Consider the following 54553-nt stretch of genomic DNA (forward strand, 5'->3'; position numbering starts at 1 on the left):
CCGTATCAGTCTCGCAATACAAGTGATTACTGCGCAGACCTCCCGCATTCCCAGCATGGTGTTCGATGAAGTTGATGTCGGCATTGGTGGTGGAACCGCCGAGATTGTCGGTTCCATGCTGAGAGAACTGGGCGAAAAAAGCCAGGTGTTGTGCGTTACCCACCAGCCACAGGTAGCGTCACAGGGGCATCAACATCTGTTTGTCAGTAAGAAGCACAGCAAATCCGCTTCCAGCACTCGTATCGCCAACCTTAACGGTGACCACCGTATCAACGAGATAGCCCGAATGCTGGGCGGGGTGGAAATCACTCGCTCCACACTGGTTCATGCCGAAGAGATGCTTGGCTTGCCAGCTTTATAACTTGGCTTGCCAGCTTTATAAAGAGGCGTAACCGTTTATAAAGCGACGCACCAGCCTGAAATCATGGGCGCAAATCCAGCACATCATAACCTTTACCCGCCAGACAGCGGCGAAGCACATAAGCCTGATCCTGAGTCGCTTTTGCTGCACCGCCTGCCGCACCACCCGCAGCACCGGCAGTACCACCTGCAATACCACCTATGGCAGCACCTTCCGCTACTCCGCCGTCGATCAAACCAATCGCGGCTCCAGACACGGCTCCGGATACAGCACCCAGCACACCCGCATTCACGGCCCCCGTTCTGGCAGCCTCTCCTTTATCGACCTGAGCAGCATACTGCTGACACTCAGCAAAATCCTGCTGATACTCAGCTTCTGTTTTGTCATGAGGACCAACCACAGGGGCTGAGTTGTAGGCACAGGCTGCCAGCAAAGGAAAAGCCATAAGGGCTGTTATTTTTTTCATACTACTTTACATCTCTATAAGCAGAAGCAAGAACAGTTTTTTTGACAACCCGTTCAGGATTTTCAAAATGGGTAAAACGTACAAAAAACCGCCTGTCCAATAAAGAAAAAAGTATAAAATCACACTGCCAGTCAGCATTCATTCATATTAAATGCTCTTTATGTGCGCAAAAAAAACCAGCAAAAAGCCGGTTTCTTTCAATACTCACACATTACTGGAAACGCTGTATGACTCTGCCCTGCTCCGCGGTCAGCGCCTGTTGAGCTGTGGCTTAATCAGGACTTTTCCTTAGGTTTTACATAAAGCACAAGATTGTGATCCACAATCTCATAGCCATGCTGGTCGGCAATCTCTTTCTGCCGGCGTTCAATTTCTTCATCAATAAATTCGATGATCTCTCCGCTTTCCATACACACCATGTGGTCATGGTGCTCTCCGCGGGCCAGCTCAAACACGGAGTGTCCGCTGTCGAAGTTATGCCGCACCACCAGGCCAGCACCTTCAAACTGGGTTAATACCCGATAGACCGTAGCAAGGCCTACATCCTCTTCTGCCTCCAGCAAAGCCTTGTAGACATCTTCGGCACTCATATGAAGACCCTTGGAGCCTTCCAGGATCTGCAGGATTTTAACTCGCGGAAGCGTTACTTTCAGACCCGCTTTGCGCAATTCTTGATTTTCCAACACGTTTCCCTAACCTTTAACAGGTGAACCCTGCTATTATCACATTTTCGTGTAAGTATTTCATTTTGTGCAAGAAGATAGTGGAAGTCTGATACCGATGCAAAAAACTCCGGCTCTGACCGCAGCACTCCTATCTGCCGCTCTTCTGGCAGGATGCGCCAGCTCCACAGACAGCGGCTCCAGGCTGATTAGCTTTCCAGGTGCCTACAAAATCGACATTCAGCAAGGCACAGTGATCACCCAGGAAATGGTGGATCAGCTGCGTCCCGGCATGACCCGCAATCAGGTCCAGTTCGTTATGGGCTCTCCCCTGCTGGAAGATGCCTTTAACCGGGATCGCTGGGATTATGTCTACAGCATGCAGCCCGGAGGTGAAAAGCGTACTCAGCAGACCGTGACCATCTTCTTTAAAGAAGATCAGCTGGTGTCTGTTACAGGCGACCTTCGCCCTACACCTCAATAAGCTATTTCAGCAGGATTTCCTGCTCCAGCGCAGTCGCTGCCTAAAAGCTACCCTACAGAAGAATCAGGCGGAAGCCTCTTTCTTCTGTTTTGCCTCAGCCGCACGGCGCTTTCGCACCTCTTTCGGGTCAGCAATCAAAGCACGATAGATTTCTATCCGGTCTCCTTCACGAACAGCCTGTTCGGCCGGCTTCGGAACAGCCTTGCCAAAAAGCCCCAGTTTCGGGGCATCAAGATCTACCTCCGGAAAGAATGACTGAATCCCGGATTGTCTCACCGCTTCCAGCAGACTGGTTCCTTCTTCGACCTGAATGTGCAGGATTTTCTGTTCGTAAGGTTTGGCATACGCCACTTCTACCCGGATTCGGGCCTTAGAGTTTTCACCGGTCATTATGCAGAACCTTTATCCGCTCCATACAACTGATCAGCACGCAGGCAGAACGCTTCTACCATTTTGTTCATAGCCTGCCCGAACACACCACCAACGGTTGCCTGCAGAACAGGGTTAGACAGTTCAAACTCCAGGTCCAGAGACACCTTACAACCATCATCCCCCAGAGCCTTAAATGTCCAGACGCCCTGAAGGTGAGAGAAAGGGCCTCTCAACAACTGCATTTCTATAGACTCATTCCGGTTCATTCGGTTCCGTGTAGCAAACTCGTAACCAAAACCACCCTTAGCAAGACTCAGTGATGCATCAATCACATTCCCTTCAGAGGAGAGAATTTTAGCATTCTGACACCAGGGCAAAAACTCGGAATAAGACTCCACATCCGCGACCAGGTCATACATCTGTTCCGCAGAGTGCATAATCAGTGCAGAACGAGACACCTTAGACATAGCTTTCCTCATGCCATCAGCTGATTAAATAAACAAAGGCCGGATAGAATAACCCAATCCGGCCTTTCGAGAACAGTAACATTAGTGCTAGTCCTGGCAGACTAACCCCTGCTGCCCTGCTATGTCAGTGTAGAGCTATGTCAGTGCAGAGATCAGCACCAGCAGTACACTGGCAGGCACAACGATTCGAATCAATGCCAGCCAGACGTTGAACATTCCAGTATCCATAGACAGTTCGTTCGCCAGTACAGAGCGCTTCATAACCCAGCCCGCAAAGATCGCTGTCAGCGCACCACCCAGAGGCAGCAGAATCAGGTCAGTCGCATCCGCAAACAGATCAAAGAAGCCACGCCCCAAAATCTTCACTTCCGCCCAGTGGTTGAAGGACAGAACGTTAGCCAGACCTACGAACCACACCAGACCACCAATCAGGATCGTAGCGGTTGCACGACTCATGGAGAAACGCTCAGTCACCCAGGCCAGGCTTGGTTCAATCAGGGAAATAGCAGAACTCAGCGCCGCAATACCTACCAGGGCAAAGAAAATAAAGCCGACCAGAGAACCGCCGGACATGCTGGCGAAGGCTGAAGTCAGGGATACAAACAGCAGACCCGGACCCGCAGAAGGCTCCATGCCGTGAGCGTAAACAATCGGGAATACGATCAGACCGGAAATGATCGCCATCAGCGTATCCAGAAACGCTACATTCAAAGCGGTACGGGGGATGGAGTTATTCGCTGGCATGTACGCACCGTAAGCCATCAGAGCACACATACCCAGACTCAGGGTGAAGAACGCCTGACCCATCGCAGCCACCACCGCTTCACCGGTCAGGTTGCTGAGATTGAAATCAAACATAAAGTGGAAGCCACGCATGAACTCGCCAGTGGCAAGCATGCTGTAGCCCAGCATCACAATCAACAGCAGGAACAGGGTTGGCATCATCACCTGCAGGCCTTTCTCCAGACCTTTGTGAATACCACGAGCGGTCACAAAGATAGTGATGCCCATAAAGACCGTGTGCCAGAAAGTCTGGCGGGAAGCAGACATCACCAGGCCGTCAAACTCGGAACCGACTTCAGCAGGTGACATGCCGGCAAAATGACCAGTCAGCAGTTCAAAGGCATAAGACAGGGACCAGCCAGCAATTACGCTGTAGAACGTCAGGATAACAAAGCCGGTCAGCATACCCATCCAGGCAATACCGTTCCAGGCACGACTAATGCCCAGGTCACTGGTCAGTTTGCGCATAGCGTTCAGCGGACTCAGTCGCGTGCTACGACCAATAGCGGCTTCTGCCATCAGCAGCGGAACACCGATCATGACAATAAATAGCATATACATCAGGACGAATGCGCCACCACCATACTGACCAGCGATGTAGGGGAATTTCCAGATATTACCCAGACCAATAGCAGAGCCAGCGGCTGCCAGAATGAAGGTCCAGCGACTATTCCATGTGTTTTTCGACGCAGTCGGATTTTGTCCTGACATGAGATTCCTCAAAAACGTACAGCATTTATCGTCTTTTTTTGAATGGTATCGCCCCGAACCGGGCCTGAAAGGAAGTCACTATCTGTTCTTTTGACAAGCAGCCTGTTGGCAGAGAGTGGGAAACTTTTCAAATTGTGCATTTTTCAAACTGCACACAGTATGAACACGAGGCGAGTGTCGCATTCTATCGGTTTACACGTAACGCACAACACTTTTATCTGCATAGTTTGTAAAAAAGTGTATTTTTTGCAGACATTTCTAAGAAAAACACGAAATTCAACTCTACACGAACACAAAACAACAACATTGACTCACGCAACTGGTTTTATCAGTAAGTAACGTTATAATCCGCCCATGGCTAAGAAATCGAAAAAGGGCGGTAAGAGCGACTCCTCTATCGTCGTCAACAAAAAAGCTCGCCACGATTATCATCTGGATGAATCGTTTGAGGCGGGTCTCTCTCTCGCAGGCTGGGAAGTCAAAAGTCTCCGGCAGGGTAAAGTACAGCTGGTCGACAGTTATGTATTGCTGAAAGACGGCGAAGCCTGGTTAATTGGTGCCCAGATCACACCGTTGAACACAGCGTCCACACATGTGATTGCCGACCCACTACGCGACCGGAAACTACTGCTGAACAAACGCGAGCTGGCAAAACTGTTCGCTGAAACCCAGCAAAAAGGTTACACCTGTGTAGCCGTAAAACTGTACTGGAAACAACATCTGATCAAATGCCAGATTGCCCTGGCACGAGGCAAGAAAGAGTTCGACAAACGCGCTGCCAGCAAAGAGCGTGAGTGGAACATCGAAAAACAGCGAGTCATGCATCGCGGCTAAACCTCCTGCCCACAAAAAAACCACTCACCGCCGTAAAGCCTGAGTGGTTTTTTTTAAAGTCCCCTACATCACCGCTTGCGCAAATTATTCAACCTGTTCTGCAATTCAACAAACCCTGACTTGTTCATGGTAACTTTGGATGAAATCGCTTTTCGACGGGAACTGTCAGGAACCATCTTTTTCAGATGCGCTTCAGTAATCAGATCAGCCTGCTCAGGATCTTTTGAAACTTTCACCAACATACTCACACAGCGATCTTTGAGCAGAGACAGTTCCAGGCTCGAAATTTCGCCTTTAATAGCTTTGGTCGTCAAGGCATTCCAGGTTTCCAGCAGATCCTTTGTCTTAGTGATATTACCGATATAGTCCGACAAACCACGGGCAGATGAAGGCAATATGGTTGCTTTCGTATCTGCTTTCATCATGCCTGATGAACGACTATTGCCTTTTGGTTCACCCGATGGTGGCGAAGGAAGATTCGCTAAATCCTGTTCCAGCTTTTTTTGACGGGCATCGTTTTGTCGACGCATCTGTTTCAAAGCGGCAGGCTCATCCATTGTTTTTTTCTGAGCCTGAGTCTGACGCGCCCCGGGACGAGGCAGTCCGGGAGAGGCTTGCCTCTGAGGCAAAGCCCCCACCCTTCTTTTATTCAACGGTGAAACCTTAAACGCTCTTCGGTTGAACCCTGCCCTGACAACAGGCTTACCCGCTAAAGCAGAAACATTACGATGCTGAAACCTATCAGTAGCCTTTCTGCCCGTTTTACCAGCCTTATCATTAGTCGTCTGTGGCTGAAAATTTGAAGTTCCTGTGTTTCCGACGCCGCCTGCCTGTGACATAAATGAACTCCTGTACCAAATTCAATTAAGTATACAAAAGCAACACACCGCTGAAATTCTGTACTACTAAAGCACTATTTATGCCGCATTTATATAGCAATTAGAAATTACCTATTGACTTATACCCTACAAAATAGAATAAACTGGCGACAGGTTTTTCCGGGGGCGATTAGGATTCGACGACGGTTACAAAACCTTAGGTGCATGTCGAGCGCGTAGCTGCTCTCGTTAAACCATTAGCTACAACCTTTTAGTTGCAAACGAAGACAACTACTCCGGAGCTCTGCTGGCAGCTTAAACCCTGCCCACTCCCGATCACTCTGGCTTGCCTGTTGGCTGGTACTGATCGCAAATGCAAACGGGATCGCCATGAAGTATGCCTGAGGCGGATTGGTTAAAACTATTCAGGATCGCGTAGTGTCACCCTGACCGTTGGGTCGTTCTGCGTTAACCTAAAGACGGAATCTAAGCATGTAGAGCCGAGGGCGGAGAATCGGCGGACGCGGGTTCAAATCCCGCCGCCTCCACCAACACATCATTATAAATCAATAACTTATAATGGTACGTTAGTAAGAAAGTGGCATTTAAATGCCTACTTTTAGCATTAGAAAGACAGCATTTTTGACAGCTTTCTTTTAATGCCATCCCGGATAATGGGGAGTAGCGTTCAGCACTACTCCCCATTTTTCATTCCCTTACAGATACTGATGAACACCTGCAAAGACAGTTCTTCCAATGACGTCAGTCGTCTGATATCCCGCACTCTTTCAAGTTTCTCTGTCATGAAAGCCGCCTGTCTGTACACTTTTTCATTTCTGTCAGCAGCACCCACCAGGGGCTTGTTAACAGGTACCTCGTTAGCCTCATCCATACATGTCATTATTTTCCCCTCAACCCAAGCACTGTACATTTAACCAGTATTTTGAGCATTATTCACCTGTATTTTCTCTGCTTGCCAATGTCTCATATTTTTCAAATCTGGCTACTCAACAGATTTCCACTCACTCTGCCACCAGCTCGCGCTGAAAGAAGACCTGAAATCAATAATTTTCATTCTCCACACTTTTCCAATAATGCAAGCCCATCTTCTTGAAGCATGATTGAACCTTGCCACCTAACACACTTTCCAAATCATGCAACTGCCCAAACAGGTCTTATTTTCCAGACTTCCCTGCCCATCTGGTTCTAAAGGTTTTTTGGGAAAGCCTGATTTACTTTTTACAGACAAGCCGATCCCGCCGCCTTAACAGAAAAATATTGGTTTTTATTAATTGGTTCTCAGCTACCCTTGACGATTGTCTGGTCTATGCGCCAGACTGGCTCCCATCACCTGCAAGTGCTGATAACACTACTCAGGTGGGAGCCATCCCAGCAGGACAAACGGCTTTTATGCCGGGCGTCCACGGATAGAAAACCGAAAACGGTGGGTTAAGCCGTGCCTTATGGCGGGAAGCAGTGGGGAGTGCTGAGTACTCTTATCAACGTTCCCGGCACCACTTTCTAACCAGCTCTGTTCCCAGAGCTGAGGCTCCATTGAATACGATATGGACTTCGAAACCGCACCTGTAAAAAGGCTGCGGTTTTTTCGTTTCTGGAACATACGACACCTGTATTTGTTTTTGATTCGCCAGTGTCGCGAGGCCTGCGCGTAGTTACAGTGTGTCAACAAAGGAACGGATAAATATTGATGTAAGTCAATTTCAAAATCGTAGTTGCGAGGGTCGCAACTTTGTCAAAAAAACTGACTCAGATCATAAGAAAACGGCTAATTGTCCATTGACAAGACCATATTCCTAAAAAGAACAGTTGGGGGTGGAGCCATGTATGTACAAAAAGTTTCCACTATCACTGAGAGTTATAATCAGACAGCGGAATTGGGATGATCAGGATTTAGCTGAGGAGGTAGGTGTGGATAAGTCAACAGTGTCACGGTGGTTGAGCGGGGAGCAGGAACCCAAGAACCTGACTGAGCTGGTTAACCTGGCTGATCGGCTGGGTATTACGACTGATGAGCTGTTAGGACGGAAGCCGACGATTGACGCAGAACTGGAACAACTGATCACGCAGTTGCCTGAAGATATTCAGCAGTATGAAAGGCGGCGGGTTGAAGCGACTCGAAAGCGCCTCAAGAGACTGCTGGAAGATTACCGAAAGACTTGAGGAATCGGCCGGGCAAGGAGGCCAATGAAGACTCAACAAAACTTCGCTGGCTGGGCGGCAGCCCTGTATGGAATAATCAACCGTAAAAATACAAAAACAATGAGCGTCAAATATGGTTGTTTCGAAGGTAGCAAACTGGGCAAGGTCGAAGCCTGTTATCAAAAAAACACTGCGACCGTTTTATAACGGCTATTGGCGCTACAAGACGGCTAAAGACCTAACAAAGCGCCCTTCTGGTGAAACCTTCCTTTATACCGATGAGAGAGAAGAACCCTATTTATCAGACCTAAAAAGCCAATTGTGTACAGTGAGTCAATGTGTAGACCCTGTTTATGCGCAGTGGTGCAAGGTTATGAAAACTCCACCAACCCTATCAAGGAAAAAATGGGAATATGTTTATATTCTTGAAGCGTTAAAACAAAATGGAAAACTAACTACAGGGACAAAAGGCCTGGGCTTCGGCTGTGGTAAAGAGCCATTAGCCGCGATTATGGCAGAACATGGCTGCTCAGTTTTAGCTACTGATCTTCCAAAAGCAGAATCTGCAGCTAAAGGCTGGATCGATACGAGCCAGCACTCAAGCAACATGGATGAGTTACGGTTTGCTGAAATATGTGATGAAAAGGTCTTTCAAAAAAACGTTAGGTTTCAGCCCGTCAATATGAATGATATACCCGACAATTTGACCGGATTTGATTTTGTCTGGTCAGCGTGTGCTCTGGAGCATCTGGGTTCTCTACAGCATGGGCTAGACTTTATCGAAAGATCGATGAAATGTTTATCTGCAGGTGGCGTCTCTGTTCATACAACAGAATTTAACTTGAGTTCAAATGACGACACCTTTGAAACTGAAGTTTGCTCAATATATCGTAGGCAAGATATAGAATTATTAAAAGACAGGCTGACATCTCTTGGTTATCGTGTTTCTGAATTGAACTTCAATCCGGGGGCTCACCCAGTAGACCGCCATATAGACCTGCCTCCGTATGCTGCATCACCACACCTGAAGCTAAAACTGGAAGGATTTATAACGACTTCAATGGGACTCATCATCCATAAACCGTTCTGACTTTTTATGTAGCAGGCCGCTTAACACCCTCAGGCCACTGCGGCCTCCAGCTTTTATCTGGATATTTTGGGTGCTCTTCTCGTTGAGGATTGCGCAGCTTTGCCCGGTAATCCAATATTGCCGCCTGCCCTTCTTTGGAGATCGGAAAGTCTATCAGTAGGCAGTCGCGACTAATAACCAGCTCTTGCATCGCCCAGGCACGTTCAACTGCATACAGGTGTTCCCGCTCCTTCTTCTTGTTGCGTATCCAGCCACTTTTTGTGTCGTTCCACTCATCAAATTCTTCGGGCTGCTGATCAGTATGAGTGTCAGGGATTGAGCCAAGTTCTTTTATTTCCAGCTTTGATTTATCGGTTTTGTTATAGGCGGTTTTGCCACGATGATCCTCTTTATACACCCATAAACCGTTTGACCAGACAGATTTAAAACCCTCTTTCTCAGGCAACGGCTCATCTGGCACCGCATTTTCCAACGGGTAATATTTACCAGGATTTAGAGGGTCTTTGTTTAGTGATACAGGGTGGAGATACTCGCCTGTTTTTTCGCTGTAACGGTACCATTCCATGATTTACACTCCTACGCCGTGATAGAGGCCGACTAAGACTGTGTGAGATTTAGGCCGGTTTTCGGGTGCTGTTGGAACAACACGAGATGCCATAAAGTTAACCCATTGTTCCCAGCCTTGGTTCGGTCCAGAGCCTGACTGTACATACGAACCGTATGTATTTCTAAACGCACCGTTTGCTGGTGTTTTGTCTATAGGATCATACGAAGGCCAGCCACCTGTTATTTCTCTGATAGCGTCATCTTCATAGACTCCCACAACGCGACCCGACGAACCCTTACCCCGCCTGAAATGCGGCATATCCTGAACAATAAAATCATCACCATCCTGATGAATAAACTTACCAAGACACTTATCTCGCAATTCCTGATAAGCAGGTTCAAGCATTCCGCCGATGACTCGAGTATTATTCATGATGAAGAAGCCCGCCGGTACTTCATCAAAACCGAATTCAACAATTTCACCAACGATTCTTCCTGCGCCTTTTGTTGGTACATCCAGATTCTGCCGTGTCTTCGCAGCATTAGCCGGCTTAAACCCCCCGTCCTTCTCATAATAAAACTCTTTCCTGTCTCCCCAGCCACCCTGCAGGTTAGTTCGAACAACCACTTCATTATCAGACGACAAATGCAGTACTTCACTGCTATGACTCACATTGGCAGCCGTCTGCGCCCGGGACTCACCAGAGCCGATAATCACTGCATCGTCAGCACCAAAGCTAATGCCGCCGTTTTTAGTATGTCGCTCCAGCACCGGTTTACCATCGAGTTTGATAATAACACCGGTATCGGGTGTGTAGTTGAGCGAACCAGACAAATCACTACCCGACTTTGGCATAGCCGCATTAGCGGTATTGTTGGCCGTAGTTGCCAGTGTGTAAGCTTCATCACCCCGGTTATAAGCCGTCCGTACTGAGTTGGGCGATGCAGCATAGCCCTTACTGGTACTGGTCACGCTGTCGAGTATCTGCAGTATGCCTTTTGCTGATGTGGTGCCGGTGGGAAGGTCTGAAGCGCCGTGATCGTGAACCGACTGGGCGAACGCTGCTGGTAGTTTGCCGCCCAGCTTTTGCGAATCTGCCGCCTGTTCCGTCTTGCCCAGTTTGTTCTGGTTGAGTGTGTAAACGGCAGAACTCAGGGCATAGCTTTTGTTGTTGTTCAGGGTGATGGAGCTGGACGCCGTATAGTTGGCGACGTTTGGCAAGCCTACATCAGCTTGTGTGGTTCCCCTGGCACGTAGCCCTGAGTAGTCGCCAGTTTGTAGCGCGTAACTGCCAGCATCAATACCGCCCAACTGGGCTGAATCAGCGGCAACAGCACTTTTATCCAGCTTCTTATCTTCCAGGTCCTTAGCAGCCTTAGCGGTGCTGAACTTGGAAGGGCTGCCATCGGTCAGGCTGGATGTCGATGAGAAGTTATCGACCAGGGGCAAACCGACAGCCGCCTTGTCAGGCTGGTTACTGGTGTCGTAGAACTCAATCCAGCCGGTGTTCTGGGCGTTCCTGCGATTCAGCATCCAGGGTGATGCCGATGTGTCGAGCCACAGCATACCGGCCTGTGGGTTCGGTGGTTCATTACTGCCAGCATTGCAAGTAGCCAGCGCCGCAAAAATGGTGTTCATCTCCGACCGGGTAGGCGCGCCGGGTTGGTTCTCAATATAAAAGTCGTCAGTGACGGCCATGGTTAACCCTCTCCGTAGGATACTGCTACAAAGTCAAAGTCCCGGGCAATGCCTGAGCCAGAACTGTTATAGAAGCGAATGGTGAAACCAGCTGCGGTGCTGTTGGTGATCCGGTAATAGTCACCGGTTGTCATGCCGTGGGCTGTAATGGCGACCATAGCGGGCGCGAGGAATGGCGTTTTATAACTGACGGGTAAACCGTTACCGGGAGCCGATACACCCGTGTGGGTTTCAGTGCGGTCAGGTACGTCCGCCACCAGACGCAAACCGTTTAATGTGCCAGCGGCTGAAGGGGTTGGGTTCGCCAGCACGATCCGCAGTTTAAACGCCCTTGCCCGGAAGTCACCTACAAAAAACTGGGTCCAGTCTGTCCATGTGGCTGCGGCGTCGGCGGGGTCGTCATTCGTGGTGGATACCTGGTACTGAAGGCCGGTTCCACCCGCCTGAGCGCCATCGAACATTTCCCAGTTGTCGATGGGGTCGGTTCGGTCGTCGATGGTGTCCCGTTCGTAGACTGTGCCGTCGCATTCCAGGTGCAGGCGGACGGTGAAGAGGGCGCCCAGGTCGAGGGGGGATTCCATGATGTAATAAGGAGGATCTGAATTTTCTTGAGTTTCCGACAACGTCAACGAGCCACCCACATCAATGACCGCCTTGTTCTTTTCTCCCGGCCAGCCGTCCGACTCGTCCCGCTCCACCACCCGATTATACCCCTTCAGGCTCGCCATATTGGACTCAACCAAGGCAGCATTTACTGACCAGAAATCAGCGGGATTCACGGCTTTTACAAGGTAGGTACCTGTTAGTAGCGGAACAGTTACCATTGAGGTGTTACCCGGCAATCTTTCCCATATAGAGTTAGCTGTTGCCCAGTTAACAGCGCTACCAATCTTCGGAGAATGTTTTACCTGAACAGATCCGCCATTGATTACGTCCACACTGGTTATTGGGTCCCAGGTTAGTTGCGCCAGTTCGCCGGTCAGCCCTGAAAGCTGCAAGCCGGTAATGTCGTCTGGTGCGGTTTCAATGCCTCTTACAGTCAGCGAGGTTTCCACCCAGCCCGATTCCATGCCGCCATTGATGGCGCGCACCCGGAAACGATAATCCCCTGCGGTCAGTCCGTTACGGCTGGCGGTGTTGGATGGCCCGGAGTACAAACCACCCCAGGCTGTCACCGACACGAGCCGGAACTCAACATCATAGGATTGTGTACGGGTGTCGTTTGCCTGCCACTTCAGTGTGATCTGAGAGGTGAAGCCGGTGCCGGTTTCCACCAGTTTCTCCACGGCGCTCAGATTGATGGGTGACGCCAGTGGGGAAACGGTAAAGCTGGTGCTGATCCAGTCGCTGAACTCAGCAGCCAGTAACGACACTGCCCGAACCTGAGCCGTAAACTGACCGTTGGCGATATTGCCAATATCCAGCCAGGTGCTCTGTACTCTGGTCGCTAATACCGTGGCACTGTTACTGTCGGTGATCACCACGTCATAACCGGATACACCCGCACTGGTGGAGCCTTCCCAATACAGCTGACCCGCCGTGGTCACATTGTCAGGCGTTTCACGGTATTGCAGGTTATCAGGGGTGTCCGGCTGACCAACGACAATGGTTGTGCTGATCCATGGGGATTGCGACCAGGTACCAATAGTCCTGACCCGTGCCTGATAACTCCCCACCGGCAATAACGACAGATGATGATAGCCCGATAATAGTGTCAGGCTCAGGACGGTTTCAGTGGTGTTGGTGTTAATGATCTCCAGCTCACTGGGCAGACCATAAGGATTCCAGATCAGTTCACCCTGCCAGGCGGTTTCGCCCGTCGTGCTAAATTTCAAATCAGAGGGGGCTGACACCGAATCGGTCACGGTAATAACCAGTGATGCCCAGGTGCTTAAATGCTCCCGCCAGCGACAACGCACCAGCGCACTGTATTCGCCCGGCGCCAGAACCGGAATAATGGCCTGTGGTGAACCAGTGACGGCGGTATGCAGTACTTCGCCCTGGTCGTTCAACAGTTCCAGCTCGCACATTTCCATACGCTCATCAGCAGACTGCCAGCTGACCAGCCCGCCGGTTGAGCCGCTGTCATCGCCAGTAAACGACAGGTCGGTCGGCGGTAACAGGTCAGCTACTTCGACATTAATTTCACTCCACTCCGACGCCAGTTGCCCGGCCCGACTGCGAACAGTGATCACGTAATCCCCGGGGGGTTGCCAGTTCAGCCAGATTTTGTGGTCGGTCGTGGTGGAGTGCCAGAGAGCATTTTCCTGTGTCCGTAACAGTTGCGTACTCTGCCGGACTTCAACTTCCCAGCTCTGGCCAGCACCGGACCAGCTGAGCTGCCCCCAATGGTTCAGGGTGCTGTCAGGAGTAAAGGTGAGCTGGCTGGGCTGTTCAACAGAAAATACGGTAATTTGCGTCTGATGCCATTGGGATGGCTCACCGAATGGCGGCACGGCACGCATTCTTATATCGTGCTGACCTTCGTCAAGACCGGTTAAGCGGCTGCTGGGAGCGGTACCTTTGCCGGCGGGTAGCCACTGGCTGGCACCGCTTTTGGTTTCGGTTTCGTAAATAATGGAGTTGGCTGGAAAACTGTCAATGCCTTCCACGTCACCAATCACTAACGCCGTCGCCGGGTAAATGCTGTTATCAACAGTGGCAGCAATGCCTACCAACATGATTTCAGGCACGTTCATCGACAGGGATTTAACGACGGCACTGGACGACACATCAAACCGATTCACGGCAGTGATGGAGATCCGGTAATCCCCCGACACCGGGTTGCTGATCACAAAAAAGCGGCTCGCCACATCACCGTTGAATTTTTCCACCCAGCTGGCGTTAACCGACTTTTCCAGCACCACACGGTATTTATACACCGATGCGGAGTGTGGATGATCCCAGGTGATGCGGGATTCCCAGACACCGTCGACCTCCAGTTCTGCCAGTACAATGTTGGATACAGGCCGACACTCTTTCGGGCTGGGTAAGTTCACATCAGGGGGCAGGATCGGCACTCGCCCGACAATATCGGTCCAGACGGTCGGGCCATCTTCCCGCAGTGTGAGTGTTACCCCATTCTCCGGGTTCAGCGCCCAGCCTTCCACCACACACTCTTTATATTCATAACCGATAGTGGGTATATGCAGTTTGATATTGCGACCCAGGAAACATTCAAAGGCGCGCATGTTACAGGGTACGGTGATGACGGGCAGGCGCGCCCGGGTAATATCGTTGGCGGCCAGTCGCTGGCACTGGTATGGGCTGTGGCAAAACTCAAGGTTCAGGTCTTTCTCCAGTTCTTCACCGTCTTCAGCCAGCATGGGTTCAGACTGGATCTTCGGAAAGTCCACTTCCTGAAACTTGGCATCCGGCCAGACGTGCTTGCCTTTGCAGGTGTTGATCAGTGAGCGCCGGTCGGGCTGAGGCTTAACGGATACATCACCAATAATGTCTTTCTCTGTCAGGACAAAATCAGCAGGGCCATTGTAAGCGCCAACCCGTAACCCGAATTTGCCATTGATGTACGTGAGCTGGCCGGCACAGGTGACGCGCATTTTGTCGATAATCTGTTTGTGTGACTCGCTGTAGTTGAACGAACCATCGCACATATAGCGGGGCTCAGTGCCTCCGTTGCCATTGCTGATGGTTTCAGCGCAGATGGAGCGGGCGACATTAAAAGACGCAAAATCTATTTCATCATCAGCGGCATTAAAGTTGTTTCTCAGATAATTCAACACGGCATCGGACGACAGCGACACACTGCCTGTTCCGTCCAGTTCGAACACAAAATTCGGCAGGCCACTGGGGAATAGTTCCTGATCGTACCGGCAACGAATATGGGCAAAACAGACGCCCTTACCGACCATATCATTGCGCCAGCTGGGCAGGTTGCGCAGTTCCGAACCGATATCATTGATAGAATTTTGTGACCCGTCATACACCCTGACATACACTTTGTCACCGTGAGATAAACCCAGAGGAATTTCCTCATCGTCCATCATCACCTTATTGACTGACTGAACTACCTTCTGTCCTGCCGGTTTGGTGTGGCCAGCCAGCGCCACGACCATGTTCAGCTCGTCCTTGTCTTTGACCTCTTCAGCAAACGTCAGGACACCACTGATCTGTGAGGTTCCGACAATACCCACCATGGGCGACGCAGCGGAACGGATGACCTGCTTCCGTTCTGCCGGTGAGGTGCTGGCGGCTCCCACCGTTGGCATCGGTGGTTTATTCAGTAGTGAAGTGGCAGCAATGGCAACAGCACCCACAGCCAGTGCAGTGCCAACGGTAATGACACCGGCGGCAGCGGCGGCACCAGCACCCACCACGGCAACAGCAGCGACAACTGGAGGCATTATTCAACCCTCCAGGCTTTGATTGCTTCGGTCACCGGAAGTGTGATTAAACCCGTTTTAGAAACCGCCCAGAGTTTGTTCCCCATTAACAGGGCTGAAGCCGGTAAACCGTTCACGTTAACCAGTGCCACGTCTCCACGACCTAAATCAGAAACGGGGATTTCTTCAAAACAGGCAGACCAGGCACCGGCTATTGTGCCGTCGCCGTATTTCCTGAGCGCACGGTAAGCACCGGTTGCTGTGGTGTAATGACCACGATAGGGCGCTGCGGCATCGATGCCGGTGATCAACAGAATGGCATCCGCAACAAAGGTGCAGCAGTCGTTTTCATGCCAGGCAAAAGGCACGTTTCGACGGGACTCTATAAAGCGAGCCAGCTCGATAACCCAGTTTTGTTTTTTCATTGTTTGGGATCAGGTGAGATCAGATGGAGTCTTTGAGAGGAATGGAGTTTTTATCACTGCCCCAGTGAATGGGGTATTCCGCCATCACGGGAACATATATAAAGAAGCGGTCGCCGGGGTGACGAGCCTGATGGGATTCATCCGTGTAGCGGTCGGCCCGGGCCTTGTCCCAGTCTTCCAGCCGGTTGGAAACGGTCAGGGTGATTTTGTTGTTTTTCCCGACCACCACACCACCGTCAGAGATAGCGCCGTGCCACAACATCTGGCTGGCTTCGATCTGGTGATCGTCATCCAGTGCCGCTAACCAGAGTTTCACCGGCTGACCGACATAGCGGGCTGACAGGGCTTCCCCCCGTACCGAATCATCAAAAGACGACAGGGTCAGGTTCAACCGGGAAGGGCTTTCGCCGTTCTGTTGTTTGATGACTGAGACTTTCCCGAGATCGCCCAGGCCTCTGAAGGTCTGACCGTTGTACTGATAGTCACCTAATCCGGAATGAACCCGGGTAACGCCTTCTTTCCAGACAATTTCAACCAGCATCAATGGTCGAACCGTAGGACGGTTAAGTGCTGCATTCAGTGCCGGGTCAATCATTGGTAGATGTCCTCCACCAGATTCAGCGTCATTGATGCGTGCAGGGGAACCCGTTTGGACTTGCCCTGTTTATCGTCACCCAGTCGCATAATGGCGTAGGTGTTGCGAACGATGACCGCTGTTCCGTTGGCGGGAGACTGACGCAAGTTCGGCTCAAATCGCAAAGAGGCTTTTCCCTCAATGTCAGCGTTGGCATCCGCCACCAGTCGCTTGAGTTCGTTATTCACCGTGATGTAATCGCCTGCCAGAAGAAAGTTCTGGTTTGGAGTGCAGCCTTTGATTTTCAGCAATCCGCCGGTCTGGTTTGCGCTATCCACCACAGGGGTTCCCTCCGCCAGTCCTCGCGGTTCAGCGTTCGTCTGGTCGCCAATGCGGAACCGTCCCGCAGCGCCCCGTAACTGGATCAGGAAGGTTTCCAGCTGGCGCAGCTCTTCCCGGTCCAGATTTTTAAACGTCAGTTGGCAGTTCCAGCTGCAGGCTGGAAATTCCAGAGTTTGGTTGGTGCCAGTGAACGGGGATGGGAATTTTCGGGTGGTGAAGACTGGGAAAAATTGCTGGCTGTTGGGAATCAGGTTTTGTGGCCAGGTGAGTGTACTCATTTATACTCCCATTGCCGTGCGAATAGGGCCGCCGGTTGTCACGTCTTCATAAACTTTGTTGTATGCCTGTTCAGCGACTTTTTCGGCAAACTGGGCGTCTGCGTCCTGTCCAGCGCCGGATTCAACCATAATTTGGGGGGAGAAGGTAATTTGCTGGATGGGTTGGTTGGCGGCTTTATTCTGACTACTGAGATACTGTTTCAGGTCCTCGTTAGTGCGAGAATCAACTACACGTTCTTTTCGTTTCAGCAGCCAGGTGCCATCTTCTGGAATGCTGTCGATGCCGTCATGTGCCATACCTGCCAGCTCTACGCCCTGAACCAACGCAGTCAGCGCGCCGGTCTTGGCAGCAGTTATTGCGACGGGACCAAGGTTGGCGGGAAACGGCGCGCTATTCCATGCTTTAGAAATTGCACCGGCACTGTTCATCAGGGTTTCTGCAATATTGTACGTCTTGGATGCAGCAAACAGCCCCTTGTAAAGTGCTGACTGCTCACCGGCAAACGCTTTGCCCAACTCTGCCAGTTCACCGTAAACCTTACCCTTGGCAGCCAGTTCCATTTGTGTTTGCTTGCGCTGGTAGTCAGCGCCCAGCTTATTGTATTTCTTGTCGATCTCCTGTTCTGCACGCCGGTGCTGATCTTTGTTGAACAGCCCTTTTTGCCGATACTCTTCAGCCTGATCAAGCTCCTGCTGTTTCTGTTCTGCCAACAGTTCCAGCTTGGTTATGTTTTGCTGCTGCAGGGTTTCCAGCCAGATGTCGGCCTCTTCCTGCTGCCGTTGCTGGTCTTCAAGTTCTTTCTGGCGCTTGGCTTCTGCGGCTGCCTGTAGACGCTCCTGTTCTGCCTGATCTTTGTCCCTGCGCTTCTGCAGGGCGGCATCGTAGTTCTGTTCGTTGGCAGCCAGGTAGGCAAGCTGTAACTGATTCAGGTTGTCATAACCCATCTGCCGAACCTGCTGTTCAGACAACACCAGTTGGTCAATTTGTTCCTTACGGCGTTCATAGGACAGTTTCAGTCGCCCTTCTTCATTAGCCAGCTGGGTTTCAAGGTTGGTTAATATTCTGGCTGACTGCTGGTGACTGGCGTCCAGATCGGCTTTGCGCTTCTCTTCTGCCTCCTTTGCCTGCTGTTCGTTGTTTTCACGAATGCGGTCTGTTTCGGCTTGTTGGGCGGCTTCCTGTGCCTGTCGTTGTTCTTCAAAGCGTTTGGCTCGCACCTGCCTGATCTGTTCCAGCTCTTTGTCAATGAGTGAGATTCGGGCTTCTGCTCCCCGTTGACGATTGCCGCTTGGGTCAAACACCAGCTCCTGAAGAAACTGTTCTTCCTCACGGCGCTTGCGCATGAGTTCAAGAACCCGCTCACCTTCTGTCGGGTCAATCATGCGACGCAGACCGTCCATGCTGCCTGCAAGCTGGTCTATCCACCACTGGGATGTTTCAGCTGCACCAGAGGTTTTACCCAGTGATTCAAGGAACTCCTGCCAACGCTGGGACAGAGTGTCCACAGAACCGGCTAATCCTCCGGCTTCCGCAGAACCGGCACCACCCACCTGTTTACGCACCTTTTCCAGAATCAACGCCTGTGCTTCAGACAGCCGGTTGGTTTCGGCCAGATCCTTAATGAGTTCTTTTTCTGACTCACTGAATGACACACCTGAACGACGCAGGGCAGATAACCCGATGGTGGGTTCTTCCAGTGCCTTGGCCAGCTGCAAAGCAGCCTGCTTGGCATCAGTCCCCATCACTGCTGCCAGATCCTGTGACAGTTCGATGGTGTCTTTAAAGATCGGACCGGATACTGACCTGAAGGTCAGCAGAACATCCTGTGCTTCCCGAATCTGTTGTGTACTGGCCAGCGTGTTCAATGCGGTGGCCCGTGCCATACCGTCCAGCTGATCGGCGGTATAACCGGCACTGCTTCCGGTGGCTTTTATAAGAGCCTGTGTTTTTAACTGCCGCTGCTCCAGATCACTAAATGCCTGCACGCCTTTGTATAATCCAGCCGTGACCGCTGCTACTCCAACACCAAAGACACCAAGAGCCAGACTTCCGGAACCAGCAAGGGAAGCGAAAGACGACATACGCCCCGCAACACCACCCAGTGGACCATCAAGCACAGCAACCGACGTAGCGGCATTGCGGAATGATGAGCTGACAGAACGATTAGTACTCACGACATTGCTTTTGGCATTGGTCGCAAACCGCTTGTTCGTCGCCATGGATCGAGCCATTGCCCGCTCATACGCCTGGTTGTCCGATATCAGGTCGATGCGGACTTTTTGTAGCGTCGCTGTACTCATAGGCGTTGACCTTTCATGGCACGAAGCATGGAGATTTGATCATCCATTGTTTGCTCGGGAACCGTTGGTGTGACGTCGTGGTAATAGAAATCAGAAGGGCGCCAGGCGCGTTTGTCCGTTCTGACCGATGGGCCATTGGCAACCAGCGCGCCAACCGTACCCATATTGTATTGATTGATGTAATAGCCCCAGGGTTCATAGTGATAAAAAGCCCACCAATCCAGATACGTCGAAAGAGGCATTTCCGGCAATTCCAGCACTTGCATCAGTGCCGCCAGCCTCATTCTGAATCGGCGGTCGGGGAGTTTCCCTCGGGCAGTTCATCCAGTCCGTTCAAGGTGATGGCTTTTTCCAGCAGTTTGGCGATGGCCTCTTGCGGTAACTCGTCAACCGCTTGTTCAATCTCATCCACTTCAGCGGCAACAGACGACTTGAGGCACAGGGCGATCAGACGGATATTCCACTGTCGGTGTTCTCTCATCTGGTCGATTCTGGAAAGCTCATCATCGGACTTTTCACGGAACATCAGGTGTTCGTTAAAGTCCCTGTCGGACAGTTCTGCCATGGTGCAGGTAGCCCCCCGGAACTCCACATCTTCGGTTTTCAGCACCGGCTTATCAAAGATCGCAACAGGCATATTAACTCCATGTACCTTCAACGGGTGCGCCGTTAAGCTTAATGGTGTAGGTGCGGTCGATATGAACACCGTCCGCTGCTGGCATTGCGGTACTGATACCCGTCACCAGCCCGGTGATTTCAAACTGGGTTTTATCCGCGTCGGGATAACGGATTTCGTAACCTTTGTCTTCGTCCTGGTCAAAGTCCGCTTTTAATAAGTTCTGACCGGCATCACCTTTTTTAAAACGCAGGATGACACTAATTTCACCGGCATCACGCAGACCTCCCTTGACGTGTGAATAGCCGTCGGTGGTGTTGTCCAGATCGTTGTCGTCTACCGTGTTACGGGTGAGCGCCAATTCTGAAATCGACACCACACCGCCCACTTTAACGGCTGTGTCGCCGTTCTTGGCGTAAAACTCACCGTTTACCTTAGTAGCCATGGTTTTTCCTCTCTGGGTTTATTGTTTAGATTTTCAGGGGCGTGGGTACTTCACCAACCAGGTCTGAACCAGTGTGCTGGGGTGACCACTTTCGAAGTCGCCCAGTTGACCGCTCTCATACAGAAAGACAGTGACTTCACCGCCAAGACTGCTACCTCGCAATAATTCAGCGGCCTGTTCTTCCATCTCATCCACACGACTGTCGCTGTTGGCAAAGTATTCAATGATCAGGCTGGACGTAACCACGGAACCGCCATCAAAATCCTGCTGGTCTTCGCTCCACTCGTCCATGTGAATCACAGCGAACTCTGCGGGCGGGTTTTCAATCTGGCGTTCTGTGTAAACAACAATGTTCAGCGGTGCCAGTGCTGCCTTAACCGCCAGTCTTATGGATTCACGTTTGCTCATAGCTGCTTATAAAGTGGGTTATAAAGTGCCTGACAGTTTTTTGGTGCGGTATTCCATTTCATGCTTCAGCAATCGTGGGTATTCGCTTTTCATTATCTGCAGCGCAACTTTTGGCGTTATGCGGTCTACATGGTGACTGATGGGTACCTTAACGACTTCAATGGGGTAACGGGCTTGAGTCTTACGCTGGAATATCTGCTCTCTGCCGCTTTTCCCACTGGCCCTGAAGGCGCTTGGGTATTTTCTGCCTACAGCGGAAAAGCCTTTTTTTAACTGACGGGGTTTTAAACTGTTCAGAGTAATGTCCCGACGGTAAGCCGTTACCCGTGCGAACTGGGTACGTGCCTTACTGCGCTTGATGTAGACCCGCTTGCGAATATGTTTAGCGGGCAGACGGGTGGCCTGTGCCACTTCACGAACAACCTTTGTTTTTATTTTTGCGGCGGTTTTATTCAGAGCCGCTGAACTGGCTCTTTTGGTTTCCTGATTGACCATACGATCAATCTTGCGATTGAGCTGGTTCATTTGCTGGTCGATGGATTGAGCCATCACACACGCCTCAAAGAGTACTTGACCATCAGCCCGTCGTTTTCCTCTTCCTTTTCAATCAGCCAGGCTTCACCGGATTCGTTTTCAATCCGGTCACCCTGATTCAGCTTTAGCACCTCAGCAGGAAAGCTGACCATACTGACCTTCCCGGTTACCTCGCCGTACTCACCAAAGCGGGCAAGGTCACGATCCAGAACGCCATTCGCTTCAATCGCTTTACTGCCTGCAGGCGTCACCGTAAAAGGTTCGCCTAACCTGATAGTCACCCGGGCGTCGACCCGGGCAACCAGACGATCAAAACGGGACATCAGCGGTTCAGCTTTACAGCTACCGATGCGTCAGCATCTTCAGCCGCAATCCAGCAGATACCAGCCGCAGTGTTACCACTGGCAGTCTTGGTAATATTGCCACCCGACGTCAGGTAAACCTTTTCACCCTGACCGATAGCGCCCGCACCTTTAGGCAGATCAAAGACACCATCCGCACGCCCCACACACAGCTCTCCAGTCATTGCGTTAGCCAGTGCCACAACCACAATGGCGCCGATCACCACCGGATCACCGGATTTAATATCAGCGGCTGCTGTAAACTCCATAGTGCCGCCGTCCTGTACATAGTTATTAGCCATGAGTTTTCCTCTTAATCGCTCAGAACGTTAGAAAGATGCCCGACCCATTTGAGCCGGGCGTTAGCCTTACTTGCCGATCTTCACGAAAGAACGGAAGTCCATGGGAGCCACGCCGGCATCGATCGCCACCTTGAACTCGGTACCGTCAACGCTCCAGCCTGCCTGTTGCTCCAGACGTGGCGCAGGGTTGCCGTCAAGGTAAGCCACTTCAATGGTGTCGTACATATCACCGGCTACCAGATAACTGTCTTCTGCAGACGCTGAATCCAGACGCGCTTCAGACACCGGGTCAACCATGTTGTAGACAGGGTTGGCGGCTTTGCTGTTGGTTTTGCTGGGGTCTGCTTCAGAGCGTAACAGAGTGCCAGCAGTGCCTTCCAGGGCCACCGGAGTCAGCAGGTAACCGGGAGCGATGTTCAGGTGAGCGTCGCCGTCTTTATGGGTACGCATGGCAGTGCGTGCTTTATCCAGATTGGAAGTGTTCAACCCTCCGGTTAGGACGTTGCTGTGGTCGGCATGGAACAGTGCCTTGCCGTCGCTCAGCTCAGGGTTGCCGGTGATAATGGCGTATACCAGATCACCCACTGTACGATGAGCCGCACGACCCATTGCCTGTGGCAGACGGGTAAACACTGACAGGTCATCATTGATAATGGCCTGACGGGTGATGGCAAACAGCTTGCCGTAAGTGGCCAGCATGATCTGTTCACCACGGTCACTGATTTTACCGTGCTTGAACTCGGCTCCTTCCGCTACCTTCTTCAGGCTTGGGAAGGTGTTCAGGCTGACACGGTTACTGGCTTTAAAGTCAGTGAGATTACCCTGACGGGTCCACTGGCCGAAGGTTTCCGGCATCTCTTCCCAGCCCCGCAGCATGGCTTTGTGTGCCACGTCAGCCAGTACACTGCCAAAGTCGCTTGAACTGTGAGTGAACGCAGCGCCCACCATGCTCATGCGATCACCGTAGCCTGCCATACTGACACCACGTTCAGTCAGTGCAGCCCGTGCCATTTCCAGCAGGCTGAATGACTTGAAGCTGTTGTCTTTCTCGGCTTTTACATCGTTAAAAACCCGGGCTTCCAGAGCATTCAGCAGGCCATCGTAAACGATACGACCGTTGCTGACGTGCGCTGTCACACTGGCAGACGGGGCGCTTGGGGTTGTGCCTTCACCCAGCCTGGCCAGCAACTTATCCTGAGCCTGCTCTTTGGTGATGGATGTGTCAGACAGGCATTCAATCAGCAGGTCATTTTGCTGATCAGCAAACGGGGCGAACACAGCTTTAATGCTGTCGTTGCGCTCCTGAACACTGGGGGCTGTCTCTTGGGTTGGTTGGTTGGCTGCAGGTGCAGGGTTGCCGCCCGCTGCCTCGGTTTCATGCGGTTTAGGCATGGTGCTTTCTCCTTTCGGGTTAGACTGAGGGGCGGCCCCCTCATTGTGGGGTTGAGGGTTTACTGACTGAAAAAAGGCTTGCGCCCTTTCAGGCACAGACTGGAACTTACTCATGGATTCGTTACGCAGGCTGGCAGCCATGGCAGGTGCTTCAAATACTTCATCCGCAAAACCGGCCTCCACGGCTTCCTGTCCGAAGTACCAGGTTTCGGCATCCATCAGTGCGGTAAGTTCTTCTTCACTCAGTCCGGTACGCTTTTGGTAGGTTGTCATCAGAGAGGCTTTTACCTGATCCAACAGGTTCGCCATATGACGAAGGTCTTCTGATTCTCCAATAGCCCCGGCAGTCGGGTTGTGAATCATGAATGCTGCTGATTCTCCGATCACTATTTTGTCACCTGCCATAGCAATAACACTGCCCATAGAAGCAGCCATACCATCGACATACACATGAACCTGAGCGCTGTCTTGTTTCAGGAGGTTGTAGATCGCCACACCCTCAAAAACATCACCGCCTGGTGTATTGAGCCTGAGCTTGATGGTATTAACGGTGCCTTTTTCTGCACGCAGGTATTTGAGCTGGTCTGATATATTGTGAGCTGTGATACCCCACCAACCACCAATCTCTTCGTAAATGATGAGTTCAGCGACCGAGTCAGCCACCATGCGAATAGTCAATTTATTTTTGGGCATCGTCTGTCGCCTTTTCTGGTTTGTCGTAGTAAGGGTCGGTATCCGTCACAAGTCCGTCTTCCCGGTTACGTTCTACTTCTTTCAGTCGCTTAGCCCTGACTACGGCAGGGTTTCGCCCTCTGGCACGAACGGCTTCAGCGTCGGTGGCGTGACCGTTGCGGACGTTCTGCTTCCATGAGTTGGACTCTTTCACCGGATCAATCCACGGCATCACAGGGCCAAGGTATTCAGCATCAAACAGTGTTCGGGCATCGAGCTCTTTCGGGGGCTTCACCAGACCCGCAGCAATGGACACACGAACCAATGCTTCCCAGCTTGGTATTGTCCAGTTGTTAATGAACTGATCCTGAAACACAGCGTTGGTGCTGGTGACGTCCACCAGTTCCTGCCGTTGGCTGGAATAACTGCCCATGTAAGTACGGGAGACAGTGCTGTAACTGCTGGCTGTACCGGCACAGGCGGCTTTCAACATGGCATCACGATAAGGCGTTAATAGTGCGCTGGGTCGATTGCTCTCAACGGTTCCGACCTCTTCACCCGCCTGCAGGTTGTCGAACACCATCAACGGACCCAGATCAAATGAACGTTCATCGTCGCCCTGATTCTGGTTATACATGGCCGGCTCACCCTTCTTGATATAAGCAGTGAGCGCAGCAGCCACCTTGGCAGCGACCTGTTCGGCGTGCTCGTAGTCTCGTAAATCACCCAGCCTCTGGATAACGGGAGCGAGCAGGGAAATCCCCCGGGCCTGACGGGAGCGACGGGTCAGTTTCAGGTGCAGGATTCGATCAGCGGGTACACGCTTGGTGTTCAGGTTCCAGTTGCCCAGAACGTTGCCGGGATGGTCTTTATAGATATGAAAGGCTGTCGGTTGCCCCCAGGCATTACGCTCAACACCGCCGACAATATTGTTCTTACTGTCGATGGTGGTTTCTGCGGGCAGGTAATCGGCTTCCAATAATTCGATAGCCAGAGGGACAGAGGTTCTGAACTGAAAGACATTAACCCGACCCTGTACCATCTGGCCCAACATATCGCCATCCCGTAACCAGCTCAGGCAGACAACCCGTTCAGCGTCTGTACGTGCCATTCCACAGGTAGTGGCAGAACGGGACCAGTCTTCATGGAGCCGTGACAACTCAGCGGCAAAGTCGGTCAGGATCTCACCTTTATTGTTCTTCGGTGCTGGTTCGATCAGTATGCCTTTGGCGCCAATAATCCCCTTTACCTTTTCGTCCAGTATGCCCGCCGCCAGGTCGTAATTCTCATCCAGCCACCGGGCTTGCTCTCTCAGGCTTTTTCCATGCAGGGCAACGGCATCACCGGAACCACTGGAGCGTTTGGTTTTACGGGTGCGGGAGGGTTGCGCCGCTTCGTGCTGTGCCAGTATGTTCAATTGAGCCCTGGCACGCAGACGGTTCAGTGCCTTCTCTGGCGCAAACGGCGCAATGATACGGTCGAGAATATTCACCAGTTGATTTTCCCGTAACTGTGACGCTTAACACCTTTCTTTGCCTGCAGGCGGCGTTCCCACTCGTGGCGCCCCTGCCGGATTTCAGACAGGTTTTCCATGGTCATACGACGCCCGTTAAACGACACGTCCTTACCTTCCAGCAAGTCCATTTCGGCCTGCAGGTAGCGGTCGATCATTTCCTGTTCTTTAGACATGAGGTTCCTACCAGTCAGAGCCAGCTGGATTTGTGAACGGATTTGCGTTTTTTAGCGGATGAGGCTTTCTTGCCTTCCGGTCTGGCCTTCTCCAGGTCCAGGCCAAAGTGCTGTTGAGCGATTCGAACGGCGGCAAGGTTGTACACTTCAAGGTCAGTAGGTTCGTTGCGAACACCGGACCGGCAGACCCAGCGATAAATCCGGCGACCTTTGGAGAAGTCCATGGTTTTACGCTCAGCGGTCAGCCCTTTGAAATAGGCTTCGTCTGCCCATTCTGCGATAGGCAAGTGCATGTAACCACGGATCGGGTTATCTAAATCTTTCGCCTGAACCGCCAGACGGGAGTAAATAATATCTTTGGCGTTGTCGGTACCCACTTCGGTCAGGTAGACACCCTTGCGGTTTCGCTTACGGGGGAATGTAGCCACTGGCTTGCCGTAGATGGATGCGCCCTTGATGGGGATTCGTCGCATTGGGTCATGACGACACCATGCGTATACCTCGTCGGTATAGTGACCACCGGAGTCAATGCAGATCAGCCCGACAGGCATCTTTACACCAGAGGCATGATCAAAGGTACGGTCGAACCAGTCTGTAAGTTTCTGCCAGAGTACTTCACCGGATGGATCACCAATCAACCGTACATAATCAATCAGCCAGCTTTCTTCCCCCGGGCCGTAGGCTTTGATCTTCCCTTCAAGGCGGTCATCCTGAGTATCCACAGAACCAGCAATATAAACAGCACGATCCGGAATAGCAGGGAGATAATGTTCACGCCGCGCGTAGAGGTTTTCCCATTCCAGCTTTTCGCCGGTTTCGTCGTCCCAGGTTTCGCCAAGTGTCGTGTTCACAAAGGTTTTTAGTTTGCCCGGGTCGTCTTTAGCGTTGATGAAGTCCCGGACGATTCGCCCCCAGGTGGTGAATGGGCTGTACGCTGTCCAGACATACCAGGTGACAGAATCCGGTGTCTCCACCAGTTGCCCGGCCCTGAAGTATTCCATACCGTCTTTTGTGACCAGCCCTGTTTTATCACAACGCCATTCACCCTGTTCATGCAGGGGCGATAACTCATGTTGACGAATAACGCAGGCGTTGTGTTCACACAGGTACCAGGCGTCGTCCGGCTTGCCTGCGTCCCACTTGGTGCCAAAGGAGGCATCTTTGCCGCCCCACTTCAATGACTGTTTTTTACCACAATGGGGGCAAGACAGGTAAAAGCGGAACTCGGTCTCAGCTTCTTTGGCTGCCCGTTCTATCTGGCACTGGTCTTTTATCTTCGGCGTACTGCCCCTGATAGATTTAGGAAAAGCTGAACCTTCCAGACGCTTGTCACCGAGGTACGTGGGGGCGCCTTCTTTTTCAACATCTTCAGGGAAAGCGGCCAGCTCATCGTATTCAATAAAGTCCAGAGACTTTTCACGATAGTTTTTTGCAGCCGTTCCACCAAGACACCAGAGCTGACGCTGGTTGCTGAACTTCTTAGCGTCCAGTGTGTTGTTGCGATCCTTTTTCCCATACCAGGGCGCAAGGGCTTTCAGTACCGGAACGTCACGAATAGCCGTTTCAATATGCGCTTTCATGAATCCCTGAGCTGCCCCGTCAGTGGGTTGCAGGATCATACCGTTGCGCTTTTTGTGTTCGATCAGGTAACCCGTGGCAGCTTTTAGCATTTGTGAATAACCAACCCGGGCAGACTTCACTAGGTTAACCACCCGGATCTCGTCATTACCCATGCTGTTCAGAATCGCTACCTGAAACGGCGCAGTTTCCCAACGGCCTTCGATGTAGGCTGACTCAGCAGACAGGTAAAAGTTTTCGTTTGCCCATTCAGTGCAGGTCATTGGCACTGGCCGGTGCATGGCCATAAAGCCCAGCTTTGCAGCCTTACACAGATTCCGCAGCTGTTTCGGAGAGATATTCATCAAGATACTGGGGGATCAACTCATTGCCACGGGATATGGCGTTTTGTGATTTAACGATCTCGCGTTTGAAGTTTTCTAACTGGACCGGTGTCAGTTCCGGATGCTTGCGCTTCATGTTGAGAAGCAGGGTATCAAGAATGCCCGCTGCTTCAGCCAGGCACCGACCAAGAACAAAGCTTTGTAATTCAACAGGAGCCACTTCGCCCCGAGCTAGTTCGTTCTTTAATTCCTGTCCGTCTGCCTGCGCTTTGGTGAGTCGGTAACGTTCAAACTCAATCGAGTTTTCGTCAAGGTCTTCGATGCTGGTTGGTTGTTGTTTTGACACCTCATGAGCGAGGCGATTTTCCAGCACTGAACGAACATCGAAATAGACCGAACGACCAAACTTGCCAAGCGGCGGAACGCCCCATTTTTCAAAGGCTTGAACGCTAACACCCAGGCTTGCGGCCATGTTGGTTTTATTCAGCCAATGTGCTTCGGGCTGTGGTTGTTTTTTTCGTGACATTTAAACAACAACCTGACTCAGTAAAACCTCATAAATCCCCAATTTCCGCGCTTCCCCATACCCTCCAGCGGGGGAGGGCTGGAAAGGACCCGCTGAGGTCAGGGCTTTGACCTGTTATGTTGAGAAGCAAGCCAACGTTTGACCACTGCCATATCACTATCCTCACCCTCAGTAGTGAGCGGCACGGTATGAGCCCCGGTCCTGGCTTGTATAGTTCCAATCTCAAAGGGTGGAATGTGAATGCAGATCACAGCCTTACCTCTGCGGATGGTATCGTCTGGCCAGTTTGCATGAATCCAGATGGCTACCTGATCAGTGACGCATTCCAGCTTGAGGATCATGGGTCACTGGCGTTCTATTAACCAGTCTGCCTGAAGTACTGAGTAATACCAGTAATAACCAGGGAGATAAGGCCAGTAACAAACGCACCAAGGGCGACACGCCTGACATTTGCACCTACCTGCTCGGCAGCTTTGCGCTGTTGCCTGATGTAAATCAGGTCTGCCTGCATAGAACGAATCTCATCAGCGTCATTGACATCAATGCCCAACCTGAGCAGCAGCTCACTCACAGCCTCATGGGCTGCCTGCTTGGCAATGCGTTGCGCCTCATCCTTACTGATTGTTTCAGTCACTTCTTATTCCCTACCAACTTCCCTAACTGACTTTCCACAACCCCTCTTAACAATCTGCGGAACCCGAATGTATCAACGTATACCAACAACAAAGCCACCAGATACCAGTCCGGTGTCTGTTGCAGTGCAGTGAACCCAGCCATCACCGCTGTGGTGAGATCACCGGCCAGATAAATATCTTTGAGTAGAGCCAGCTCAATCAGGGGGGCAAGGAACAGGATTAATACAGGTGCGGTTGTGAATATCAGCAGATACTCATCCTTCCAACCCCGATGCTCAAAACTCAACTGATCCAGATTGATAGCGGCAGTGTCACCGGCTTCAGCTCGTTTAATCTGTGACTCAAGCTTGGCAACCTTCAACCGGGCCTGAGCACTAATCTCCATGCTTTTCAGGTTTGCCTTTTGCTTGGAACGTTCAGACCAGGCATTGATTCCTGTGCTAATCAGTCCAGTAATTGCTGTAAGCATCATTCAATCCACCAACTCAAAGTGCGGCATATCGACAAAGGTCTCATCACTGGTACGGCGGTTACCATTCCAGTCACCACCCCACCGAACCTTGATACCCAGTTCATCAGCCACTGCCATGATGTAACCGGCCATGTGTGAGAAGTAATCGCAGTCGTCCCAATCACTGGAATTAAACGGCCACGGCACGACATCAACCGCTCTGCTCGGAAGGCTGTTGTGCTTGCTCTGACCGAACCGGGCTTTACTTTTGCCAGTCCGGAAAGCTTCTTCCTGTTCTTCCCTGCCACGGTGACCGCAGATGATGGAGATGTCATAACGCTCCACCACCTTGTTCATCAGGCGTTGCAGGTCTGGGTGACAGGTATCCAGCCGGGCTTTTGATCGTTGGGAGAATGCAGGCATTGTTATTATTTGCTTTGGTGCTGGTGGAAAAGACCCCAGTCCCAGGGGGAATGGAACCGGGGCATTCACACACAGCAGGCAATGGGGGCGGGAGCTGGACTCGAACCAGCGACCTTCGGCTTATGAGACCGACAAGCTGACCATCTGCTCTATCCCGCCAAATAGGCATAAAAAAACCCCACGCCATTTCTGGGTGAGGTTTTCGATATTGATAATTATGTACTAAATCACATGCCAACTGCAAATTTATTGATTGATACTACATTATTACCATGGCTAGCAGGCGGTTCATAACAACCAAGAACATTAATCAACATTCCGGGCAATAAGTTTAATTCTTTTTCTACTTGGCTAATGCCAATTCCATAATGTTCCCACAGGGCTTTTAAAGCATTATTTACGAGTTCTGGCTTTTCTGACTCACCCAAAAGGAAATCATCAAACTCCTGCTTACCCTCATGCTTTTTCAATCTAATTATGGCGTTTTTATATTGCTGCTCCGTTATACGATCCAGTTGCCGGGCTCGGTAAAGCAGACACGCCTTGCTGACTTTGAAATAAGCTTTCAACTCTTTGATTTTCTCCCAGCTAATGCGATCCATTACCGGGCAAGCGGCCAAGAAAGTTGATCTTGGAACCAAAAAAGCACTAGCAAATCTATTTGCCTCTCCTTCTGTAGCCCTGCACCCCGTCAGACGCCCTTCATGCATGACCAGATGCCCACATTCATGAGCAAGATCAAATCTCAGTCGACCGGGGCTTTCTTTGTAATCGTTACGAACAATGACAGGCCTCTTAGAACTAACAGACAATGCATCAACTTCTCTGGATATTCCCTTAAAAAAAGTAACGGGTACTCCGGCATTTTCCAGACATCTGGTCATATTTGCTATAGGACCCAAGCCCAGTCCCCATTCTGATCTGACTTGCTCGGCGGCATTTTCTATATCTTCGGGATCACTCGCAGTGATTGACGGGATATTAAGTTCAGGAAAGTCCAGTTTTCCTTCCAGATAGCCAACTAAGCGCCGATAAATTTCAGCCATCGCAATAGTTGTGTTCTTCGTTCCTACTTTTGTACTTCTCAGTTTGCGAAAGTGAAACTGGTGCTCGCCAACCTGCCCAGGCTCGTAATGGAGAAAAAAGCCTTTTTTGACTCCTAACACTCCAGCAAGCCGTTCAGAAAACTCCTCAGATGGTATAGCCTTATCAGTTTCAAGCCGAGAGATATACTGCCGTGTAACCCCTAGAGCATCTGCAACTTCATTCAATGTCTTATTCGAATATAATCGAGCAAGCCTTACACTATTTCCAAAAAATGGCACGTTCACCTTCTATTCCTCATTAAGCTGAGCAATCTGGCTTAAGACTGCTCGCTCATCTCTGTTTTTTCGCCAGAATCGTCTTTTGGTATGAAGACTCTTGGCTCTGGTGCCTCTACCGCTTCGGGAAGACTACTATCAATCACATGCAAGGTACGGACTTTCTTCCTATATTCCCACGAAAAAAGCCTTTCTTCATACAGATTAAACCCTGCAAAAATTATCTTTGAATCCGATAACTCTTCAGCTTCGTCCATATCTCCTTTATGAGATAATGGTGCCTGAATATAAAAACGACAGGTAGCAAGCTCTGAAATCTGGTCAGGAAATGCCAATTCAAACTGACCAGCCTCATAATGCGACTGTCTAGATATATGTCTCTTTTTAGGGCTATCTACATCATGTTCCCGAGCAAAACGAAACGGCACTTCACCAATAGTAGGTGTTATATCATTACCGTCTTTTGCAAGATCCATCCAATCTGTATTTTGAGCCATATCAAGTAATGAATTCTTTGCTCTTCCGAAGAAACAACTTCCTCTAGTGTACCCATCATCAAACTTATCTGTGTGAGACTCTAAAGTTGTATTCACAGCCTGCAGCAAACGCTCTGCAATTTTTTCTAGCCGCTCCTGAGTAAGACTCTGGTGATACTGATTCGGGTGTAGATCCATAACTTCCCCTAAAGGTGCTGATTTTTAGATTTGTCAACCCGTATAATGGTGCTATTATTCTACTTTGTCAACCAAACGACTGACTGGTCGTAAAGATATTCTCTCCAAATAGTCACAAATTTCAGTACTCCAGAAAATCCATCGCCGATAATCTCGTTCAAAATGGGAGTAAGGTATTTCAAATCTTTCACATATTGCTTTCGGACCCAAAAAGTCTTTTCGTACGCTGTAAACTTTGTGCCGATAATTGTAAAAAGAAGCGATCACCACATCCTTGATATGACGACGGGTTTTTAAACGAACCTTATCATTGACGGCTTCCTCCACCAGCAGATCCAGCCACCGCCAGAGTTCAACCGAAAAACGATCACCCAAGCGCAAAGCGTTTTCAATCCGGCCAGCTTGTTGCTCAAGACGTGCAGCGTCCACCAGCAACTTATCTTCATCCAGTTCCAACAGTTCATTCAGGCGCTTGGTGTTCTTACAGCGCTTGATACGGGCTTCGAGAGTATCAGCCAGGTCTGCCAGCCGTTCCTGTTCATTGCGTAAGGCAACAACCTTTTGCCGGTTCTCTGCAAGGTTCAGAAGGGATTGATTAGAGCTGCTGTCCAGCTGGCCCAGTGGGGAGTAACACCAGTAGCACCAGCTTTTAAGATGATCGGGAAGCCTTTCAACAGCGGCTATGATTTTACCGGCTTCGGCACTGTCGCTGATCAGGCGGTTGGCATCCAGCTTAACCGAACGATCTTCTTGGTAATGCCCTACAGGATGAAAAGATGACAGCAGCTCTGCACGCTTCTGCTCATCCCGGGCTTCATCGTCGTGATGCTTCCGGTGAGCCTTGCGCAAGTAACCACTAAAGTCAGGTTCCCGTAGCGCATCGGTCAACTTAACCTCAAAGCCCTTGCTCCTGAGGTGGATGGAATATGCCTCGTGAATCGCCTGCCGTGCTGAATAAAATCTCATCCCTTCCCCCGAATCCTTTAACTACGCCGTTCGTAGTCACGCAGCCGTTCTAACTGCTTGCGAACACCCTCTGAGTACTCCCGGTGTCTTCTTTGTTCTTCTTTCAGCCTGAGTAACAGCTGTCTGATAATTTCCCGTTTGGGCAGAGCTTCGCCGGTCTCTGCGTCCACCAGCCCTAAACCGTCACACTGGGCGCATTCACTTAAAGAGCCGAACATTGCCCTGACCATGCCTTCATGACAATCCTGATAGCTGCACTTTTCTAACCGCCGTTTCTGGATGCCGTCCTTGCCACGCTGAATCAATACGGCACCTCATCCGCCATCAGGTAATCTGTGATTGCCTTTTTGGCTTCTGCTACGCCCCTGCAAACCACTGCCAGGTATCCTGCTTTATTCAACCGGTCCAGCCATTCTTTTTGTTCTGCACTGACATTAGAGTCATGGGGTTTGGCGGCCTTGAACTCGATAAATAATGCAGGCCACTGCCCTTTGGAAAGTGCGACCATAATGTCTGGTACGCCACGCTTCACACCTTCCCGCTTCATCTTTGCGCCAGCCTTGCCGCTACGCTGACCACCATTGGGAATATGGAAGGTGTGTTTATATACATCAGGGTGTGTAAACCTAAGCCAGTCGAAGAAGAGCTTTTGCTGTGGGCCTTCCCGATCAACAGGCGGTTTCCTGAACTTCCTGGTCATGGCTTTTTTGTACGCCTGTGGATCTGCATTAATCGCCATATCACCCCTCCGCCATTGCCATCATCAGAACAAAGATCAACGCCCAGAAGATAAGGCCACCCAGTAACGCCCACCCCAGACCATTGCCGTTTGACTCACTCATGACCCCAACCTCATACGCTTTTTAAATTCTGCATAGCCACCAGCAGGATTAATTCCTTGTGCTTTCATTGCTTCCTGTTGCTTACGATCGTTGTAGTGCGCTGACCGTTCAGCCGGATTAACAGGCTTTTTGTTGCTGTCGCTTTCCAGCAATGCCTGAGCGCCCTGTAACGACTTGCCTTTCATAACCCGGTGCATCAGGTAATCGTAATGACGCTCAAACATGGCTTTCAGGTTTTCACGACGCTGTTCAGTCTCAGCTCCCATGATTTCAAACCAGCCGGTGCGCTTGCCTGCCAGCCTGACCGCCTCATGACTCCACTGGTGTTTATCAACGTGGTGGCAATGCTGTTCCGCTTCATGCCAGGCTTTTTCAGTGTCAGGCATTCCGTAGTCTTCAGGCCTTGGCTGACACAATGCGGCAATGAATGGAATGTTTGGCCAGTCGTAGTCCTTTTGACGATCCACCAGCTTTTGCTTTAGCTTGCTGATACCGTTATCAATCTGCTCTCTGCTCAGGTTCATCACCTGGCCACCCCATTCACGCTTGGATAGCTTTTCTTCTGGCGAGTGTTCTTCACCTTCAGGTACCGGAAAAGTGACCTTGTACTTGGAGCCGTAAACGCTTTTAACCCGGGCGTAAAAGTAATTGACAGCGTTCCGCTGTTCGCGGGTCATCTCCTCAGAAGTCAGCGTCGAGGTCGAAGTCTCCAGCGGTGAATGGACGGGTAATTGCTGACCCTGTATGGCGGCGCTTACCTTGCTGATTGCGGTTTCCATGAGCATTCCCTCTCTGTTTTTCTAATTCCCGTTTCAGGCTGGTCTGTATGAACTTCTGTTGCCAAAGTCGTTGGGTGTTAGCCTCGTTGGGATCAGATTCAATCCGATACGTACGAAACTCCACAAGCGCCTGCTCAATACGTTCGCCCTGCTCGCTGTCCAGTGTCGTCAGGTCTAACCCGAGGGTTTTCGCCTGGTCCGTGAAGGTGTGATCCGGCTGCCAACTGGAATACATGGCGAATTTACGGCCAGTGGGTTGGCCAGGCTCAGGCTGGTGGTCAGGGTAAGCATCCACAGGATTAGCAAAACGCTGATCAAACGATGCCAGCGATTCAGCCTCGCGCGCGTTATGTGTGTGTGATGTGTTATTAACGGAAGAAACGGATGTATGTTGCTCTTCTTTGTTGCTCTGGTGTTGCTCTTCCTGTTGCTCTGGCTGCAGTTCTTCCTGTTGTTCTTGTGCCTGCAAACCTTGTGTTTTCTGGCTTTGCCTTTGTTCTTCTTCATGTTGCTGTTTTTGTTGTTGTGCCTGTTGCTGTCCTTTGTTGCTCAGGTGTTGCTCTTCATTTGAATGGAAAAAATCCGGTTGCTGTAAGTCAGTGGTCGCCAGTGGCAGACGAAACACCATCGGGTCGGTTTTACTCATCTTGGGCATGCGAACCACCAGCCCAACCCGAACCAGCTCTTCGATATAGCCTCTTAACTGCTGTGACGAAGGAATAAACGGTTTGATGGTTGAACGACGAGGGCGGCTTACCGACAGATACTCTTTAAACTGTTGATAACTGATGCGCCGACGGGCTGTACCGACAAAACCTGTGGAAAAGTCCATATAGCGACGAAGGCACAAAACATACAGGGTACGAGCCTCATGGGTCAGGTACTCGTCTTCAAGGGCTTCGTATTCAAGCTGGTTCATACGTCACCCCCTGACTGCGTTCCTGTTTCAGCTCCAGCTGTTGCCGGATCTCAATTTCCCGAAGGTGCTGACCAAGTCGAACAAGCCCTTTACCCGTCACCATGGTTTTGCTGTATTCGGTTCTTCCTTCATCCGGGTGATTAAACGACTTCAGCCGAACAGTAAAAAAGCCCTGGTCGATATAACGTTGATAAGGCAAGTTGCGGTCAGTGGGCTGCCTGGAGCCCATCATCAGGTAGCCGTACTCCCGAAGGAAATGAAAAAGCCGCTGAGAGCCCGTACCAAGCAATTTTGCCGCTTCCTGAACAGACACCTCCTGATCACTGGCAGTCACCGAGTCATGAAACTCTACCTTGGGGCGATCCTGTTCAATCTGGTTCTGCTGTTCTTGAATCGTTCGGTTTTTATCATCCAGTTGCTGTCGGGCCACCAGCACTGCACGGGCTAGTAGATCGTTGTCGTCTGCTGGTATGGGTTGCAGTTTTCCGGTTTTATAATCCAGAAAAGTTTGGTTGACCTGTAACTGAAAAGAGGGGCTGATCCACCCTGCATAAGAAATGGCGAGCAGTTCATGGGCAAAAGTGCCGCCGTTGCTTCCCTCTTTCCGGACTACGGGCAAACTCATCATATCTGATGAGTTAACCAGTTCTTCCACCAGCGCCTGTGTACTATAGAGACGTAACCAGTTCGATGGTTGCTTACCGCTGCCTTCCCCGCTGGCCTTATGCAGGGCATTCAGACTGAAACGCCCCTTATCGTCTGTGGTGATGGTGATACCGGCAATCACCGGCATATACGATACGTCCATACTGATTCCCCCTCAGCTGGATGCTTATTGTTGGTTCGGTCGTTTGCTTTTATGAAACTGATTAGAATCTTGCAGCTGATCAGTACACACCTGACAAAAACTGCACCCCGGGTGTTCGATCTGGCGTTGGCTGGATATCTGTAATCCGCATTGGGAGCAGTTGTCTTCAGAATGCTTAACGGTTAAATACTGAACACCTTGCAGCCGCGCCTGCTGACGACTGGTAATCATAAGAATCTTGCTGGTGGGTCTTTTCATGCTGGTGGCTCCTTGCCAGTGAATAACGCGGTTATTCCTGAAACTCTTCTGGCGGATAAATATCCGGCCGTAAATCGCTACGAGTCACCTGCTTGTTGGTTGCAGTCTCTATTTTTTTAGCCAGACTATGACTTGGCTGCTTCCTGCCGTATGCCAAATGCCGAAGGTAGGAAACTTCTGATCCAATCTCTCTGGCCAGTGCTTTTTTTTGGCCTGAATCCAGTGTCAGGTAGTGTTCTAAAAGTTTCATGAACAAAAATGTACTATTTAGGTACATATATTACAAGTTTTATTTAAACAAATGGGCGTGTACCCTGCTGGACAACTTTTATCTAATACCTTTATGGATATAAAAGAGATACGCAGACACAACGCCCGGCTACTGGCTAACCGGTTCAAGACCATGAGTCGCTTTGCTGATGCGATTGACCAGTCTGCAACCTATGTCAGCCGCCTGATTGGGAAGAACCCGACCAAAGCCATCGGGGGAAAAGTTGCGCGCGAAATAGAGGAAAGCTTTGACAAGCCACACGGCTGGCTGGATACGTATCGTGAGTCTCTTGACGACCAGAACAATAAAGAAGTTTTCTTCAGCAAGCAGTCTGCAACGGTATCATCTGATAACGACACACCCATAAGCCAAGAGAAAAAAGAAACCAGGCCGACAGTAGTAACGTCTTTCCAGCGTTGGCGAAAAATCTCTGAACTAGAGCACAAAGCCGCAGCACTTCTGGCAGAAGCAGAAGACGAGCAGCATAAGCTGGAAAAGCAGATTACCTCTGAAGTTGAAGGGATTCTGGCTGAACAGAGGCTGACTCTTTCAGCCAATATCTACAGAAACTCTTTTGATACAAGTCACCCGGAATGGAAGCGGATCATTCTATATATCCCATACAAAGAAGACGCTATCACCATTTATGAAAATGATCTGGAGGCCATAAATCCAGATGCCCTTTTCATTGCTCTGCCATCTGCGCCCAGTCACTTAGACCTGTTTGTCGTTGAAAAAGAGCACTACGGCGTGCTGCTTAGAGATCATGAATCAGCACCCGGTATACGCTCTATTGAAATCGATACACACAAGAAAACCATTAATACTGCCAACCTTGAAAACTTCAGTAATCTGAACGAACGCCCTGATGGATGGGGGGACTGGTTCTAGTCGATCCACTACTCGTTCTACTCCAAGCCCGGTTATCCGGGCTTTTTTGTGTCCTGAAAATACTCAGTCCTGACTTTTTACCTCTTCTTCAAAAAAAATGTACCTTTTTGGTATTGACATATTTACCTAAAAGGTACACATTGATAATCAACGTAAGCACCTTCAGGGATGAAGCCATGCAACAAGCCATAAAAATAAAGGATTTAAGCCAGCTGGTGGCCATACAGAAGTTAAGAACCCAACTGGCAGAACGGGACCAGAGCAAAAGGCAAAACAAAGGCGTTATTCGCCGCCTGGTCAGACTGCTAACCACTCAGGGAACGGGGATCGTTATGAATGGGAGCCTGCAAAAATGCCTGCATTGTGGCCGTACGGGTCAGGAGAAAATCCCCGTGTGCTGCCGGCACTGCAAGCCGTTTAGTCGTCCGGGCGGAAACCGAGCTGTTGAAATGGCTGGACGAACAGGACGAGCTGGAAAAGAGAGCCGAGCTTAGGCGGCTTTGGGAATCATCAAAACAACAACAGGAAACTATATGAACACTGCAAAACACCTGATGGTCGATATCGAAGCCGCAGGCAAAACCACTAGCGCGGCACTTGTCAGCATTGGTGCCGTCTTTTTTGACCCGGCTACCGGTGCCATGGACGAAAGCTTTTATGCGCCCGTCATACTCTCCAGTTCCCAGTATTACGACGGTGATATTGACGCCTCAACCGTTGAATGGTGGATGCAGCAGAGCGACGCGGCCCGGGCTGTGTTCAGTGACGAGAACCGCTGCAGCCTTAAAACTGTACTGGAACAGTTCAGCAATTTTATCAAAGTGAGTGCCGGTGAGAGTGACGTCTACGTCTGGGGTAATGGGCCTGCTTACGACAATGCCATCTTATCCCATGCCTTCCGCAAAACGTGGATCAGGCAACCCTGGTCATTCAGCAAAGACACCTGTGTTCGCACCATGGTCATGCTCGGGCGACAGATGGGTATTGATCCAAAGAACGAACTACCCAGAGAAGGCGAACACCATAACGCTCTGGATGATGCCATTCATCAGGCTCGGTACGTGAGCATTATCTGGCAGAAGCTGTTTGCAGTTCAGCAGTAAAAAACGAAGTAAAACAACAACCATAAACAAGAGAATAAAACGATGGATAAAACCCCATTCAGCCAGATCATTGCCTACCTCAATAAAGGCATGCTGGAAGCTGAACTGACCGATGAGCTGAGCGAATTGGTCAAAGCGGTGCGTGACACTCACCGGATGGGAGAGCTGACCCTCAAGCTGAAAGTGCAACTGCACAACGCCCGGGATGAAGACACCGTCATCATCACTCCTGCTGTGAATAACAAAAAACCAAGGCTGGATATGGCCAAAGCCATTATGTACTCCACAGCCGATGGCGACCTGCTGCGCAATGATCCGAATCAGCCTGAGCTGCAACTCAAAGCCATTGAATCAGATAACCGGCCACTGAAAACCCTGGCGCAGTAAGCGCCACCACAACAGCAACCCAACACAGGAAATAAGAAAACAATGGGCGATCTCAACAACACCGTAGAGCAACTGGTTGGACTGGGCAGCAGCCTGCAAACCAGAACAGTAAACGACAACAGCGCACCGTTTGTGGTGGTGCCAGAGGGCTTTAAGGCAGAGTCTCTGGAAGAGACCCTTGAGCATCCTCTGCTGATCCGTCAGAAGGTCAACCTGAAGACAGCGGCTTCCTTTATCGAATACGTTGCCCGGTTCGGTGATGAGTACAGCACCATCTTTGCTGATAAAGACACTCGCTCCTTCCGTGCCATTCTGGATTTTCACGCCCAGGGAGAAAGCCACGGCCAGCATCTTCCAAGCTGGAACCATCACACAGCAGATTATGCCTGTCCCCTGTCCCGGGACTGGAAAGCCTGGACACGGCACGATGGCGACAAAAAGAATCAGCTGCACTTTGCAGAGTTTCTTGAAGACCGTGCTAAAGACATTGTCTCACCGTCTGGCGCAGAGCTTCTGGATATTGCCCTGAAGTTCAACGTCACCCGTAAATCAGTCTTCTCATCCGGCATTCGCCTGAGTTCCGGTGAAGTGCAGTTCCAGTTCAGTGACCAGAACGAAAAGAAAGACACTGTGGAAGTGCCGGAAGAGTTCACCATTGGTCTGGCACCTTTCCACAACGGTGAAGCCTATGAAATCAAGGCTCGCCTTCGTTACCGCATCAACGAAGGCTGCCTGACGATCTGGTACCAGCTGATTGAGCCGGAAAAAATCATTGAAGACGCCTTTGCCGGAGTCATGAAAGAAATAGGTGAAGCCCTGGACAAGATGCAACTACTGGAAGCTGAGCTTCCAGAGTAACAGCTGTAGTGCCTGCTACGGATGGCGGGCATTCATCCACCAGCGACAAGGACAACATCATGGACAGCAACATCATTCAGTTTCGCCCGGCCCGGGAACAGAAAATTCGTTTCGAGCAGCGTATGGAAGAAGCGACCCGCATGACCATTGAGCTGGTACACGGCTCTGGTGTTGTGGTTAACAACGTCGTCTACACCATGGACGATGTAGTGACTTACCTGTTCACGGATCAGGAAAACCGTGAAGACCTGGTCAAGCTGTTAACGTCACTGCTGAACATTAAAAACGGTGATGAGGAAGCCACCAGCGTCAGCCGCTTAAACCGGTTCCTGATTTCAGGCGCAAGGGAGCTGGCGTTTCAGATTGCAGGTGATGCCCTGAAAGCAACACAGGACAAAGGCGCATGAGTGGCTGTTTATTGAATGACTATACATGGGGCGTTGACGGGTATGGCCGTCAGCATATCTGCCTGAACAGCGGCATGGTTGTACTGCTCTGCGTGATACCAGGTTGTTCACCACTGGACTGCATTGACCTGCTGAAAGCGCAGGAAGCTGCAGAGTGATTAAGAGGCTGCACATTCAGACCAGCATGGAGCTGAGAATCTTGGGGGAGATTCCATGGTCGACAACGTTCGTATTAAAAAGTTCTGTGAGCTCACCGGCTGGTCAGACAGCTGGGTGTACAAAAGGATTCAGAAAGGAGACTGGAAAGAGGGAAAGGAATATCACTGCATTCCCGGCAGCAACCGAATTGTTATCAGTCAAAGAGGTTATGACTTGTGGGTAGAGATGGGTCTGGCGTCCGAGCCGTCAGCCAAAGCACCATCGAAATCAGTTTCCCCTATAAAGGACAGCGTTGTCGTGAGCGAGTCAAGCTCAAGCCCACCCCCGCTAACCTGAAACGGGCAGAACGACACAGGGCGGCTATTTTGGACGCCATTGAAAAGGGAACCTTTGATTATGCAGTGACGTTCCCTGACTCCCCAAGGGCTAAAGAGTTTGCCCGTATTCCCGGGGACGTGGTCACCATCAAGCACTATTTAAGTAACTGGCTGGTGGCCAAGAAAAATGAAATCAGTGCCAGCACTTATAACGATTACACCAAGACCATTAACAACATTTTGATTCCGGCATTTGGTCACCAGGTATTAACAGAACTCAGGCGCAAGCACATAAAAGCCTGGGCAAGAACATTAACGTGCGGCAATAAAAGGATTGCCAACCTGTTGAGCCCTCTGCGCTCAGCACTGGACGACGCTGTAGACGATGAAATCATTGATCAGAATCCATTGCAGGGCTGGTCTTACTCCAAGAAAGAAGAACCAAAGGAGGATCATGTGGACCCATTTAACCGGGAAGAACAGGACGCCATTTTGAACGCCATGAAAGGTCAGGGAAAAAACCTGATTCAGTTTGCCTTCTGGACAGGCCTGAGAACATCAGAACTGGTGGCTTTACGCTGGGGCGATATTGACTGGGTCAAAGGCTTTGTTCGGGTACGTCGTGCGCAAACCCAGGCGGCAAAAAAAGATGAAAGCACCAAGACCTATGCAGGCCGTCGTGATGTGAAACTTCTGGAGCCAGCACTGGAAGCCCTGGCACAACAGAAAAGCTGGACGTTTCTGGCAGGAGAACACGTATTCCTTAACCCGCGCACCAATAAGCCATGGGCAGGCGACCAGCCTATCAGAAAAACACTATGGACTCCGGCACTGAAAAAAGCAGGTGTCGCTTACCGGAACCCATACCAGACACGGCACACCTATGCCTCGATGATGTTGTCGTCTGGAGAGCACCCCATGTGGGTAGCGAAACAGATGGGTCATGCGGACTGGACCCAGATTGCCAGAACATACGGCAAGTGGATGCCCGATGCCGATCCGGAGTGTGGTAACCGGGCGGTTGAGATATTTGGGGATGGGCAGGTTATGCCGTTGTCCACCAGCAAGGAAAACAACAGTTAAAAAGGAGTACTGTCTCTGTCAAAGCCGTATGACTCAGAAGGCGGTAAAGTCGTCAGGGAAATCAAAGGTTAAAAACCTACACTCGGAAAAATGAAAACCAACCAGGGAACTAAAAAGATGAAAAAGGCACTAATCACACTATCAACAATAGCCGTTGTTTTGATTGCTGGATGCAGCCGTGACGCACAGATTGCATCAAGCAACCTTTCAAAAAAGGCTGATATGTTCGAACTGAACCGGAGGATCGTGTTCTACAACGGCATAACTGACACCTATATGCTCACCATTGAGGGGCGGTGCTCAATAAAGGCCGATACTGCCGGAAATAAATTGGATGTTACCTGCAAGACAGGTGACAACGCATTCAAAAAGCATTTCCTGGGGCTTTCCGACAACGTTACTTACTTTGCAGAACAGCTTGAATCAGTGGATGTAAGCACCTACCACTACAAAGTTAATTTTAAACCTCAGTCCATTCTGCCTGATGTTGACTTAGACACCAGCATTAACGGGTAGTAAGCCACCAGCAGCCAGCCGAAGGCTGGTTGCTCTCCCTCTGTTATTACACTCGTTATCTCAAAGCAAGAGAAGAAAACAGGAGAAACAAATGCTCTCAGATATGAAAATACCTCGTTGCCCAGAATGCCAAGCTGATGCAATGTTCCATCGCTGTATTAGTCATATCCCAACAAAGGCTGCTTTCAAAAGAAATGGTTGGTATTGCGAGCAATGCAAATCTGGGCCGTATCAGCTTGGAACAATGACCGAAGCAAAAGCAGCCGAAACTGCAAAAGCTCTATTAAGCAGCTAGCAGCTGATTAGGTTCTGCTACCTAATTTCAGTACAAAAATGTCAATAAGAAAAAAATCGGCTAATAAAGCCGAGGGGATTCTTTGTGCCATGGAAAAGGAAAACAACAAATACCGAATCAATCCCCAGATGGGTCTTAATTTCTCGGGAGAGCTGATTGTTGATAACTTCGCAGGTGGTGGCGGTGCCAGCACTGGTATTGAAATGGCACTGGGCTGGCCGGTTGATATTGCCATCAACCACGATCCGGAAGCCATCGCAATGCATACCATTAACCACCCTCACACAAAACATTACTGTGAATCTGTCTGGAAGGTCGACCCGGTTAAAGCCTGCAATGGTAAACCGGTCGCACTTGCCTGGTTCTCCCCGGACTGCACCCACCACAGCAAGGCCCGGGGCGGAAAACCCAAAAGCAAACAGATTCGGGGCTTAGCCTGGGTCGCCGTTCGATGGGCAAAGCGGGTTAAGCCCAGAGTGATTATTCTGGAAAACGTTGAAGAGTTTCAGGACTGGGGGCCACTGCTGGAAAACAACCAGCCCTGCCCGATCCGCAAGGGTGACACCTTCAGGCACTTTGTCAGCCAGCTGCAATCCTATGGCTACAACGTGGAATGGAAAGAGCTGAGAGCCTGCGACTATGGCGCACCCACCATACGAAAGCGCCTGTTCCTGATTGCCCGTTGTGACGGTCAGCCCATTGTCTGGCCACCAGCAACTCACGGCCCGGGTACAGAGCAACCCTATCGAACCGCTGCAGAATGTATTGATTGGTCAATTCCATGCCCGAGCATCTTTGAAAGAAAAAGACCACTGGCAGAGAACACTCTGCGCCGGATTGCCAAAGGCATTCAGAAGTTTGTTATTGATAACCCGAAACCGTTCATTGTACCGATCGCTCATTACAATGGTCGTGATCTTGCCCACTCCATTGAGCAACCATTACGAACCATTACCGCCTCTCCAAAGGGTGGTGCCTTCTCTCTGGTGACAGCTTTTATCGCCAAGCATTACACAGGCGTCACCGGTTCAAGTCTGACCGAGCCACTTCATACCGTTACCAGCAAAGACCATAACGCACTGGTGACTGCACAACTGCAAAAGAGAAACAATCACTCAGACAAGGTACACGCCTTCCTGGTGAAATATTACGGCTCGGGTGATAACGCGGTATCCGTAGCAGAACCCATCCACACCATTACCACTAAAGAACGCTTCGGGCTGGTGACGGTGAAAGGCGAACTGTACCAGATCGTCGACATCGGCATGAGAATGCTTACTCCCCGGGAGCTGTATACCGCCAACGGTTTTCCGCTGGACTACATCATTGACCATGACGCGACAGGCAGACGATTAACAAAAACCAGTCAGGTGGCCCGGTGCGGAAATGCTGTACCGCCTTATTTCTCAAAGGCTTTAACCGAGGCAAATATAGTTAAGCCAGCCACCGAAATAGCAGCTTGATCTACTGATCCTATTGACTATAACTATAACGAATAATTACTGATTTCTTTTCGATAGCACACGCTGACGAGCCAGCTGTACAGCTTCGTTAGCAGGGGCAAGATTGATTAAATATGACGAGCTCTTAATGTTTTCTTGATAATCAGGTGAAATTCTATACCGAGCCCCTTTACCCCGACCTGATTTAATAGCAATACCTTTTTTCACAAGGGTATTAAGCTTGCCTGCACATGAGGGGATCAAACCGTGTTTGTCATTACTACAAAAAGACCTTCTTATGTCATCTGCGGTCAGCCACCGATCATTACCTGATATACCATAAGACCAGGTAATCAAAGTTCTTAAAATCTGTCGATATACAGTATCGTTTGGCCAAGGGCCATGGTCAGCTGTAGCACCAAACTCAAGTAGGTGTTCGTGATGCTCCCATACCGCCCGAAATTTGTTATACGAATCCCATTTACCAATAAAAAAGCCGTCCCCCTCTCCACTGCCTGAATACTTTTTAATCTTGGTTCGCGGTAATATTTCTGTGGACTTCACGCCAATCAATTGTGAAAACTCGCCCGAAGACTTCACGAACCCACTCCCTGTTTGGCTGTGTGTCTGCACTTTTGCCAAGCCACCAAACAACGTCAATACCTGCCTTCTTGTAGTCATTGGTTCTTTCCTCTAATTCTGCTGGGGTAATAGATGAAAACTGGACTTCATGAGCTTCGAGCCAACCATTAGGAAACTCGAACACTACATCTGCAATTCTTTTCACTTCATGGATCGGGTATTCAATGATTGGGGTTGTATTCAGGTAAGTTCCATACTCCTTACGAAGCTCCTGGGCAAGCAAGTCTTTAAAGTAGGGTGCAATTAAAAGTGTTCTATCCAGTGGCTTTCCAGTACTTATTCCAGTCACCATTAGCCCTTAAAGTTCTAAGGTTCAACATATCGTGAGCATGCTCTGGTTTCCACCATGCTCCGGGAAGTTTCAACCGGGTTTGAACAACAGAACGATTGGAGCTCTCTATTTCACCTGAACCGATAGGCAAATTGGCAGCTTCTGCCGCCTGATAATCAAATTGTCCGGGACGATTCCTGATATAGCGATGACACTCTTCCGATTTGTTGGCTTCCTTTCCAACCTTACCGTTACGATAAGGCTCAAGCTCTGCCAGAACTCTCTCTGACTCACCTGCTTTCATTCTTGTTTTTTGTTCATCAGTCCATTTTTTACGGGCTTTTTCATCTTTTCCAATGCACTCTTTAGCAGCATCTGCGATGTACTCACAAAGGTGATAGTAATCCACCAGAAAACTTCCCTGAGATGCGAATACGCGGTCTGCCTGGCTGGCAATCCACTTAGCCCCATCACTTACACAATGAATAGATGACTGCCGATTCAAACCTTGCTCAATAGCGCAACTCAACCACTGATCGCCTGCTTCACCGGGCTCTCCCATAACTACACGATGTCGCTTATCGCAACTTCCTTGTTCATAAACCAAGCAAAGCTTGGCCTCTTGCCAGTCAACTTTTCTGGCCTTGCGCTTGTCGCCTTCAGCTTCTTCATCAAAAAGAACCACTGGAATCATGCTGCCGTCCATTTCACCAATCAGCTGCTTGCCTTCTCCTACACATTCCTGACAATTTTTCAGGGAAGCTTTAGATTGCTCACTCATGCAGCGGGCGTGACCCAGGGTAATGGCTCGTACTGATGACTCAGGTACGATAACGCCATAATGCTCTTCCATTTTCTGTGAAGCTGTTGCAAAAGAACTGTCTGATGCAAAATCCACCAATCGCCGTTGTAACGGTAAAGAGTAGTCACGACAGTGGATATGGGCATTCTCGGAAAAAGGGCGTATACGATGCCCTGCAACGGTCAAGCATCGCTCACAGAGACGAACTTTGCCGTAAGTGGTCATCCAGTGGAGGTCTTTTTTTTAGTATTTGATTCAGAGTGAAGATCGTGGGCCTCTTCAAACTTTTGCTTCTCTTTATGGGCTCCCCAGTCCGTCAGAAGCTCATTCCCCAGTTCTTTAAGGTTTTCAATGACAGCTTCCTCTGCTTCATCAGCCCGGTCAAGATGACCGGACTTGGCTTCTACCAGACTGATCAATTCAGATACTCTTTTTTCAAGCTCTGGATGGGCAGCAAGTTTTTCCGCAAGGGTTTTGGAAGTAGACATGGAACGCATCGGGTGAAAAATGAACTCTTAGCATTATGGCCAAGTTCTGGGAAATTGCTGACCGGGGAACACTTTTAATTGCACCCTTTAAAGTACAGATGTTCAGGGCTTTCAGGGTGGCGGTCTTAGTCACTACTACAGTCTGTATAGTGTGCAAAGTGAGCTCTGACAGAAGTACCAACCCCTCCCCTAATAAAAAATGGCTGATGACAAAAAGGACACTCCAGATCCTCTTTTTTCAGCTCTTGTTTAGGATCTTTGAAGCGAAAAACGTTTACCCGCTCTTTAGTCCTTATGTTCCGTGCGATCAGTGGCATAACAGCATCCCCCCTTTACTGCATACTCAGGAGAACATACCAGAGGAAAAAGACCAATACCTGCAGTGGCAAATCCCCGAAAACCATGATCTGTGCAAAATAAAAGCACCTGTCAGAATGACAGCATTCTGACAGCCTGCTCAGATAAGTAGCTGATTTTTATGCAATGTACGCGGGTTCAAATCCCGCCGCCTCCACCAACTCTTAATATAGAAATAGCCTCGTAGATCTTTGATTTACGAGGCTTTTTTATTGGTATAACCTAACGCTCAGGTGCAAAAGAACGACCTGACTTCTTCAAACCTCACGAATGCTTGCCCTTGTCTCTCTTCGGCGCGCGACCTTCAAGATCGGGTCACAGCGTTTACGGAAAATGATGCACAGCGCCACAAAAAACACAATCCCGGCACAGCCAACAACCATACCAAGCTCTGGCTCCAGACAACTTTTCTTATCAAACCCACGACACAACGAATAGGCATAGGCACCACCTAGCAGCATTGTGAAAAAACTGAGTATCAGTGACGCAAACACTCCGTAAAAACTCCCCCATAGCGTTAACCTATGCATCTCCTGAAGACTGGAAGCACCTCTTGAAACGGCCTCCATCTGACCAATCATACCTTCCAGTTGTGTAAGCAGCTCCAAAAGATCGTTAATTTGTGGCTGAGTAAGGTTCTGGATCGCCTCATAGGAAAAGCCATTAAGTAGCTCTATCAAATTCTGATTATGCTTCAGTAATAAAGAGCTTCTTAAATATACGCATCGGTACACCTTACTGATCACATGGTGCGCACGAAAAAAAAACTCGTGAAGATTTGTCTGCGATCCTGCCTCCGCAGTCCCCTGACCGCTTCTGATAAGTTCAGTGGACTCACCACTGAAGATCACATCGTATGATTCACACGATCCGTATGACCTGTATGACTCGACCAGTCTGGTTGCTGGCGTCCGCCCACGCCGACCAAATAAGTGGGCTGGCTCACACTTAATACTCATCAGGACACGATCCAACTGCTGATCCCTATTGATAACCAGCGAGTGTCTATTCCAGAAATCAATAATACTCTGCTCTCCATCAGACCCCAGGCTCAATGCATCCGCACACTGATCACACAAAACTTGCAGAGGAATCATAAACACCTCCATAGTAAATAAGCACCGGTGACATTCAAAACAAACACTTCAACCACATGTGCAAACTCTCCGTTTTGAAATGAGTTTTCTTCCACCGGTTTGGAGTGACATATTTTCACTGTGCTTTTTACCTCAACTGAACAGTCAAGGTATGTCACAAAAACTCCTGAATTGACCATACGGGAGTCAGCATGAAACATATTCAATAACTTTGCCAGCCCTGGAAAACTGTCGGATTTACCGCCTGACCGTCCGGATGGGTATGGAACTTTGTCATCAACTGTTTACTGATTCTTACGCAAACACTCTCGTATCCGATTTCTGTTCGACAATTCACAGCTTTGTTCTGCACAGCCTCCGGGCTGTGCATCAGCCTTTCATCGCACCAGAACCAGATGATCAATCGTAAACGGCTGACTACTGTCGGATAACAGATGCAGGCTTTGTATCTGAACACCATTCACCACTGCCAGTTCAGACAACCACTCAACCAGCTGTTCAGGATCTCCCTGCAATACACTGACTTCAGCTTTCTGCCAGTTCGACTTCGTTATCGCGACACCTACCCCATAACTGGCAGCCTGACGACTGATCAGTTCATCCAGCGGTTCGTCATAGCTTTCAGAAAGAACCGAGAGCGTCTGCTGTTTAGTATTGATTTGCTCCTGCAGTGCATTATTAAACGACTCAGCATTTATAGCCGGGTGAGGAGCCGTTTCTTTCACTGATGTTGAATAAAAGAAAAAGATAAAAACAGCAACAGCTGCCAGAACCAGAATAATAAGACGCGAACGAAGCACAGACATACCCATTAATTCCTGCAAAGGAAAACAGCGAGTATGCCGTCTCTCCGAATCAACTGCTAGTGACATGCTCCCCCAATTGAAGTAGGGGGCTTCTGACTTCACAGGCTACAGCCAGTCTATAACGACTGGACTTACACAGAAGCCTCCATCAGCAGAACCGGCTAGCCCGTCCGGTTTAAGTTTTGAATTTTGGGCTTTGTAACACTGGTTGTCACTTGGTTTTCGATAACGACCAATTAAAGCCAGGAGCAACATAGAACAGTGAAATAGCTATGTCAAAAACTCAACCGGAGTCTTTGCGGACTCCCGCCTTTATGCCCTTTGGGTATTATATCTCCCCACTCAAAGTAGGGAGGCTTACGGCGAAAATGCTAAAAGCGGTAAACGCCCTCTAGCTGAAGAGCATCAAAACTATAGTTAGGCTGAGCAGTATTTCCATTAGAGTAGTGAACCCACTGAGCCCCTAATTCAAACTGCCGCTGTTCGCCAAATATAAAACCACCACCGACTTTTACTTCAAACTGGAAGTGTGAACTTTTACGCAATGGATAGACACGACCCTTGCGCCGTATTTCATCATCGCTGATACCACCAACACCCAGGCCAGCCTCGAGGTACGGATTAACAGAAGCTGGTCCGGTATCTTCCAGACGAAACACCGGAGTGATAAAAAAGCCATGTATATTATCGGCGCCTCTGGCGCTCTTGTTTGCAGAGCTGCTGATGGTGCTGTGCCAGTAGGTATAAACGGCTTCAACCATCAAACGCCTTTGCCAGTCACCGTTATACCCTTTTTCAAAATCCTTGATATGCCATCTTGCTGCCAGTCGAAGGTCACCTGCCACAACATCAGGAGTAAATGCTGATCCATAAGCAATCCTGAGGCTGTCAAATTGTGCAACCGCCTGCGGAGAAAAAGACACTAAAGCGCTTGAAATAAGGCCCAGAGAGCAACCCAGCAAGACTTTTTTATCCATATCGTTCTACTCATTTTCTAGTTTTTATACGGGAAATACCTACCCTTTATGAGCAGTTACATAGTGTCACAAACCATTACTTATTAATAGAGAACTGAAGACTTCTTTACCGTCATTCAAATGTCACAAACATTGCGCAAACTAGCACTTCTCTTGACTTATCTCATGACTGTTTTTCACTAAGTGTGTACGATAGTATGATTATGCCCTGGCCCCGTAGGCTTGAAGGATACAGCCTGAAGCATTTGCATAGCTTTCTATCAGAAAGTTTCCTATCAGAAAGTTTCCTATCAGAAAGTTTCCTGTCAGTTAGCTTTCTGACAGTTAGAAAGATCAGTGCATTGAGCAGGGAGAGGAAAACACAGCTACGCACCACTGTACTGACTGGTAATAAATGAGTGTCCATGCCCATCGCGTTTAACAAAAACAAGCCTCTTGAAACAATATCCAGAGTGATTTCCAACACTCCCCAGTCACTGAAACTTTCCGGGCTGAGTAATCGCTGGTTAATTTTGCTCTGCGAGGTGCTTCTGGTCATTCTGCTGGCCCAGCAACTGGCAAAAGTGACCTGGCAGCTGATACCTGTTGAGACCAGCGATTCCAACAGCTGGAAAAGTCAGGCAGTGTCGTCTCAACAGCAGGATAACGGCAGTCAGGCTTATCCTGAGCTGGCCAGCTTACACCTGTTTGGAACGCCACCAGCACCAGAGGCTGAAACCGCCAACACGATTGATCCGGACTCGGTGCCTCGCTCCAGGCTCAGCGCCCGCATTACCGGCATTGTTGCCAGCAGCGTGCCTGAACGCTCCCTTGCCATTATCAACTTCCGGTCAGAAGACAAAACCTACCGTATTGGTGATCGCCTGAATGGTGCCAATGCAGAAGTGGTCGATATCTATCCGGACCGGGTGATTGTCAGGAATAATGGCCAGCATGAAGCCCTGCTGCTTTACCCGAACAACCCTGAACAGAGAACAGCCGCCCGGCCAACATCCGCTTCCGCTGAATCTTCATCAAACCTTCAGGAGCTGAGTGCGGAACTCCGTAACAATCCCACATCCATTGCTGAGCTGATCAGCATTACACCGGTACGCAGGGATGGCAAGCTGGCAGGATATCGAATAAACCCCAGATCACGCCCTGATTTATTCAAGGCGGCAGGTCTGCAAAATAACGACATTGCCCTGTCCATTAACGGCATCGACCTGACCAACAACATGGAAGCCATGAAGCTGATGCAGGAACTGCCAAACCTCGACCAGATTTCGCTGACGATTGAACGTCAGGGCCAGATTTACCAGATCGACTTATCATCATGAAGCAACACAAAGCATTTTTCAGGGGAGCAGACGCCTTGCGTCGTTCACTGCGCCCAATCGCAGCCGGTATCATGTTGAGCGCTGGTACTCTTGTCATTAACACGACCCTGGCAGGGCAGGCGTTTGCCGATGAGTTTTCGGCAAGCTTCCAGAACGCCAAAGTTGAAGAATTCGTCAACACAGTCAGCGCCAACCTCAACAAAACCATTATTGTCGACCCGTCGGTACAGGGTTCCATCACGGTTCGTTCCTACGAAACCCTGAACGAAGAACAGTACTACCAGTTTTTCCTGAGCGTGCTGGAAGTTCACGGTTTTGCCGTGGTCGAACAACCCAGCGGCATTCTGAAAGTGGTTCGGGACAAAGAAGCGAAAACCTCGGCTATCCGGGTCATCGATTCGAGCGAGCCGGGAGCTGGCGACGAAATGATCAGCTGGGTGATGCCGGTCAAGAACGTTCCTGTACGAGAGCTGTCGCCCATTCTTCGACAGTTGAATGACACCGCTGGCAACGTCGTTCATTACGATCCGTCCAACATTCTGTTGATGACCGGTCGGGCTGCCAACATTGAAAGACTGGTGGATATTGTTCAGCGTATTGATAACGCTGGCGGCAAGACCGTTGAGATTATCAATCTGAAACACGGCTCTGCCAATGAGATGTCCCGAATCCTCAGGGCTTTGAATAGCGAGTCAGGTGGTAAAAGCAACGTATCGGGCAATCCTGCCATTGTTGCCGACGAAGTGGGCAACCGCCTGATTATTTCCGGAGAGTCGTCTCAGGTACTGCGGATTAAAAATCTGGTATCCCGTCTGGACGCCGAGCAGGAAACCACTGGTAACACCCGTGTTTTCTACCTGCGTTATGCCGTTGCCGAAGACCTGAGAGAAGTCCTTGAAGGTGTTGGACAAACCGTTATTGCCGAGCAGACCGGTTCCCAGAACACGACAACCCCCGGCACCAACTTCAGCATCAATGTCCATGAGCAGACCAACGCGCTGGTTGTCACCGCACAACCGGATATGATGGGCGTACTGGAAAGCGTTATTCAGCAGCTCGATATTCGCCGCGCACAGGTGCTGGTTGAAGCCATTATCGTGGAAGTGGCTGATGGCGATGGCATCAACCTGTCGATGCAGCTGGGTAGCGAGAAAGGCGGCCTGATGCAGTTCCAGAATGGTCAGACCGTTCCTATTGGTCAGATCATGTATGGTATGAGGGAAGCTCAATCCAAAGAAGGTTCAGTAATTATCGACCCAGATCTTGGTCGTATAGAAAACCCTGATACACCCGGCGACTGGTCGGTGCTAGCCCAAGCCCTCTCCGGTGTATCCGGTGCAGCCTTCACCGCATCAATGGGCGACTGGACCGCACTGCTTCAGGCCGTTACTTCGTCTTCTGAATCCAACGTACTGGCAACACCCAGCCTGATGACACTGGATAACGAAGAAGCGTCGTTTATTGTCGGTGATGAAGTGCCTACCCTGACCGGTGCCACCTCCAGTGCCAACAACGACAATCCGTTCCAGACCATTGAACGTCGGGAAGTGGGTATCAAGCTGAGCATCAAGCCCCAGGTGAACGAAGGTAATGCCGTTAAGCTGGATATTGAACAGGAAGTGTCCAACATCAACGGTACGACACCGGTTGATATCACCTTTGCCACCCGTCAGGTACAAACCTCGGTGATGGTGGGCAGTGGCGACACAGTGGTCATTGGTGGTCTGATCGACGAAAACGTTCAGGAAAGCGAATCTAAGGTGCCGCTGCTGGGCGACATTCCCTTTATCGGCCGTCTGTTCCGCTCAACGTCCAATACCGTCAGCAAACGTAACCTGATGGTGTTTATCCGCCCGACCATTATTCGTGACGACCACACCCTGACTGAAATCAGTGGCAGAAAATACGGCTACATGCGCGCCCGTCAGCTGGATCGTGCCGCCAAAGGCGTTGACCTGTTACCCAATGCACGCATCCCGGTACTGTCCGAAGATATGTCACCGCAGGACATTCTGAAAGAAACCCGCCGCCAGATGGATGAAAATAACGCCATCAAACAGGCGCGCCGACTGGAAGAAGCCCGCCAGCTGATTGAACAGGCGGAAGCTGAACAACTTGAGAAGGGCGACGGTGATGACGCAGAGTCCAACGGCTGAAGCCCCTGAGCAATCCGGCGAACAGGCAGAGATGATCACTCTGCCCTTCCACTTCGCCCAGAAGTTTGGCGTACTGCTGGAACAGAATGAAGCCGGTGATTATCACCTGCTGTATCACGGCATGCCTGAACGTCATGCATTAAGCGAAGTTCGTCGTTTAACAGCCAGACCGTTTACCATTGAAAAGCTGGAAGACGCTGATTTCGACGCACGTATTGCAGCCTTTTACCAGCAGGACTCATCCGCTGCCCGCCAGCTGATGCAGGATATTGGTAACGATGAAGGTCTGCAGTCGCTGGCTGAAGAACTGCCCGACAATGAAGACCTGCTGGAAGCCGACGACGGTGCGCCAATCATCCGCATGATTAACGCCATGCTGGGTGAAGCCATTAAGGATGGTGCGTCGGATATTCATATCGAAACCTTTGAGAACATGCTGATCATCCGTTTCCGGATCGACGGCGTGTTGCGCGAGATTCTGCGCCCACAGCGTAAGCTGGCGGCGTTGCTGGTGTCCCGTATCAAGGTCATGGCGAAACTCGACATTGCTGAAAAACGTGTGCCACAAGATGGTCGTATTTCCCTGCGCCTTGGTGGTCGGGCCATTGACGTGCGTGTTTCTACCCTGCCCTCCCGTCATGGCGAACGAATTGTACTGCGTCTTCTCGACCGAAGCAGTGTTCAGCTGGATATGACCAGTCTGGGTATGACCGAATCCATCCGTGACACGGTCAGCGAGCTATTGCTTAAACCTCATGGCATTTTGCTGGTCACGGGTCCAACCGGTTCCGGTAAGAGTACGACACTCTATGCCGGTCTCAGTTCGATCAACAGCACCGAGCGCAACATTCTGACGGTGGAAGACCCGGTAGAGTTTGACATAGAAGGCGTTGGTCAGACACAGGTTAACCCGAAAGTAGATATGACGTTCGCCCGGGGTCTGCGTGCCATTCTCCGTCAGGACCCTGACGTGGTGATGGTGGGTGAGATTCGTGACCTTGAAACGGCTGAAATCAGTATTCAGGCGTCCCTGACGGGTCACCTGGTTCTCAGCACCCTGCACACCAACACCGCCATTGGTGCAGTGACCCGAATGCGGGACATGGGCATTGAACCCTTCCTGCTGTCGTCCAGTCTGCTGGGCGTTCTGGCGCAACGACTGGTGCGTACCCTGTGTCCGGATTGCCGTCAGCCCCGTGAACCTTCTGCCAGCGAACGAGCCATGATGAGGCTGGCTGGCCATTCACCGGCAACGGTCTGGGATGCCAGAGGCTGTGATGAGTGCAACCA

The 54553-nt window shown here is 50.3% G+C and carries 66 protein-coding genes, 1 tRNA gene, 1 other RNA gene and 1 pseudogene (2 of these 69 cut by a window edge); 21 read left to right on the top strand and 48 right to left on the bottom strand.

The features are described from left to right. Positions 1-361: the end of a DNA repair protein RecN gene (gene recN, locus V5J35_RS08485; protein ID WP_354010834.1), read on the top strand. Its footprint begins 1313 nt before the window's first position; 361 of the gene's 1674 nt are visible here — the last part of the coding sequence; its start codon lies off the left edge, out of view; it ends in the stop codon at positions 359-361. A gap of 61 nt (positions 362-422) precedes the next feature. Here recN and V5J35_RS08490 read toward each other — a convergent pair whose 3' ends face one another. Together V5J35_RS08490 and fur are read right to left on the bottom strand one after the other, a co-directional pair. Beyond that, positions 423-827, bottom strand: a complete 405-nt coding sequence (locus V5J35_RS08490; RefSeq protein ID WP_354010835.1) for a glycine zipper family protein — start codon at positions 825-827, stop codon at positions 423-425. A gap of 275 nt (positions 828-1102) precedes the next feature. Then, positions 1103-1510: a ferric iron uptake transcriptional regulator gene (fur, locus tag V5J35_RS08495; protein ID WP_354011379.1), complete on the bottom strand. Its 408-nt coding sequence runs from the start codon at positions 1508-1510 to the stop codon at positions 1103-1105. A gap of 97 nt (positions 1511-1607) precedes the next feature. Between fur and V5J35_RS08500 the strand changes: the two genes are divergently transcribed. After that, positions 1608-1973, top strand: a complete 366-nt coding sequence (locus V5J35_RS08500; RefSeq protein WP_354010836.1) for an outer membrane protein assembly factor BamE — start codon at positions 1608-1610, stop codon at positions 1971-1973. Between the two features lie 63 nt (positions 1974-2036). Here the strand turns inward: V5J35_RS08500 and V5J35_RS08505 are convergent, their stop codons facing one another. The 3 genes from V5J35_RS08505 to V5J35_RS08515 form a co-directional block, all read right to left on the bottom strand. Next, positions 2037-2363, bottom strand: coding sequence for an RnfH family protein (locus V5J35_RS08505; protein WP_354010837.1), 327 nt, complete (start codon positions 2361-2363; stop codon positions 2037-2039). After that, positions 2363-2812 carry a type II toxin-antitoxin system RatA family toxin gene (locus tag V5J35_RS08510; protein WP_354010838.1) on the bottom strand — a complete coding sequence of 150 codons (450 nt, stop codon included), beginning with the start codon at positions 2810-2812 and terminating at the stop codon, positions 2363-2365. The genes V5J35_RS08505 and V5J35_RS08510 overlap by 1 nt, the downstream gene beginning before the upstream one ends. A gap of 135 nt (positions 2813-2947) precedes the next feature. Further along, complete coding sequence (locus tag V5J35_RS08515) at positions 2948-4306, bottom strand: sodium-dependent transporter (protein WP_354010839.1); 1359 nt, start codon at positions 4304-4306, stop codon at positions 2948-2950. A gap of 354 nt (positions 4307-4660) precedes the next feature. Between V5J35_RS08515 and smpB the strand changes: the two genes are divergently transcribed. After that, complete coding sequence (gene smpB / locus V5J35_RS08520; protein ID WP_354010840.1) at positions 4661-5140, top strand: SsrA-binding protein SmpB; 480 nt, start codon at positions 4661-4663, stop codon at positions 5138-5140. A 68-nt stretch (positions 5141-5208) separates the two neighbouring features. Here the strand turns inward: smpB and V5J35_RS08525 are convergent, their stop codons facing one another. Continuing rightward, on the bottom strand, positions 5209-5979 hold the full coding sequence (locus tag V5J35_RS08525; RefSeq protein WP_354010841.1) for a hypothetical protein: 771 nt from the start codon (positions 5977-5979) through the stop codon (positions 5209-5211). Positions 5980-6140: 161 nt separating this feature from the next. Here V5J35_RS08525 and ssrA point away from each other — a divergent pair. Continuing rightward, positions 6141-6509: a transfer-messenger RNA gene (ssrA, locus tag V5J35_RS08530) on the top strand. A 143-nt stretch (positions 6510-6652) separates the two neighbouring features. Here the strand turns inward: ssrA and V5J35_RS08535 are convergent. After that, positions 6653-6859 carry a hypothetical protein gene (locus V5J35_RS08535; RefSeq protein WP_354010842.1) on the bottom strand — a complete coding sequence of 69 codons (207 nt, stop codon included), beginning with the start codon at positions 6857-6859 and terminating at the stop codon, positions 6653-6655. Positions 6860-7803: 944 nt separating this feature from the next. Here V5J35_RS08535 and V5J35_RS08540 point away from each other — a divergent pair. Further along, on the top strand, positions 7804-8139 hold the full coding sequence (locus tag V5J35_RS08540) for a helix-turn-helix domain-containing protein (RefSeq protein ID WP_354010843.1): 336 nt from the start codon (positions 7804-7806) through the stop codon (positions 8137-8139). Positions 8140-8251: 112 nt separating this feature from the next. Next, complete coding sequence (locus V5J35_RS08545; protein WP_354010844.1) at positions 8252-9208, top strand: class I SAM-dependent methyltransferase; 957 nt, start codon at positions 8252-8254, stop codon at positions 9206-9208. 4 nt (positions 9209-9212) lie between these two features. On the opposite strand, the gene V5J35_RS08550 is transcribed toward V5J35_RS08545, so the two are convergent. The 19 genes from V5J35_RS08550 to V5J35_RS08640 all read right to left on the bottom strand — a co-directional run bounded on the left by V5J35_RS08550 (position 9213) and on the right by V5J35_RS08640 (position 28542). After that, positions 9213-9773, bottom strand: coding sequence for a hypothetical protein (locus V5J35_RS08550; protein ID WP_354010845.1), 561 nt, complete (start codon positions 9771-9773; stop codon positions 9213-9215). A 3-nt stretch (positions 9774-9776) separates the two neighbouring features. Continuing rightward, complete coding sequence (locus tag V5J35_RS08555; protein WP_354010846.1) at positions 9777-11453, bottom strand: phage tail protein; 1677 nt, start codon at positions 11451-11453, stop codon at positions 9777-9779. A gap of 2 nt (positions 11454-11455) precedes the next feature. Then, complete coding sequence (locus V5J35_RS08560) at positions 11456-15817, bottom strand: phage tail protein (protein WP_354010847.1); 4362 nt, start codon at positions 15815-15817, stop codon at positions 11456-11458. Beyond that, the gene (locus V5J35_RS08565; RefSeq protein ID WP_354010848.1) at positions 15817-16221 is read right to left on the bottom strand and encodes a DUF6950 family protein; all 405 of its coding nucleotides are present in this window, start codon (positions 16219-16221) and stop codon (positions 15817-15819) included. Before V5J35_RS08565 ends, V5J35_RS08560 begins: the two co-directional genes overlap by 1 nt. A gap of 19 nt (positions 16222-16240) precedes the next feature. Continuing rightward, positions 16241-16816, bottom strand: a complete 576-nt coding sequence (locus V5J35_RS08570) for a hypothetical protein (RefSeq protein ID WP_354010849.1) — start codon at positions 16814-16816, stop codon at positions 16241-16243. Next, positions 16813-17415: a hypothetical protein gene (locus tag V5J35_RS08575; protein ID WP_354010850.1), complete on the bottom strand. Its 603-nt coding sequence runs from the start codon at positions 17413-17415 to the stop codon at positions 16813-16815. Before V5J35_RS08575 ends, V5J35_RS08570 begins: the two co-directional genes overlap by 4 nt. After that, complete coding sequence (locus V5J35_RS08580) at positions 17416-19716, bottom strand: phage tail length tape measure family protein (RefSeq protein WP_354010851.1); 2301 nt, start codon at positions 19714-19716, stop codon at positions 17416-17418. After that, positions 19713-19958 (bottom strand): phage tail assembly protein T, encoded by a 246-nt coding sequence (locus tag V5J35_RS08585; protein ID WP_354010852.1) that lies wholly within the window; start codon positions 19956-19958, stop codon positions 19713-19715. The genes V5J35_RS08580 and V5J35_RS08585 overlap by 4 nt, the downstream gene beginning before the upstream one ends. A 38-nt stretch (positions 19959-19996) precedes the next feature. Next, a complete protein-coding gene (locus tag V5J35_RS08590; protein ID WP_354010853.1) occupies positions 19997-20353 on the bottom strand; it encodes a hypothetical protein in 357 nt (118 codons plus the stop codon). Position 20354: 1 nt separating this feature from the next. Further along, complete coding sequence (locus V5J35_RS08595; protein ID WP_354010854.1) at positions 20355-20777, bottom strand: phage tail tube protein; 423 nt, start codon at positions 20775-20777, stop codon at positions 20355-20357. A gap of 33 nt (positions 20778-20810) precedes the next feature. Next, positions 20811-21185 (bottom strand): hypothetical protein, encoded by a 375-nt coding sequence (locus tag V5J35_RS08600; RefSeq protein ID WP_354010855.1) that lies wholly within the window; start codon positions 21183-21185, stop codon positions 20811-20813. An 18-nt stretch (positions 21186-21203) separates the two neighbouring features. Then, entirely contained in the window at positions 21204-21734 is a 531-nt protein-coding gene (locus V5J35_RS08605) for a phage tail protein (RefSeq protein ID WP_354010856.1), read from the bottom strand. After that, the gene (locus V5J35_RS08610; protein ID WP_354010857.1) at positions 21734-22042 is read right to left on the bottom strand and encodes a head-tail joining protein; all 309 of its coding nucleotides are present in this window, start codon (positions 22040-22042) and stop codon (positions 21734-21736) included. Before V5J35_RS08610 ends, V5J35_RS08605 begins: the two co-directional genes overlap by 1 nt. Continuing rightward, positions 22042-22362: a DUF2190 family protein gene (locus tag V5J35_RS08615; RefSeq protein WP_354010858.1), complete on the bottom strand. Its 321-nt coding sequence runs from the start codon at positions 22360-22362 to the stop codon at positions 22042-22044. The genes V5J35_RS08610 and V5J35_RS08615 overlap by 1 nt, the downstream gene beginning before the upstream one ends. A gap of 66 nt (positions 22363-22428) precedes the next feature. Then, positions 22429-24447, bottom strand: coding sequence for a ClpP-like prohead protease/major capsid protein fusion protein (locus V5J35_RS08620; RefSeq protein WP_354010859.1), 2019 nt, complete (start codon positions 24445-24447; stop codon positions 22429-22431). Next, the gene (locus tag V5J35_RS08625; RefSeq protein ID WP_354010860.1) at positions 24434-25918 is read right to left on the bottom strand and encodes a phage portal protein; all 1485 of its coding nucleotides are present in this window, start codon (positions 25916-25918) and stop codon (positions 24434-24436) included. The genes V5J35_RS08620 and V5J35_RS08625 overlap by 14 nt, the downstream gene beginning before the upstream one ends. Continuing rightward, positions 25915-26115: a hypothetical protein gene (locus V5J35_RS08630; protein ID WP_354010861.1), complete on the bottom strand. Its 201-nt coding sequence runs from the start codon at positions 26113-26115 to the stop codon at positions 25915-25917. Before V5J35_RS08630 ends, V5J35_RS08625 begins: the two co-directional genes overlap by 4 nt. A 14-nt stretch (positions 26116-26129) precedes the next feature. Further along, positions 26130-28037 (bottom strand): phage terminase large subunit family protein, encoded by a 1908-nt coding sequence (locus tag V5J35_RS08635; protein WP_354010862.1) that lies wholly within the window; start codon positions 28035-28037, stop codon positions 26130-26132. After that, positions 28000-28542 carry a terminase small subunit gene (locus V5J35_RS08640; RefSeq protein ID WP_354010863.1) on the bottom strand — a complete coding sequence of 181 codons (543 nt, stop codon included), beginning with the start codon at positions 28540-28542 and terminating at the stop codon, positions 28000-28002. The genes V5J35_RS08635 and V5J35_RS08640 overlap by 38 nt, the downstream gene beginning before the upstream one ends. Before the next feature lie 236 nt (positions 28543-28778). Here V5J35_RS08640 and V5J35_RS08645 point away from each other — a divergent pair, with 236 nt between their 5' ends. Then, the gene (locus tag V5J35_RS08645; RefSeq protein ID WP_354010864.1) at positions 28779-28904 is read left to right on the top strand and encodes a hypothetical protein; all 126 of its coding nucleotides are present in this window, start codon (positions 28779-28781) and stop codon (positions 28902-28904) included. Here the strand turns inward: V5J35_RS08645 and V5J35_RS08650 are convergent. The 14 genes from V5J35_RS08650 to V5J35_RS08715 form a co-directional block, all read right to left on the bottom strand. Continuing rightward, entirely contained in the window at positions 28901-29176 is a 276-nt protein-coding gene (locus V5J35_RS08650) for a hypothetical protein (protein ID WP_354010865.1), read from the bottom strand. The two genes, V5J35_RS08645 and V5J35_RS08650, sit on opposite strands and share 4 nt — an antisense overlap. Then, the gene (locus V5J35_RS08655) at positions 29173-29649 is read right to left on the bottom strand and encodes a hypothetical protein (RefSeq protein WP_354010866.1); all 477 of its coding nucleotides are present in this window, start codon (positions 29647-29649) and stop codon (positions 29173-29175) included. The genes V5J35_RS08650 and V5J35_RS08655 overlap by 4 nt, the downstream gene beginning before the upstream one ends. Next, positions 29650-30051: a M15 family metallopeptidase gene (locus V5J35_RS08660; protein ID WP_354010867.1), complete on the bottom strand. Its 402-nt coding sequence runs from the start codon at positions 30049-30051 to the stop codon at positions 29650-29652. An 82-nt stretch (positions 30052-30133) separates the two neighbouring features. Then, positions 30134-30210 (bottom strand) — tRNA-Met (locus V5J35_RS08665). A 68-nt stretch (positions 30211-30278) separates the two neighbouring features. Then, complete coding sequence (locus tag V5J35_RS08670) at positions 30279-31382, bottom strand: helix-turn-helix domain-containing protein (RefSeq protein ID WP_354010868.1); 1104 nt, start codon at positions 31380-31382, stop codon at positions 30279-30281. A 32-nt stretch (positions 31383-31414) separates the two neighbouring features. Beyond that, the gene (locus V5J35_RS08675; protein ID WP_354010869.1) at positions 31415-32047 is read right to left on the bottom strand and encodes a hypothetical protein; all 633 of its coding nucleotides are present in this window, start codon (positions 32045-32047) and stop codon (positions 31415-31417) included. Between the two features lie 54 nt (positions 32048-32101). After that, on the bottom strand, positions 32102-33013 hold the full coding sequence (locus V5J35_RS08680; protein ID WP_354016316.1) for a hypothetical protein: 912 nt from the start codon (positions 33011-33013) through the stop codon (positions 32102-32104). A gap of 17 nt (positions 33014-33030) precedes the next feature. Continuing rightward, the gene (locus tag V5J35_RS08685) at positions 33031-33318 is read right to left on the bottom strand and encodes a hypothetical protein (protein WP_354010872.1); all 288 of its coding nucleotides are present in this window, start codon (positions 33316-33318) and stop codon (positions 33031-33033) included. Further along, on the bottom strand, positions 33315-33752 hold the full coding sequence (locus V5J35_RS08690) for a VRR-NUC domain-containing protein (protein WP_354010873.1): 438 nt from the start codon (positions 33750-33752) through the stop codon (positions 33315-33317). Before V5J35_RS08690 ends, V5J35_RS08685 begins: the two co-directional genes overlap by 4 nt. Before the next feature lie 99 nt (positions 33753-33851). Then, complete coding sequence (locus V5J35_RS08695; RefSeq protein WP_354010874.1) at positions 33852-34634, bottom strand: replication protein P; 783 nt, start codon at positions 34632-34634, stop codon at positions 33852-33854. Next, positions 34537-35553, bottom strand: coding sequence for a DnaT-like ssDNA-binding domain-containing protein (locus V5J35_RS08700; protein ID WP_354010875.1), 1017 nt, complete (start codon positions 35551-35553; stop codon positions 34537-34539). The genes V5J35_RS08695 and V5J35_RS08700 overlap by 98 nt, the downstream gene beginning before the upstream one ends. Further along, on the bottom strand, positions 35540-36361 hold the full coding sequence (locus V5J35_RS08705) for a phage antirepressor KilAC domain-containing protein (protein WP_354010876.1): 822 nt from the start codon (positions 36359-36361) through the stop codon (positions 35540-35542). Before V5J35_RS08705 ends, V5J35_RS08700 begins: the two co-directional genes overlap by 14 nt. 24 nt (positions 36362-36385) lie before the next feature. Beyond that, entirely contained in the window at positions 36386-36619 is a 234-nt protein-coding gene (locus V5J35_RS08710) for a hypothetical protein (protein ID WP_354010877.1), read from the bottom strand. 31 nt (positions 36620-36650) lie between these two features. Next, on the bottom strand, positions 36651-36869 hold the full coding sequence (locus V5J35_RS08715; RefSeq protein WP_354010878.1) for a transcriptional regulator: 219 nt from the start codon (positions 36867-36869) through the stop codon (positions 36651-36653). A gap of 93 nt (positions 36870-36962) precedes the next feature. Between V5J35_RS08715 and V5J35_RS08720 the strand changes: the two genes are divergently transcribed. From V5J35_RS08720 to V5J35_RS08770, 11 genes are all read left to right on the top strand, one after another. Continuing rightward, positions 36963-37781 carry a helix-hairpin-helix domain-containing protein gene (locus V5J35_RS08720; RefSeq protein ID WP_354010879.1) on the top strand — a complete coding sequence of 273 codons (819 nt, stop codon included), beginning with the start codon at positions 36963-36965 and terminating at the stop codon, positions 37779-37781. A 176-nt stretch (positions 37782-37957) separates the two neighbouring features. Next, positions 37958-38275: a hypothetical protein gene (locus tag V5J35_RS08725; protein WP_354010880.1), complete on the top strand. Its 318-nt coding sequence runs from the start codon at positions 37958-37960 to the stop codon at positions 38273-38275. A 39-nt stretch (positions 38276-38314) separates the two neighbouring features. Next, a complete protein-coding gene (locus V5J35_RS08730; protein ID WP_354010881.1) occupies positions 38315-38884 on the top strand; it encodes a 3'-5' exonuclease in 570 nt (189 codons plus the stop codon). Positions 38885-38926: 42 nt separating this feature from the next. Then, the gene (locus V5J35_RS08735; RefSeq protein ID WP_354010882.1) at positions 38927-39271 is read left to right on the top strand and encodes a hypothetical protein; all 345 of its coding nucleotides are present in this window, start codon (positions 38927-38929) and stop codon (positions 39269-39271) included. A 42-nt stretch (positions 39272-39313) separates the two neighbouring features. Then, positions 39314-40129, top strand: coding sequence for a DUF2303 family protein (locus tag V5J35_RS08740; RefSeq protein ID WP_354010883.1), 816 nt, complete (start codon positions 39314-39316; stop codon positions 40127-40129). An 8-nt stretch (positions 40130-40137) separates the two neighbouring features. Next, the gene (locus V5J35_RS08745; protein ID WP_354010884.1) at positions 40138-40536 is read left to right on the top strand and encodes a hypothetical protein; all 399 of its coding nucleotides are present in this window, start codon (positions 40138-40140) and stop codon (positions 40534-40536) included. Further along, the gene (locus V5J35_RS08750; RefSeq protein WP_354010885.1) at positions 40533-40694 is read left to right on the top strand and encodes a hypothetical protein; all 162 of its coding nucleotides are present in this window, start codon (positions 40533-40535) and stop codon (positions 40692-40694) included. The genes V5J35_RS08745 and V5J35_RS08750 overlap by 4 nt, the downstream gene beginning before the upstream one ends. A gap of 216 nt (positions 40695-40910) precedes the next feature. After that, the gene (locus V5J35_RS08755; protein WP_354010886.1) at positions 40911-42095 is read left to right on the top strand and encodes a tyrosine-type recombinase/integrase; all 1185 of its coding nucleotides are present in this window, start codon (positions 40911-40913) and stop codon (positions 42093-42095) included. Between the two features lie 117 nt (positions 42096-42212). After that, the gene (locus tag V5J35_RS08760) at positions 42213-42611 is read left to right on the top strand and encodes a beta-sandwich lipoprotein (RefSeq protein WP_354010887.1); all 399 of its coding nucleotides are present in this window, start codon (positions 42213-42215) and stop codon (positions 42609-42611) included. Positions 42612-42702: 91 nt separating this feature from the next. Further along, positions 42703-42906 carry a hypothetical protein gene (locus V5J35_RS08765; protein WP_354010888.1) on the top strand — a complete coding sequence of 68 codons (204 nt, stop codon included), beginning with the start codon at positions 42703-42705 and terminating at the stop codon, positions 42904-42906. Between the two features lie 89 nt (positions 42907-42995). Further along, a complete protein-coding gene (locus tag V5J35_RS08770) occupies positions 42996-44369 on the top strand; it encodes a DNA cytosine methyltransferase (protein WP_354010889.1) in 1374 nt (457 codons plus the stop codon). Between the two features lie 36 nt (positions 44370-44405). On the opposite strand, the gene V5J35_RS08775 is transcribed toward V5J35_RS08770, so the two are convergent. From V5J35_RS08775 to V5J35_RS08805, 8 genes and pseudogenes are all read right to left on the bottom strand, one after another. Further along, a complete protein-coding gene (locus V5J35_RS08775; protein ID WP_354016533.1) occupies positions 44406-45029 on the bottom strand; it encodes a hypothetical protein in 624 nt (207 codons plus the stop codon). A gap of 1 nt (position 45030) precedes the next feature. Next, a pseudogene (locus tag V5J35_RS08780) lies at positions 45031-45282 on the bottom strand (competence protein CoiA family protein); the annotation flags it as partial. Continuing rightward, positions 45245-46288, bottom strand: a complete 1044-nt coding sequence (locus V5J35_RS08785) for a UPF0236 family transposase-like protein (RefSeq protein WP_354007956.1) — start codon at positions 46286-46288, stop codon at positions 45245-45247. The pseudogene V5J35_RS08780 and the gene V5J35_RS08785, both read right to left, overlap by 38 nt. Then, complete coding sequence (locus V5J35_RS08790) at positions 46285-46551, bottom strand: hypothetical protein (protein ID WP_354007673.1); 267 nt, start codon at positions 46549-46551, stop codon at positions 46285-46287. Before V5J35_RS08790 ends, V5J35_RS08785 begins: the two co-directional genes overlap by 4 nt. A 125-nt stretch (positions 46552-46676) precedes the next feature. Next, positions 46677-46868 (bottom strand): competence protein CoiA family protein, encoded by a 192-nt coding sequence (locus V5J35_RS24335; protein ID WP_472924760.1) that lies wholly within the window; start codon positions 46866-46868, stop codon positions 46677-46679. A gap of 297 nt (positions 46869-47165) precedes the next feature. Then, complete coding sequence (locus V5J35_RS08795; RefSeq protein ID WP_354010892.1) at positions 47166-48005, bottom strand: hypothetical protein; 840 nt, start codon at positions 48003-48005, stop codon at positions 47166-47168. 377 nt (positions 48006-48382) lie between these two features. Further along, positions 48383-48811, bottom strand: coding sequence for a hypothetical protein (locus V5J35_RS08800; RefSeq protein ID WP_354010893.1), 429 nt, complete (start codon positions 48809-48811; stop codon positions 48383-48385). Between the two features lie 371 nt (positions 48812-49182). After that, positions 49183-49788: an acyloxyacyl hydrolase gene (locus V5J35_RS08805; RefSeq protein ID WP_354010894.1), complete on the bottom strand. Its 606-nt coding sequence runs from the start codon at positions 49786-49788 to the stop codon at positions 49183-49185. 404 nt (positions 49789-50192) lie between these two features. Between V5J35_RS08805 and gspC the strand changes: the two genes are divergently transcribed. The 3 genes in view from gspC to gspE are tightly spaced (each overlapping or abutting the next) and all read left to right on the top strand, a layout consistent with a single transcriptional unit that may run on beyond the window. After that, positions 50193-51107 (top strand): type II secretion system protein GspC, encoded by a 915-nt coding sequence (gene gspC, locus V5J35_RS08810; RefSeq protein ID WP_354011380.1) that lies wholly within the window; start codon positions 50193-50195, stop codon positions 51105-51107. Continuing rightward, complete coding sequence (gene gspD, locus V5J35_RS08815) at positions 51104-53263, top strand: type II secretion system secretin GspD (protein WP_354010895.1); 2160 nt, start codon at positions 51104-51106, stop codon at positions 53261-53263. Before gspC ends, gspD begins: the two co-directional genes overlap by 4 nt. Next, positions 53241-54553, top strand: partial view of a type II secretion system ATPase GspE gene (gspE, locus tag V5J35_RS08820; protein ID WP_354010896.1) — the 5' portion only. Its footprint extends 208 nt past the window's final position; 1313 of the gene's 1521 nt are visible here — the first part of the coding sequence; the start codon lies at positions 53241-53243; its stop codon lies beyond the right edge, outside the window. The genes gspD and gspE overlap by 23 nt, the downstream gene beginning before the upstream one ends.

It is taken from the genome of Endozoicomonas sp. NE40 (assembly GCF_040549045.1).
Taxonomy (GTDB): domain Bacteria; phylum Pseudomonadota; class Gammaproteobacteria; order Pseudomonadales; family Endozoicomonadaceae; genus Endozoicomonas_A; species Endozoicomonas_A lisbonensis.

What these genes read in the sequence shown, in the direction of transcription:
- V5J35_RS08490 (WP_354010835.1), bottom strand. Translation starts at nt 827, where the DNA reads ATGAAAAAAATAACAGCCCTTATGGCTTTTCCTTTGCTGGCAGCCTGT.
- V5J35_RS08500 (WP_354010836.1), top strand. Translation starts at nt 1,608, where the DNA reads ATGCAAAAAACTCCGGCTCTGACCGCAGCACTCCTATCTGCCGCTCTT.
- V5J35_RS08505 (WP_354010837.1), bottom strand. Translation starts at nt 2,363, where the DNA reads ATGACCGGTGAAAACTCTAAGGCCCGAATCCGGGTAGAAGTGGCGTAT.
- V5J35_RS08510 (WP_354010838.1), bottom strand. Translation starts at nt 2,812, where the DNA reads ATGTCTAAGGTGTCTCGTTCTGCACTGATTATGCACTCTGCGGAACAG.
- V5J35_RS08515 (WP_354010839.1), bottom strand. Translation starts at nt 4,306, where the DNA reads ATGTCAGGACAAAATCCGACTGCGTCGAAAAACACATGGAATAGTCGC.
- smpB (WP_354010840.1), top strand. Translation starts at nt 4,661, where the DNA reads ATGGCTAAGAAATCGAAAAAGGGCGGTAAGAGCGACTCCTCTATCGTC.
- V5J35_RS08525 (WP_354010841.1), bottom strand. Translation starts at nt 5,979, where the DNA reads ATGTCACAGGCAGGCGGCGTCGGAAACACAGGAACTTCAAATTTTCAG.
- V5J35_RS08535 (WP_354010842.1), bottom strand. Translation starts at nt 6,859, where the DNA reads ATGACATGTATGGATGAGGCTAACGAGGTACCTGTTAACAAGCCCCTG.
- V5J35_RS08540 (WP_354010843.1), top strand. Translation starts at nt 7,804, where the DNA reads ATGTACAAAAAGTTTCCACTATCACTGAGAGTTATAATCAGACAGCGG.
- V5J35_RS08545 (WP_354010844.1), top strand. Translation starts at nt 8,252, where the DNA reads ATGGTTGTTTCGAAGGTAGCAAACTGGGCAAGGTCGAAGCCTGTTATC.
- V5J35_RS08550 (WP_354010845.1), bottom strand. Translation starts at nt 9,773, where the DNA reads ATGGAATGGTACCGTTACAGCGAAAAAACAGGCGAGTATCTCCACCCT.
- V5J35_RS08555 (WP_354010846.1), bottom strand. Translation starts at nt 11,453, where the DNA reads ATGGCCGTCACTGACGACTTTTATATTGAGAACCAACCCGGCGCGCCT.
- V5J35_RS08560 (WP_354010847.1), bottom strand. Translation starts at nt 15,817, where the DNA reads ATGCCTCCAGTTGTCGCTGCTGTTGCCGTGGTGGGTGCTGGTGCCGCC.
- V5J35_RS08565 (WP_354010848.1), bottom strand. Translation starts at nt 16,221, where the DNA reads ATGAAAAAACAAAACTGGGTTATCGAGCTGGCTCGCTTTATAGAGTCC.
- V5J35_RS08570 (WP_354010849.1), bottom strand. Translation starts at nt 16,816, where the DNA reads ATGATTGACCCGGCACTGAATGCAGCACTTAACCGTCCTACGGTTCGA.
- V5J35_RS08575 (WP_354010850.1), bottom strand. Translation starts at nt 17,415, where the DNA reads ATGAGTACACTCACCTGGCCACAAAACCTGATTCCCAACAGCCAGCAA.
- V5J35_RS08580 (WP_354010851.1), bottom strand. Translation starts at nt 19,716, where the DNA reads ATGAGTACAGCGACGCTACAAAAAGTCCGCATCGACCTGATATCGGAC.
- V5J35_RS08585 (WP_354010852.1), bottom strand. Translation starts at nt 19,958, where the DNA reads ATGCCTCTTTCGACGTATCTGGATTGGTGGGCTTTTTATCACTATGAA.
- V5J35_RS08590 (WP_354010853.1), bottom strand. Translation starts at nt 20,353, where the DNA reads ATGCCTGTTGCGATCTTTGATAAGCCGGTGCTGAAAACCGAAGATGTG.
- V5J35_RS08595 (WP_354010854.1), bottom strand. Translation starts at nt 20,777, where the DNA reads ATGGCTACTAAGGTAAACGGTGAGTTTTACGCCAAGAACGGCGACACA.
- V5J35_RS08600 (WP_354010855.1), bottom strand. Translation starts at nt 21,185, where the DNA reads ATGAGCAAACGTGAATCCATAAGACTGGCGGTTAAGGCAGCACTGGCA.
- V5J35_RS08605 (WP_354010856.1), bottom strand. Translation starts at nt 21,734, where the DNA reads ATGGCTCAATCCATCGACCAGCAAATGAACCAGCTCAATCGCAAGATT.
- V5J35_RS08610 (WP_354010857.1), bottom strand. Translation starts at nt 22,042, where the DNA reads ATGTCCCGTTTTGATCGTCTGGTTGCCCGGGTCGACGCCCGGGTGACT.
- V5J35_RS08615 (WP_354010858.1), bottom strand. Translation starts at nt 22,362, where the DNA reads ATGGCTAATAACTATGTACAGGACGGCGGCACTATGGAGTTTACAGCA.
- V5J35_RS08620 (WP_354010859.1), bottom strand. Translation starts at nt 24,447, where the DNA reads ATGCCCAAAAATAAATTGACTATTCGCATGGTGGCTGACTCGGTCGCT.
- V5J35_RS08630 (WP_354010861.1), bottom strand. Translation starts at nt 26,115, where the DNA reads ATGTCTAAAGAACAGGAAATGATCGACCGCTACCTGCAGGCCGAAATG.
- V5J35_RS08635 (WP_354010862.1), bottom strand. Translation starts at nt 28,037, where the DNA reads ATGAATATCTCTCCGAAACAGCTGCGGAATCTGTGTAAGGCTGCAAAG.
- V5J35_RS08640 (WP_354010863.1), bottom strand. Translation starts at nt 28,542, where the DNA reads ATGTCACGAAAAAAACAACCACAGCCCGAAGCACATTGGCTGAATAAA.
- V5J35_RS08655 (WP_354010866.1), bottom strand. Translation starts at nt 29,649, where the DNA reads ATGATGCTTACAGCAATTACTGGACTGATTAGCACAGGAATCAATGCC.
- V5J35_RS08660 (WP_354010867.1), bottom strand. Translation starts at nt 30,051, where the DNA reads ATGCCTGCATTCTCCCAACGATCAAAAGCCCGGCTGGATACCTGTCAC.
- V5J35_RS08675 (WP_354010869.1), bottom strand. Translation starts at nt 32,047, where the DNA reads ATGGATCTACACCCGAATCAGTATCACCAGAGTCTTACTCAGGAGCGG.
- V5J35_RS08680 (WP_354016316.1), bottom strand. Translation starts at nt 33,013, where the DNA reads ATGAGATTTTATTCAGCACGGCAGGCGATTCACGAGGCATATTCCATC.
- V5J35_RS08690 (WP_354010873.1), bottom strand. Translation starts at nt 33,752, where the DNA reads ATGGCGATTAATGCAGATCCACAGGCGTACAAAAAAGCCATGACCAGG.
- V5J35_RS08695 (WP_354010874.1), bottom strand. Translation starts at nt 34,634, where the DNA reads ATGGAAACCGCAATCAGCAAGGTAAGCGCCGCCATACAGGGTCAGCAA.
- V5J35_RS08700 (WP_354010875.1), bottom strand. Translation starts at nt 35,553, where the DNA reads ATGAACCAGCTTGAATACGAAGCCCTTGAAGACGAGTACCTGACCCAT.
- V5J35_RS08705 (WP_354010876.1), bottom strand. Translation starts at nt 36,361, where the DNA reads ATGGACGTATCGTATATGCCGGTGATTGCCGGTATCACCATCACCACA.
- V5J35_RS08710 (WP_354010877.1), bottom strand. Translation starts at nt 36,619, where the DNA reads ATGAAAAGACCCACCAGCAAGATTCTTATGATTACCAGTCGTCAGCAG.
- V5J35_RS08715 (WP_354010878.1), bottom strand. Translation starts at nt 36,869, where the DNA reads ATGAAACTTTTAGAACACTACCTGACACTGGATTCAGGCCAAAAAAAA.
- V5J35_RS08720 (WP_354010879.1), top strand. Translation starts at nt 36,963, where the DNA reads ATGGATATAAAAGAGATACGCAGACACAACGCCCGGCTACTGGCTAAC.
- V5J35_RS08725 (WP_354010880.1), top strand. Translation starts at nt 37,958, where the DNA reads ATGCAACAAGCCATAAAAATAAAGGATTTAAGCCAGCTGGTGGCCATA.
- V5J35_RS08730 (WP_354010881.1), top strand. Translation starts at nt 38,315, where the DNA reads ATGAACACTGCAAAACACCTGATGGTCGATATCGAAGCCGCAGGCAAA.
- V5J35_RS08735 (WP_354010882.1), top strand. Translation starts at nt 38,927, where the DNA reads ATGGATAAAACCCCATTCAGCCAGATCATTGCCTACCTCAATAAAGGC.
- V5J35_RS08740 (WP_354010883.1), top strand. Translation starts at nt 39,314, where the DNA reads ATGGGCGATCTCAACAACACCGTAGAGCAACTGGTTGGACTGGGCAGC.
- V5J35_RS08750 (WP_354010885.1), top strand. Translation starts at nt 40,533, where the DNA reads ATGAGTGGCTGTTTATTGAATGACTATACATGGGGCGTTGACGGGTAT.
- V5J35_RS08760 (WP_354010887.1), top strand. Translation starts at nt 42,213, where the DNA reads ATGAAAAAGGCACTAATCACACTATCAACAATAGCCGTTGTTTTGATT.
- V5J35_RS08765 (WP_354010888.1), top strand. Translation starts at nt 42,703, where the DNA reads ATGCTCTCAGATATGAAAATACCTCGTTGCCCAGAATGCCAAGCTGAT.
- V5J35_RS08770 (WP_354010889.1), top strand. Translation starts at nt 42,996, where the DNA reads ATGGAAAAGGAAAACAACAAATACCGAATCAATCCCCAGATGGGTCTT.
- V5J35_RS08775 (WP_354016533.1), bottom strand. Translation starts at nt 45,029, where the DNA reads ATGACTACAAGAAGGCAGGTATTGACGTTGTTTGGTGGCTTGGCAAAA.
- V5J35_RS08785 (WP_354007956.1), bottom strand. Translation starts at nt 46,288, where the DNA reads ATGACCACTTACGGCAAAGTTCGTCTCTGTGAGCGATGCTTGACCGTT.
- V5J35_RS08790 (WP_354007673.1), bottom strand. Translation starts at nt 46,551, where the DNA reads ATGTCTACTTCCAAAACCCTTGCGGAAAAACTTGCTGCCCATCCAGAG.
- V5J35_RS24335 (WP_472924760.1), bottom strand. Translation starts at nt 46,868, where the DNA reads ATGCCACTGATCGCACGGAACATAAGGACTAAAGAGCGGGTAAACGTT.
- V5J35_RS08795 (WP_354010892.1), bottom strand. Translation starts at nt 48,005, where the DNA reads ATGATTCCTCTGCAAGTTTTGTGTGATCAGTGTGCGGATGCATTGAGC.
- V5J35_RS08800 (WP_354010893.1), bottom strand. Translation starts at nt 48,811, where the DNA reads ATGTCTGTGCTTCGTTCGCGTCTTATTATTCTGGTTCTGGCAGCTGTT.
- V5J35_RS08805 (WP_354010894.1), bottom strand. Translation starts at nt 49,788, where the DNA reads ATGGATAAAAAAGTCTTGCTGGGTTGCTCTCTGGGCCTTATTTCAAGC.
- gspC (WP_354011380.1), top strand. Translation starts at nt 50,193, where the DNA reads ATGCCCATCGCGTTTAACAAAAACAAGCCTCTTGAAACAATATCCAGA.
- gspD (WP_354010895.1), top strand. Translation starts at nt 51,104, where the DNA reads ATGAAGCAACACAAAGCATTTTTCAGGGGAGCAGACGCCTTGCGTCGT.